General features: G+C 62.1%; 55 protein-coding genes (2 of these 55 running past the window's edge). 31 read left to right on the top strand and 24 right to left on the bottom strand.

The annotated features are described in order from the left end of the window. Positions 1-641, top strand: the 3' portion of a protein-coding gene (locus JIN81_RS09170) for a 3-keto-disaccharide hydrolase (protein ID WP_200278635.1). It extends 7 nt beyond the left edge of the window; the window shows 641 of its 648 coding nt (coding positions 8-648); its start codon lies off the left edge, out of view; the stop codon is at positions 639-641. A gap of 20 nt (positions 642-661) precedes the next feature. On the opposite strand, the gene JIN81_RS09165 is transcribed toward JIN81_RS09170, so the two are convergent. Beyond that, a complete protein-coding gene (locus tag JIN81_RS09165; RefSeq protein WP_200278634.1) occupies positions 662-2,215 on the bottom strand; it encodes a sulfatase family protein in 1,554 nt (517 codons plus the stop codon). A gap of 181 nt (positions 2,216-2,396) precedes the next feature. After that, a complete protein-coding gene (locus JIN81_RS09160; RefSeq protein WP_200278633.1) occupies positions 2,397-3,068 on the bottom strand; it encodes a type II secretion system protein in 672 nt (223 codons plus the stop codon). A 298-nt stretch (positions 3,069-3,366) separates the two neighbouring features. On the opposite strand from JIN81_RS09160, the gene JIN81_RS09155 reads away from it, so the two are divergent. The 5 genes from JIN81_RS09155 to JIN81_RS09135 all read left to right on the top strand — a co-directional run bounded on the left by JIN81_RS09155 (position 3,367) and on the right by JIN81_RS09135 (position 8,111). Next, complete coding sequence (locus JIN81_RS09155; RefSeq protein ID WP_200278632.1) at positions 3,367-4,863, top strand: prenyltransferase/squalene oxidase repeat-containing protein; 1,497 nt, start codon at positions 3,367-3,369, stop codon at positions 4,861-4,863. 142 nt (positions 4,864-5,005) lie between these two features. After that, positions 5,006-5,965 (top strand): transaldolase, encoded by a 960-nt coding sequence (gene tal / locus JIN81_RS09150; RefSeq protein ID WP_200278631.1) that lies wholly within the window; start codon positions 5,006-5,008, stop codon positions 5,963-5,965. 109 nt (positions 5,966-6,074) lie between these two features. Further along, positions 6,075-6,557, top strand: a complete 483-nt coding sequence (locus JIN81_RS09145; RefSeq protein WP_200278630.1) for a hypothetical protein — start codon at positions 6,075-6,077, stop codon at positions 6,555-6,557. Positions 6,558-6,561: 4 nt separating this feature from the next. Next, on the top strand, positions 6,562-7,584 hold the full coding sequence (locus JIN81_RS09140; RefSeq protein ID WP_200278629.1) for a M23 family metallopeptidase: 1,023 nt from the start codon (positions 6,562-6,564) through the stop codon (positions 7,582-7,584). Positions 7,585-7,649: 65 nt separating this feature from the next. After that, positions 7,650-8,111, top strand: coding sequence for a RidA family protein (locus JIN81_RS09135; RefSeq protein WP_200278628.1), 462 nt, complete (start codon positions 7,650-7,652; stop codon positions 8,109-8,111). Here JIN81_RS09135 and hpt read toward each other — a convergent pair whose 3' ends face one another. Next, entirely contained in the window at positions 8,112-8,645 is a 534-nt protein-coding gene (hpt, locus tag JIN81_RS09130) for a hypoxanthine phosphoribosyltransferase (protein ID WP_200278627.1), read from the bottom strand. Continuing rightward, positions 8,646-8,990: a hypothetical protein gene (locus JIN81_RS09125; protein WP_200278626.1), complete on the bottom strand. Its 345-nt coding sequence runs from the start codon at positions 8,988-8,990 to the stop codon at positions 8,646-8,648. It abuts the gene before it with no gap. Positions 8,991-9,151: 161 nt separating this feature from the next. On the opposite strand from JIN81_RS09125, the gene JIN81_RS09120 reads away from it, so the two are divergent. The 4 genes from JIN81_RS09120 to JIN81_RS09105 are packed head-to-tail and all read left to right on the top strand — an operon-like array spanning position 9,152 to position 15,808. After that, entirely contained in the window at positions 9,152-9,784 is a 633-nt protein-coding gene (locus tag JIN81_RS09120) for a TetR/AcrR family transcriptional regulator (RefSeq protein ID WP_200278625.1), read from the top strand. A 36-nt stretch (positions 9,785-9,820) separates the two neighbouring features. Further along, a complete protein-coding gene (locus JIN81_RS09115; RefSeq protein ID WP_200278624.1) occupies positions 9,821-11,044 on the top strand; it encodes an efflux RND transporter periplasmic adaptor subunit in 1,224 nt (407 codons plus the stop codon). Positions 11,045-11,048: 4 nt separating this feature from the next. Beyond that, the gene (locus JIN81_RS09110) at positions 11,049-14,426 is read left to right on the top strand and encodes an efflux RND transporter permease subunit (RefSeq protein ID WP_200278623.1); all 3,378 of its coding nucleotides are present in this window, start codon (positions 11,049-11,051) and stop codon (positions 14,424-14,426) included. 20 nt (positions 14,427-14,446) lie between these two features. Beyond that, positions 14,447-15,808, top strand: a complete 1,362-nt coding sequence (locus JIN81_RS09105; protein WP_200278622.1) for an efflux transporter outer membrane subunit — start codon at positions 14,447-14,449, stop codon at positions 15,806-15,808. A 51-nt stretch (positions 15,809-15,859) separates the two neighbouring features. On the opposite strand, the gene cysK is transcribed toward JIN81_RS09105, so the two are convergent. The 4 genes from cysK to JIN81_RS09085 form a co-directional block, all read right to left on the bottom strand. Next, on the bottom strand, positions 15,860-16,819 hold the full coding sequence (gene cysK / locus JIN81_RS09100; protein ID WP_200278621.1) for a cysteine synthase A: 960 nt from the start codon (positions 16,817-16,819) through the stop codon (positions 15,860-15,862). A gap of 19 nt (positions 16,820-16,838) precedes the next feature. After that, a complete protein-coding gene (locus JIN81_RS09095) occupies positions 16,839-17,558 on the bottom strand; it encodes a phosphoadenylyl-sulfate reductase (RefSeq protein ID WP_200278620.1) in 720 nt (239 codons plus the stop codon). An 8-nt stretch (positions 17,559-17,566) separates the two neighbouring features. Continuing rightward, positions 17,567-19,285, bottom strand: a complete 1,719-nt coding sequence (locus JIN81_RS09090) for an NADPH-dependent assimilatory sulfite reductase hemoprotein subunit (RefSeq protein WP_200278619.1) — start codon at positions 19,283-19,285, stop codon at positions 17,567-17,569. A gap of 91 nt (positions 19,286-19,376) precedes the next feature. Further along, positions 19,377-21,143, bottom strand: coding sequence for a diflavin oxidoreductase (locus JIN81_RS09085; protein WP_200278618.1), 1,767 nt, complete (start codon positions 21,141-21,143; stop codon positions 19,377-19,379). 138 nt (positions 21,144-21,281) lie between these two features. On the opposite strand from JIN81_RS09085, the gene JIN81_RS09080 reads away from it, so the two are divergent. Continuing rightward, positions 21,282-23,264, top strand: a complete 1,983-nt coding sequence (locus JIN81_RS09080; protein WP_200278617.1) for a sialate O-acetylesterase — start codon at positions 21,282-21,284, stop codon at positions 23,262-23,264. Positions 23,265-23,267: 3 nt separating this feature from the next. On the opposite strand, the gene JIN81_RS09075 is transcribed toward JIN81_RS09080, so the two are convergent. From JIN81_RS09075 to JIN81_RS09065, 3 genes are read right to left on the bottom strand one after another with little or no spacing between them, the layout of a single operon-like run. After that, the gene (locus JIN81_RS09075; protein WP_200278616.1) at positions 23,268-23,678 is read right to left on the bottom strand and encodes an OsmC family protein; all 411 of its coding nucleotides are present in this window, start codon (positions 23,676-23,678) and stop codon (positions 23,268-23,270) included. Then, the gene (locus JIN81_RS09070; protein ID WP_200278615.1) at positions 23,665-26,295 is read right to left on the bottom strand and encodes a bifunctional serine/threonine-protein kinase/formylglycine-generating enzyme family protein; all 2,631 of its coding nucleotides are present in this window, start codon (positions 26,293-26,295) and stop codon (positions 23,665-23,667) included. The genes JIN81_RS09075 and JIN81_RS09070 overlap by 14 nt, the downstream gene beginning before the upstream one ends. Beyond that, positions 26,282-26,956, bottom strand: a complete 675-nt coding sequence (locus tag JIN81_RS09065) for a sigma-70 family RNA polymerase sigma factor (protein WP_200278614.1) — start codon at positions 26,954-26,956, stop codon at positions 26,282-26,284. Before JIN81_RS09065 ends, JIN81_RS09070 begins: the two co-directional genes overlap by 14 nt. Positions 26,957-27,137: 181 nt before the next feature. On the opposite strand from JIN81_RS09065, the gene JIN81_RS09060 reads away from it, so the two are divergent. The 7 genes from JIN81_RS09060 to JIN81_RS09030 all read left to right on the top strand — a co-directional run bounded on the left by JIN81_RS09060 (position 27,138) and on the right by JIN81_RS09030 (position 32,565). Continuing rightward, a complete protein-coding gene (locus tag JIN81_RS09060; RefSeq protein WP_200278613.1) occupies positions 27,138-27,704 on the top strand; it encodes a hypothetical protein in 567 nt (188 codons plus the stop codon). Positions 27,705-27,835: 131 nt separating this feature from the next. Beyond that, positions 27,836-28,543 (top strand): hypothetical protein, encoded by a 708-nt coding sequence (locus tag JIN81_RS09055; RefSeq protein ID WP_234044610.1) that lies wholly within the window; start codon positions 27,836-27,838, stop codon positions 28,541-28,543. A 50-nt stretch (positions 28,544-28,593) separates the two neighbouring features. Then, complete coding sequence (locus JIN81_RS09050) at positions 28,594-29,787, top strand: DEAD/DEAH box helicase (RefSeq protein WP_200278611.1); 1,194 nt, start codon at positions 28,594-28,596, stop codon at positions 29,785-29,787. Between the two features lie 87 nt (positions 29,788-29,874). Further along, positions 29,875-30,378 (top strand): crossover junction endodeoxyribonuclease RuvC, encoded by a 504-nt coding sequence (gene ruvC, locus JIN81_RS09045; protein ID WP_200278610.1) that lies wholly within the window; start codon positions 29,875-29,877, stop codon positions 30,376-30,378. Between the two features lie 27 nt (positions 30,379-30,405). After that, entirely contained in the window at positions 30,406-31,023 is a 618-nt protein-coding gene (gene lipB, locus JIN81_RS09040; protein WP_200278609.1) for a lipoyl(octanoyl) transferase LipB, read from the top strand. 83 nt (positions 31,024-31,106) lie between these two features. After that, positions 31,107-31,814: a YebC/PmpR family DNA-binding transcriptional regulator gene (locus JIN81_RS09035; protein WP_200278608.1), complete on the top strand. Its 708-nt coding sequence runs from the start codon at positions 31,107-31,109 to the stop codon at positions 31,812-31,814. A gap of 7 nt (positions 31,815-31,821) precedes the next feature. Continuing rightward, positions 31,822-32,565: a polyamine aminopropyltransferase gene (locus JIN81_RS09030; RefSeq protein ID WP_200278607.1), complete on the top strand. Its 744-nt coding sequence runs from the start codon at positions 31,822-31,824 to the stop codon at positions 32,563-32,565. 51 nt (positions 32,566-32,616) lie between these two features. Here the strand turns inward: JIN81_RS09030 and JIN81_RS09025 are convergent, their stop codons facing one another. Beyond that, a complete protein-coding gene (locus tag JIN81_RS09025; RefSeq protein ID WP_200278606.1) occupies positions 32,617-33,297 on the bottom strand; it encodes a rhomboid family intramembrane serine protease in 681 nt (226 codons plus the stop codon). A 251-nt stretch (positions 33,298-33,548) separates the two neighbouring features. Between JIN81_RS09025 and JIN81_RS09020 the strand changes: the two genes are divergently transcribed. Continuing rightward, the gene (locus tag JIN81_RS09020) at positions 33,549-33,794 is read left to right on the top strand and encodes a hypothetical protein (RefSeq protein WP_200278605.1); all 246 of its coding nucleotides are present in this window, start codon (positions 33,549-33,551) and stop codon (positions 33,792-33,794) included. Positions 33,795-33,918: 124 nt separating this feature from the next. Beyond that, positions 33,919-34,266, top strand: coding sequence for a VOC family protein (locus JIN81_RS09015; protein WP_200278604.1), 348 nt, complete (start codon positions 33,919-33,921; stop codon positions 34,264-34,266). A gap of 1,374 nt (positions 34,267-35,640) precedes the next feature. Here the strand turns inward: JIN81_RS09015 and JIN81_RS09010 are convergent. Continuing rightward, positions 35,641-36,090, bottom strand: coding sequence for a hypothetical protein (locus tag JIN81_RS09010; protein WP_200278603.1), 450 nt, complete (start codon positions 36,088-36,090; stop codon positions 35,641-35,643). A 109-nt stretch (positions 36,091-36,199) separates the two neighbouring features. Here JIN81_RS09010 and JIN81_RS09005 point away from each other — a divergent pair, with 109 nt between their 5' ends. After that, positions 36,200-36,958 carry a VIT1/CCC1 transporter family protein gene (locus JIN81_RS09005; RefSeq protein ID WP_200278602.1) on the top strand — a complete coding sequence of 253 codons (759 nt, stop codon included), beginning with the start codon at positions 36,200-36,202 and terminating at the stop codon, positions 36,956-36,958. A 6-nt stretch (positions 36,959-36,964) separates the two neighbouring features. On the opposite strand, the gene JIN81_RS09000 is transcribed toward JIN81_RS09005, so the two are convergent. Then, entirely contained in the window at positions 36,965-38,041 is a 1,077-nt protein-coding gene (locus JIN81_RS09000) for a peroxiredoxin family protein (protein ID WP_234044609.1), read from the bottom strand. Between the two features lie 91 nt (positions 38,042-38,132). Between JIN81_RS09000 and gatC the strand changes: the two genes are divergently transcribed. The 3 genes from gatC to moeB are packed head-to-tail and all read left to right on the top strand — an operon-like array spanning position 38,133 to position 41,006. Next, positions 38,133-38,426 (top strand): Asp-tRNA(Asn)/Glu-tRNA(Gln) amidotransferase subunit GatC, encoded by a 294-nt coding sequence (gene gatC, locus JIN81_RS08995; RefSeq protein ID WP_200278600.1) that lies wholly within the window; start codon positions 38,133-38,135, stop codon positions 38,424-38,426. Between the two features lie 14 nt (positions 38,427-38,440). Further along, entirely contained in the window at positions 38,441-39,865 is a 1,425-nt protein-coding gene (gatA, locus tag JIN81_RS08990) for an Asp-tRNA(Asn)/Glu-tRNA(Gln) amidotransferase subunit GatA (RefSeq protein ID WP_200278599.1), read from the top strand. Between the two features lie 22 nt (positions 39,866-39,887). Continuing rightward, on the top strand, positions 39,888-41,006 hold the full coding sequence (gene moeB / locus JIN81_RS08985) for a molybdopterin-synthase adenylyltransferase MoeB (RefSeq protein ID WP_200278598.1): 1,119 nt from the start codon (positions 39,888-39,890) through the stop codon (positions 41,004-41,006). 8 nt (positions 41,007-41,014) lie between these two features. Here the strand turns inward: moeB and JIN81_RS19450 are convergent, their stop codons facing one another. From JIN81_RS19450 to JIN81_RS08960, 5 genes are read right to left on the bottom strand one after another with little or no spacing between them, the layout of a single operon-like run. Next, positions 41,015-42,016, bottom strand: coding sequence for a PDZ domain-containing protein (locus tag JIN81_RS19450; RefSeq protein WP_200278597.1), 1,002 nt, complete (start codon positions 42,014-42,016; stop codon positions 41,015-41,017). After that, positions 42,006-42,995 (bottom strand): S1C family serine protease, encoded by a 990-nt coding sequence (locus JIN81_RS08975; protein WP_200278596.1) that lies wholly within the window; start codon positions 42,993-42,995, stop codon positions 42,006-42,008. Before JIN81_RS08975 ends, JIN81_RS19450 begins: the two co-directional genes overlap by 11 nt. Before the next feature lie 27 nt (positions 42,996-43,022). Continuing rightward, positions 43,023-43,631 carry a methyltransferase domain-containing protein gene (locus JIN81_RS08970; RefSeq protein ID WP_234044608.1) on the bottom strand — a complete coding sequence of 203 codons (609 nt, stop codon included), beginning with the start codon at positions 43,629-43,631 and terminating at the stop codon, positions 43,023-43,025. Between the two features lie 39 nt (positions 43,632-43,670). Continuing rightward, entirely contained in the window at positions 43,671-44,552 is an 882-nt protein-coding gene (locus JIN81_RS08965) for a hypothetical protein (RefSeq protein ID WP_200278594.1), read from the bottom strand. Then, positions 44,549-45,196, bottom strand: coding sequence for a TPM domain-containing protein (locus JIN81_RS08960; protein ID WP_200278593.1), 648 nt, complete (start codon positions 45,194-45,196; stop codon positions 44,549-44,551). The genes JIN81_RS08965 and JIN81_RS08960 overlap by 4 nt, the downstream gene beginning before the upstream one ends. Positions 45,197-45,425: 229 nt before the next feature. Here JIN81_RS08960 and rpsP point away from each other — a divergent pair, with 229 nt between their 5' ends. The 5 genes from rpsP (at position 45,426) to JIN81_RS08935 (ending at position 50,756) form a co-directional block, all read left to right on the top strand. After that, the gene (rpsP, locus tag JIN81_RS08955; RefSeq protein ID WP_200278592.1) at positions 45,426-45,683 is read left to right on the top strand and encodes a 30S ribosomal protein S16; all 258 of its coding nucleotides are present in this window, start codon (positions 45,426-45,428) and stop codon (positions 45,681-45,683) included. 190 nt (positions 45,684-45,873) lie between these two features. Then, the gene (prfA, locus tag JIN81_RS08950) at positions 45,874-46,959 is read left to right on the top strand and encodes a peptide chain release factor 1 (protein ID WP_200278591.1); all 1,086 of its coding nucleotides are present in this window, start codon (positions 45,874-45,876) and stop codon (positions 46,957-46,959) included. 100 nt (positions 46,960-47,059) lie between these two features. After that, positions 47,060-49,201 (top strand): AMP-binding protein, encoded by a 2,142-nt coding sequence (locus JIN81_RS08945; RefSeq protein WP_200278590.1) that lies wholly within the window; start codon positions 47,060-47,062, stop codon positions 49,199-49,201. A 113-nt stretch (positions 49,202-49,314) separates the two neighbouring features. Then, entirely contained in the window at positions 49,315-50,496 is a 1,182-nt protein-coding gene (tyrS, locus tag JIN81_RS08940) for a tyrosine--tRNA ligase (protein ID WP_200278589.1), read from the top strand. Positions 50,497-50,516: 20 nt separating this feature from the next. Then, positions 50,517-50,756: a glutaredoxin family protein gene (locus JIN81_RS08935; RefSeq protein WP_200278588.1), complete on the top strand. Its 240-nt coding sequence runs from the start codon at positions 50,517-50,519 to the stop codon at positions 50,754-50,756. On the opposite strand, the gene JIN81_RS08930 is transcribed toward JIN81_RS08935, so the two are convergent. Then, a complete protein-coding gene (locus JIN81_RS08930; RefSeq protein WP_200278587.1) occupies positions 50,749-51,720 on the bottom strand; it encodes a hypothetical protein in 972 nt (323 codons plus the stop codon). The two genes, JIN81_RS08935 and JIN81_RS08930, sit on opposite strands and share 8 nt — an antisense overlap. Before the next feature lie 498 nt (positions 51,721-52,218). On the opposite strand from JIN81_RS08930, the gene JIN81_RS08925 reads away from it, so the two are divergent. Both JIN81_RS08925 and JIN81_RS08920 read left to right on the top strand, forming a co-directional pair. After that, the gene (locus JIN81_RS08925; RefSeq protein WP_200278586.1) at positions 52,219-52,566 is read left to right on the top strand and encodes a hypothetical protein; all 348 of its coding nucleotides are present in this window, start codon (positions 52,219-52,221) and stop codon (positions 52,564-52,566) included. 750 nt (positions 52,567-53,316) lie between these two features. After that, positions 53,317-53,643: a putative signal transducing protein gene (locus JIN81_RS08920; RefSeq protein WP_325100865.1), complete on the top strand. Its 327-nt coding sequence runs from the start codon at positions 53,317-53,319 to the stop codon at positions 53,641-53,643. Between the two features lie 29 nt (positions 53,644-53,672). Here the strand turns inward: JIN81_RS08920 and lipA are convergent, their stop codons facing one another. The 4 genes from lipA to JIN81_RS08900 form a co-directional block, all read right to left on the bottom strand. Continuing rightward, complete coding sequence (lipA, locus tag JIN81_RS08915; protein WP_267907978.1) at positions 53,673-54,662, bottom strand: lipoyl synthase; 990 nt, start codon at positions 54,660-54,662, stop codon at positions 53,673-53,675. 185 nt (positions 54,663-54,847) lie between these two features. After that, on the bottom strand, positions 54,848-55,699 hold the full coding sequence (locus tag JIN81_RS08910) for a class I SAM-dependent methyltransferase (RefSeq protein ID WP_200278583.1): 852 nt from the start codon (positions 55,697-55,699) through the stop codon (positions 54,848-54,850). 51 nt (positions 55,700-55,750) lie between these two features. Beyond that, the gene (gene recR, locus JIN81_RS08905) at positions 55,751-56,350 is read right to left on the bottom strand and encodes a recombination mediator RecR (protein ID WP_200278582.1); all 600 of its coding nucleotides are present in this window, start codon (positions 56,348-56,350) and stop codon (positions 55,751-55,753) included. A gap of 9 nt (positions 56,351-56,359) precedes the next feature. Beyond that, a protein-coding gene (locus JIN81_RS08900; protein ID WP_200278581.1) for a hypothetical protein crosses the window boundary here: on the bottom strand, positions 56,360-56,614 show its 3' portion. The gene runs 171 nt beyond the window's last position; only the last 255 of its 426 coding nucleotides appear in the window; its start codon lies beyond the right edge, outside the window — the gene reads right to left on this strand; its stop codon occupies positions 56,360-56,362.

Genomic DNA, 56,614 nt, shown 5'->3' with positions numbered 1-56,614 from the left:
AACTACCAAAATTCCTTCTCTGCCTCCTACTCCTGAACCCCGCCGCGATGGCCGACGACCAAGAGGAATGGACCTCTCTTTTCGACGGCAAGACCTTCAATGGCTGGACCACAATGAAGGGCAAGCCGGTGACCAATGGCTGGAAGGTCGTCGACGGCGCCATGCACCGCGCCAGCGCCGGCGGAGACATCATCACCGAAGCCAAGTTCAAGGACTTCATCCTCGAGTTCGAATGGAAGATTTCCGAAGGCGGAAACAGTGGCGTGAAATACCGTGTGCAGGGAGCGACGGGCATCGAGTACCAGGTGCTCGACGACCAAAAGCATGCTGACAGCAAGAACCCAACCCACCGGGCAGCCTCATTCTATGACCTTCTGGCCGCCCCCGACTCAAAACCCATCAAGCCGGTCGGCGAATGGAATCAGGCCCGCATCGTCGCGAAAGGACCAAAGCTCGAGCACTGGTTGAATGGCACCCTGGTCGCCGAGCTCGATCAGTCGAGCGACGACTGGAAGACCCGGTTCGAATCCAGCAAATACAAGAAGGTGGAGAATTTCGGCACCCCCGCCTCCCCCATCCTGCTGCAGGACCATCGCGATCCCGTCTGGTTCAGGAACCTGCGCATCAAGGAACTCAAGTAGGCTTCGAATCAGGTTTGCAATCAATGCGCATCATAAGGAGGCGCATCATACCGGGCCCTCAACCGCTCGTATTCGGCCGTCAATGACCGTCTGATCTCCGCATATTCCGGGTGGTCATGGACACTGGTCATTTCCCCGGGATCCTTTTCGAGATCGAACATCTGCCATTCATCGGTCCCGGGCAGATAGAACAACTTGTGAGTCATCGTGCGCACACCGAAGTGCTGCGGCACGTTGTGCTCACCCTTCTCGTAGTAGGCGTAGTACACCGACTCCCGCCACTTCGACGCCCGCCCTTCCAGAACCGGGACGATCGATTCCCCCTGCACCTCGGCGGGCGCCTCGAGGCCAGCCATCTCCATGAAGGTCGGGGCATAGTCGATGTTCTGAATCAACTCCTTCGGACGGGACCCGGGAGCCACCTTTCCGGGCCAGCGGATCAGGAACGGCATTTTGAACGACTCTTCAAACATCCAGCGTTTGTCATACCACCCGTGCTCACCGAGGTAGAACCCCTGGTCGGATGAGTAGATCACGATGGTATTGTCGACGAGGTCGTTCTCCTCCAGATACTCAAGCATCCTCCCCACGCTCTCATCGACCGCCTTCACGGTCGCCAGATAGTTCTTCATGTAGCGCTGATATTTCCAGCGGACCACATCGCGATCACCCATCTTCCCCGCCTTGAACTCCTCGATGAAGGAACGATTGAGCGGCCCGAAGTGCGCATCCCACTCCTTTTTCTGAGCCGGCGTCATCCTGCGGTACTCCGGCGTGCCATAGCGATCCGGCTTCAACTCCACCCCCATCCGCTCGTCACGCCGCACTTTCAGGTCATAGGCCCAGTCCATGTGACGATCGATCTCCATCTGATTCTGCGGCAGCGTCTTACTACGGTTCTCGTAGTCATCGAAAAGTGAATCGGGCTCGGGAATCTTCACCCCGCTGAAGGCATCCAGGTGACGCAAGGCCGGAGCAAAGGTCCGATGCGGCGCCTTGTGCTGGCACATCAGGAAGAACGGCTTGTCCTTGTCCCGCTTGTCCAACCAGGCGATCGCCTTGTCGGTGGTCACATCCGTAGCATAGCCCGGAAAGCGCTTCGTCGTGCCATCCATCTGGATGAAGTCCGGATTGTAATAAGCCCCCTGACCGGGAAGGATTTCCCAGTAGTCGAAGCCGACCGGATCACTCTGGAGATGCCATTTCCCCACCACGGCGGTCGCATACCCCGATTTCTGAAGAGCCTTCGAAATCGTCCACTGACTCGAATCGAAGCCTCCTTTCAGGCCGTTGCGGAGAAACCCGTTCTTGTGGCTGTGCTTGCCCGTCTGGATGCACGCCCGCGATGGACCGCAGATCGAGTTGGCGCAGAACGAGTTCTCGAAAATGGCGCCTTCCTTCGCGAGACGGTCGATGTGGGGGGTGGGAGCAATCTTTGCGAGTGGACCGCCGTACGCGGAGATCGACTTCAACGCGTGGTCATCGGAAAACAGGAACAGGATGTTCGGGCGATCCGCCGACAAATTTCCCGCCAACAACACACACAACCCAGCAACGTGGACCAAAGATCTCATGGGGCTCTGATACATATCCGCCCCAACGTCTACCAGACACGAAATCTTACCTTTCCGCCCGATTGACATCGTACGCATCGATCCCCGTCACGGAAACCGGATGTCCATCGGACAAGTGCCCCTTCGCAGGCGGCGAAAAGCAAACCGACGCCCGCGGCATGCCCACCGGGAGAGCGGCGAATCAGAAATTCGCGGCGTCGTCCGCGCCGGCGTAAGACTCGGATTTCACCCCGTCCTTGCCATAGCTCCAGATCACGTAGGGCTGATGGCGCGGCTTTTTGTCCGACCATTCGGCCAAGCCCCAGGTCATCAGGACCTTGTCGTTCCGGCCGTTGTTGAAGTTGTTCTCGAAGGGTGGCGTATTGATGGCAAACATCAGCTCCCTCCCCCAGCTGTCATACAGCTTGCCGTCATCACGCCCGACACCGCTCCGCTTGTCGTCGGTGATCACCGGGGTGAAATAGTTGTTCTGCCGGGGATTCATGTCCCGACTGTTGAAAACCTCGTCCGTGCTGGTCGGAAAATCGTTGTCCTCGCCGAGAAGCGCCGCCATCAGCGATTCGGTCCCGTAGTTGCCGCCCGGGTCACCGTAGATCGTGTCCCAGCCCGTGACCCGCTTGGACTCGGGGATGGGAGGACGGCGGTAATCCACGATGTAGGCTTCGATCCCCAGTCCGACATCCCGCATCTGCTGAATCACCTGAGCCCGCTCCGCCTTGCCGATCGCCCGGGTGCTGAACATGAAGACAAGAGCCGAAAGCGCGGCGACGATCACAATCACCACCAGCAGTTCAATGAGCGTGAACCCGCTCCGGTCCGATGCGGGCGACTTGCGCGAAAATGTGGGCTTCATGGGTTTGTTATGGGCTTGGGATCTCCTGAACCGGGCCGGTTCAGCATCCGATGGGTGACACCGTAGGGCCTTCCGGGCCCTCCTTCAACGAAACGAGAACCCCAAAGGAACCCGGCGCATCATCCATTAATGTCCACCGCGACCGAAAAGTTTAGCTCAATGAGGCAAAAATTCCTCAAAGATTCCCCCACTCGGTCCGTTTTGAGGTCGTCAAACGCTGGGAAAGATCCGTTTTTTCCGCTGGTCATGCCGCCGCCGGAGCCTAGCTTCTTCCAAAACACCATCGCTCGATCCTCCAATGAGTCTTCACGCACAAATCAGCCCCGAGGCGCAAGCACGTCTGCAAGCTCAGCGCCGCAATTCAACGATTTCGTCAGTCGTCATCTCGCTGCTCGCGATCGTTCTCGTTGGCCTTATCCTTGCCTTCATTTTCCTCGATCCACTGCTCAAGGAAACGCCGGTGATCGTGAGCTATTCGTCCAATGTCGTGGACGATGAGAAGCTCGAGGCGAAAAAGATGACCAACAGTGTGGAGCGCAAGCCCTCGGCCCCCTCCTCATCGATGGCCAAGGTGATTGCCGCCAACACGACTTCTCCAACCGCGGTGCCGGTCCCCGAAGTGGACGTGCCCGAGCCTTCGACCGATTTTGGTGACGGAGACGATTTCGGCGACGGCTGGGGTTCCGGCGGTGACGGTGGTGGCGGTGGTGGCTTCGGCAACATCCCGGCCACCATGCGCAAGCGCTGCTCGCCCGAGGACCGGATGCAACGCCTCCTCGACAGTGGCGGCACCGAGAAGTGCGAGGAGGCCGTGGTGAAGGGCTTGGATTGGCTCCAGAAGACCCAGAACAAAGATGGTTCGTGGGGCAACAGCAACAAGGCAGCCATGACCGGTTTTGCCATCCTCGCCTACCTTGGCCACTGCGAGACTCCGATCTCTGAAAAATACGGCGACACCGTTCTCAAGGGCATGACTTGGTTGGTCGATCTTGGCATGAAGCAGAAGGGCCGCCTCACCACAGGCGCCGAACCCAACCCACAGCCCTACGAGCACGGCATCGCCACCTACGCCCTCGGCGAGTCGACGACCTTCTGCAAGCAACTGGGCATCAACGTCCCCAACCTGGCTGATGTGACCCAAAAAGCGGGCCAATACATCATCGACAACCAGCATAAGTCTGGCGGATGGGACTACGGTTTCAAGGAAGACAGCCCACGTGGCGGTGACCTCTCCGTGACGGCATGGCAGATCCAGGCGCTCAAGGCCTGCAAGCACACCGGCATGGACTTCCGCAACATGACCGCATGCATTCGCAAAGCCCTCGACTACGTGGAGGAGTGTCAGGATTCCGACGGTGGATTCGGCTACACCACGAATACCCACTCCCACAGCCCGAATGGCTACGCCACCCTCACCGGTGCTGGCATGCTCTCCTTCCAAATGTGGGACAAGGGCTCGGTCGGTGCGGTCCGCAAGGGCGCCAAGTACATCGTTAAGAAGTCGAAGTTCGACTACGACACACCGGACGCCGACCTTTACGGTCACTACTACGAAGCTCAGGCCATGATCGCCCGCGGTGGCGCCGAATGGGATCACTACAACGAGATGTTCCGTGACGAGTTGCTCAACAACCAGAACGCGGATGGTTCGTGGAAGAAGCCGGGCAACGGACAAAAGCTCAACGCCGTGGCAGCGCGCTTCGAGACCGACACCCACTACCGGACCTGCCTCGCCATTCTCATGCTGGAAGTTTACTACCGCTTCCTCCCTGCCACCGGAGCGGGCGTGAAGTAATCCAGCCACCCGGATCCTTTTCAGGGCGGGCCTGCATTTTGCAGGTCCGCCCTTTTTTCATGATCCTCATGAGTGATTTGTCAGCCAGAGGACACGATTTCCACTCGCCTCTCCCGCGAAACCAGCATACCCCGACGCCGACATGAGCGCTACGCAACTCGAACAACTCAAGGCTTACACCACGGTAGTCGCCGATACCGGTGACTTCGAATCCATGAAGGCCTACCAGCCTCAGGACGCCACCACCAACCCGTCCCTGATCCTCCAAGCAGCAGGCAAGGACGAATACCGCCCCTTGGTCGAGAAGGCCGTCAGCGAACTCAAGGCTTCCGACCTCAGCGGTGATGCCCTCGTTGAAGCCGTCCTCGATCGCATCCTCATTCTCTTCGGCCTCGAGATCCTCAAGATCGTCCCCGGTCGTGTCTCCACCGAGGTCGACGCCCGTCTCTCTTTCGACACCGATGGCACCACTGCCAAGGCACGCCAGCTGATCGCCGCCTATGAGAAGGAAGGCATCTCTCGCGATCGCATCCTGATCAAGATCGCTTCGACCTGGGAAGGCATCAAGGCTGCCGAAGAACTCGAGAAGGAAGGCATCCACTGCAACCTCACCCTGCTCTTCTCCTTCGCTCAGGCCGTGGCATGCGCCGAAGCAGGGGTGCAGCTCATCTCCCCCTTCGTGGGTCGTATCCTCGACTGGTTCAAGGCCAGCACCGGAGAAGACTACACCGCCGAGACCGACCCGGGCGTGCTCTCAGTGCGTGAGATCTACACCTACTACAAGAAGTTCGGCTACAAGACCGAAGTGATGGGTGCCTCGTTCCGCAATACCGGTGAGATCACCGCCCTCGCAGGCTGCGACCTCCTCACCATCGGCCCCAGCCTCCTCAAGGAGCTCCAGGAGTCGACCGAAGAGGTCCCACGCGTCCTTTCGCCCGAGATCGCCGCTGAGGCAGATCTCGAAAAGGTCAGTTTCGACGAAAAGTCGTTCCGCTTCGCGCTGAATGACGACGCCATGGCGACCGAGAAAACCGCCGAAGGCATCCGCAAGTTCTCGATCGACATCGTGAAGCTTGAGGACCTCGTGAAGTCGATGCTCTGATCGAAACCAGCCTTCGCATCCGGCCCATGGGCCGGAAACATTCCAGCCGGAGCCTCGGGCTCCGGCTTTTTTGTATTCACTTCGCGCGATGGATTGCCAAGCTCCGCCCATGCACTTCGTCCGCCTGCTGACCATCCTTCTGGTCGCTGCCACGGCACTTCCGTCCCTCGCCGGGGGCAAGAAGCAGACCATGGCCGGCTTCGCCTTCCACCTCGAAACCCAACCCGGGGAGAACCCAAAGATGGTGTTCCCCCAGTTCGTGGCCGGGAAAGAACGTGTCTTCCGACGGGTTCCGGAAATTTCCACCAAGGACGTCGAAGCATTCAACCCCTTTCCGTCGCAGGACGGGCAGGGCTTCGGAGTGCTGCTCAAACTCAAGGGCGGCGCAGCCAACCGCTTGTCGGGAGTTACCGCTGCCAACACAGGCAAGTGGATGATCGCCCGGGTCAATGGCAGGATCGTCGATGCCGTCCGGATTGATCAGCAGATCACCGATGGAGAAATGGTGATCTGGAAGGGCCTTTCCCAGGCGGAGATCGCCGGCATGGACAAAAAGCTGCCGCGCATCGGCGAACGCAAACCCCGCGGCTGATTCGATGCTTCGCCCGATTGCTTTCCTCCTTGCCCTCTCCTCGCTGCTGACCGCAGTTGCGGGCACGTTCCAACTGCCGACCGAGAACCGGCACCTCCTGACCGGGGAACCCGAAAAGTTCTACATGTATGTGGACCGGACTTTCGAAGGAGAACGGTCCACACCCTGGCAGGGCGGCGCATGGGGACTCGTCCGAAATCCGATCCGCGTCGACGGCGAGATCCGCTACCTGCGTTTCCACGAGGGGATCGACATCAAACCCATCAAAAGGGACAAGGCGGGAAACCCGCTCGACCTCATCATGAGCATCGCCGACGGCACCGTCGTCCATGTGAGCGACGTGGCAGGCCGCTCGAACTACGGTCGCTACATCGTGGTCGCCCACCCGGTCACCCCTCAAGGCGACCTGGTCCACAGCCTCTACGCCCACCTGGCGACTTCCAGCGTCAAGCGCGGTGACCGCGTCAAGAAAGGCTCGGTACTCGGACAGATGGGATACACGGGCGCCGGGCTCAACCGCACCCGCGCCCACCTCCATCTCGAGATCGGCCTGAAGATGAGCAAGAATTTCGATGGCTGGTTCAAGCGCTATTCGGGAGGCACCAACTATCATGCCAACTACAACGGGATGAACCTGATCGGCATGGATGTCGCCCGCTTCCTCACCGAGCACCACAAGAACCCGTCCCTCAAGATCACGGATTTCGTGCGCCATTCCCCCGCCTATTTCAAGGTGACCGTTCCTCGCACCGGAGCGATGGATTTCGCGCAGCGCCATCCATGGCTGGCCTACGGGGACCTCAACGCACCCAGCCCATCGTGGGAGATTTCATTCACCGCCACCGGGCTTCCAACGGGCATCGCCGTCAGTCAGCGCAAGGTGAGCCAACCCATCGTCTCCGCCGTGCAGAATTCCGGAGTCGCCCATCGCTACCTCACCCGTGGTCTGCTTTCGGGAGAAGGCAGCAACGCGACCCTTTCAACGAACGGCAAGAAGCTGGTCGCCCTGATCACGGGAAGCTTCTAGCCGCACCGCGCGATTCTGGTTTTCTTCCTTGTGGACCCGGGGCTCGAACTCCGACGCTTCCGGCCATGGATCAGACCCTTGCACGCATCGAAGAACTCGGTTTCCAACTCCCGGACGTCCCCGCTCCCGTCGCCGCCTACGTCAACTGCGTCCAAAGCGGCAACCTCCTGTTTCTCTCGGGAGGTCTGCCAATCGATGGAGAGCGTAAGATCATCGGCAAGGTGCCGACCGACGTTTCCGTTGAGGAAGCCAAGGAGGGCGCACGCATCATCATGCTCAACCGGCTTGCCGTCATCCGCGACCACATCGGATCGCTCGACAAGGTGAAGCAGATCGTCGCTCTGAACGGCTTCGTCAATTCCGAGCCCGACTTCTACGACCACCCGGTGGTCGTGAATGGCGCTTCGGAGTTCCTGCTCGAAGTCTTTGGCGAACGGGGTAAACACTCCCGCACCGCCCTCGGAGCAGCCGCCCTGCCACTCAATGTTGCGGTGGAAATCAACCTCACGGTCGAGATCGAATCCTGACTACTGGGCGTCCGGAGAAAGCGTCCCGACGTAGGGCAGGTTCCGGTAGCGGCCCTGGTAATCGAGGCCGTAGCCGATGACGAATTCATCCCCGATGTCGAACCCGACATAATCGGCCTGGACCTCCGCAGCCCGTTTCTTGTCCTTGGCGAGCAACACCCCGGTCTTCACCTCGGTGGCTCCCTCGGCGGTCAGGCGGTCCGCCACCGCGCGCAGGGTGCGACCGGTATCAAGAATATCATCGAGGACGAGAACCTTGCGGCCCTTCACATCGGGCAAGCGACGGTCGAGAAAATCGACCTGGCCGCTGCTCTCCATCCCGCCATGGTAGCTCGCGACGTTGAGGCACTCGATCTCCAGCATCCGCGGAAGCCTTCGAAGCAGGTCGGCGGCAAACACGAATGCCCCCTTCAGCAAGACAATCACGACAATCACCTCCCCGGGAAAGTCCTGCCGGATGTCCAGCGCCATCGCATCCAACCGTCTCTGGATCACCTCTTCGGCAATCAACACCTTGTCGACGTCCTGTTCCATTCAGCGTTCCCGTTCAATCCGGTAAATCGACTCACCCGGACGGTAAACATTCAGCCGGTCGATGGCGTGCAGTTCCAGATACTCGGGATCCGTTCTCAGCGCCTCATAGCTGGCCCGTGAATCTTCCATCCGATCGAGCACCGCCGCCTCAGCTTCAAGAATGCGGGAAAGCTCGATCCGCTTGTCCGCCAATTTGCGCTTCTGCGGTAGGGCTGAAGCCACCGCAAGCGTCCCGACCGACAACGCAAACAGGCACAGCGCGACCGCATTGACCCACCGAATCGCCTTCGTCTGGGCACGCAGACGGGTGATTTTGGATCGGGAGGGAGCGCGTCGCTTCGCCATAAGCGGCACTTCGTTAGCAAATCCGAAGCATCACCGGAATAAAAATGCTCGGTAAAATGAGGTTCTGTCCCCTGCGTCCCGCCTCATCCGCCCCCAACGAAATCCACCCCCGTCTCCCAATTTCCGGTTGACTTGACCAATTGGTCAACTATCCGTCCGCCATGCCACCAACCAGCACCGCCCGGATTCGATTGTTGGAAACGATGATCGATGCGATCTGGGAGCGCAGCTATGGCGGAGTTTCGGTGGACGCGATTTGCGAGAGGGCAGACGTCCGCAAAGGGAGCTTCTACCATTTCTTCAAATCCAAATCCGCGCTGGCCGTCGCAGCACTCGAGCACCTGTGGGACACCCAGAGCCGACCAGCCCTGGACGACATTTTCTCCCCGAGCCGCCCGCCTCTTCGTCGCTTCGAGCTTCTCATGGAAGTCTGGTATCAGAAGAGCATCCAATGCCTTCAGGAAAAGGGTCGGGTACTGGGTTGCCCATATTTCAACATCGGCACGGAAGCCGCCGGGGGCGAACCGGAACTCGCCGCCAAAGTCAGCGAGATCCTCAACCAATACCAAGGCTACCTTGAGGCAGCGCTGCACGAAGCCAAGGCCCGGGGAGAGGTCGACATCGATGACCCGGCGCAGACCGCCGAGTGCCTGTTCTCCATGATTGAGGGCAGTTCGACCCAGGCCCGCATTCACAACGACCCCGAGCGGGTCCGTCATTTCGCCGAGGCATTCAGCCGCATGATCGGCGCCGAGCTCAGCCCCGATCTCAGCCAAGCCGCCGCCAAGTCCTGAATCCTCGTCTTATCCAATCAGTCAAAACCTCCCCATATGAGTCAAACATCCAATCTTCGTCAAAATCTGGCCTGGCTCGGAGTCCTGCTCGTCCTCGGCATCACCGCGTGGTTCGGCTGGAAGGCACTCCGCGATTCCAAGCCAGGAGAAGCGGCTGGTGCCGGCCCCGGCGGGCGCCCACCCAGCACGGTCATCACCCGGCCCGTCGAAAGGCGGGAGGTCGTGGAGCACCTGACGGCCACCGGCACCCTCCGCGCCGTGCGCCGGGCGGAAGTCGCCGCTCGTGAGTCGGCAGCTGTCGATGCCATTCTCGTCGACGAAGGGGATCAGGTGAAGGCCGGCGCCGTTCTGGCCCGCTTGGACAATCGCCGGATCGAAGCCCAGCTCCAGGAAGGTAGGGCATCCCTGACCGCGATCAAAGCTGAGCTTTCCCAACGGGAAGCCGAGCATCAGCGGGCGATTCGCGATGAGGAAATGATGCGTGAGCTCTGGGACGAGAGGGCGGTATCGGAGCGCGAGTTCCTCGACAGTGCCCGGGAGCTCAAGGTCGCCGCCGCAAGATCGGAAGCAGCCAAGGAAGCCATTCTGGCCGCGGAAAAACGGCTCGAACTTCTCGAAGTCCGAAGCGTCGACCTTGCGATCAAGGCCCCCTTCGACGGGCGCGTTGTCGCCCGCCACACCGAACTCGGCGAGTGGGTCAACGAGGGTGACCCGGTCGTTACGCTGCTCTCCACCGGAGAGGTCGAGGCGTGGCTCCAGCTTCCCGAGCGACACGCCTCCGCGCTCAAGGTGACCACCCCGGACGAGGTCGAAATCCGCCTACCCGGCCGATCCGAAGTCGTGAAGGCCGATCGCGTTTCCCTCATCCCCGATGTCGAGGGCCGATCCCGCCTCTTCAGCCTGATCGCCCACATCCCGGATCCCGAGAACCGCTTCACCCCCGGCACCTCGGTTGAGGCCAAGGTTCCCTTGGGAACTCCCGCTCCCCAGCTCGTGGTCCCGTCGGACGCCATCCTCAGCAGCTTTTCCGGCACCTTCCTGTTCGTCCCCGGTGAAGCCGGCCAGGGACCCCCGGTCGCCCGCCGCGTTCCGGTGCAGGTCTTGTTTGAACGACACAGCGAGGCCGTGATCACCAGCGAAGAACTCAAGCCGGGCGACCCAGTCATCGTGGAAGGAAACGAACGACTCTTCCCCGGCACCCCGCTCGACCCCAAGCCGTGGAGCGACACCCGTGGCAACCCGTCGACCGAGACTCCTTGATATCATGAGGCCTGTCATTGAAGGATTGCTGCGTCAACCCATCACCATCGCGGTGGGTACGATGCTCGCCGTATTTGTGGGGATTCTCGCCATCACCCGTGTCCCCGTCCGCATGACGCCCGAGGTTTCATCGGTGGTCATCGCCGTGACGACGAACTGGGAGAATGCCTCATCCGATGAGATCGAATCGGACATCATCGAAGAGCAGGAAAAGGTCCTCGGTGAGACAAAAGGTCTCAAGTCGATGATCAGCACCAGCGCCGCCGGTCAGGGAACCATCCGGCTGGAATTCGAAACCGGAACCGACATCGACTCCGCCCAGGATGAGGTGCTGCAGAAACTCGACGAGGTTCCCGGCTACCCGAACGGAGTGCTCCAGCCGGTCGTGCAGGACATCGACCCGGAGTCCGCGGACTACATCGCATGGATCGGACTATTCTCCACCGATCCCGATTTCAATCCGGGCCTGCTCTACGACTTCATGGATCGAAGCGTGAAGCCACGCTTCGAGCGGATTCCCGGCATCAGTGAGGTGGGTGTCCGCGGAGCCATCGCATCCGAACTCCAGATCATCGTCGACCCCGTGGCCCTCGCCCAAAGGGGCGTCACCTTCTCCCAGTTGCGGGAGGGCATCAGCGCCGCCAACGCCAACTTCTCGGGAGGCAAGATCGAACAGGGAAAACGCGATTTCCGGATTCGTGCGACCGGTCGCTTCGACACCCCGGAGTCGGCCCGCAGCATGATCATCTTCCGCGACGAGGCAGGACCGGTCTACCTCGGCGACGTCGCCGACGTGCGCAATGACTGGAAGGAACCGACATCGTGGGTCCGCTCGCGCGGCCAGCGCGGCGCATTCTTCAACTTCCAGCTGCAGCGTGGCGCCAACCTGCTGGAGACGATGCAGATGCTGCAGGGTGAGGTGGCGAAGCTCAACGAACCCGGCGCCCTGCTTGACGAGAAAGCCAGGCAACTCGGTCTGGATGGCACCCTTGAACTCGTCCAGACCTACGATGCCTCGACCTACGTGCAGGACGCATTCGAGCTCGTCCGCTCCAACCTGATTCTCGGCGGGGTCCTCGCGACCATGACGCTCCTCTTCTTCCTGCGCAGCCTTCGCGCGGTGGGCATCATCGCCATCGCCATCCCGGTTTCCACCATCGCCTCCTTCAGTGTGTTGGTCCTGCTGGGAAGGTCGATCAACATCGTATCGCTCGCCGGCCTCGCCTTCGCCGTCGGCATGGTCGTCGACAACGCCATCGTCGTCATCGAGAACATCTTCCGACATCTCGAGAAGGGAAAGAGCCCGGTCAAAGCCGCCCGCGATGGCACCCTCGAGGTCGGAGGCGCCGTCCTCGCATCCACACTCACCACCGTCGTCGTTTTCGCACCCATCCTGCTGGTGCAGGAGCAAGCCGGGCAGCTGTTCCGCGACATTGCCCTCGCACTGATGGCGGCAGTGACGCTGTCGTTCATCGTCAGCCTCACCGTCATCCCGGTGGCCTCGGGAAAGTGGCTCACACCGCACAAATCGGAAGATGGGCCCTCCCTGTTCGACAAGGTCTTCGGCTCCCGCCTGTTCAAGATTCTCGGCCTGCCGTTCCGGCCGTTCGGCATCCTCTTCGAGAAAATGCCCGACCTTGCCGCCAACGCCGTCGGCTTCCTCACGGCAACCTGGGCGAGGAGACTCACCGTCATCACGAGCTTCGCGCTGATCACCATCATCGGCACCCGCATTCTACTTCCGCCTCTGGACTACCTGCCGAAGGGTAACCGCAACCTCGTGTTTGGCCTGCTGTTCCCGCCGCCTGGCTACAACCTGGAGACGCTCTCTGAGATGGGCGAGCGCATCGAGGAACGGATCAGCCCGCTGTGGGAAGCCACCCCTGACAAGTATGGGATCGAAACCCGCCTCTCCGGCGGACAGGAGATCATCGAGGACAAGCGGCAGCCCGTGCCGCTGAACGACGGCTCGGGCGGCTCGGTCGTCCCGCCGCCTCTGGACAACTACTTCCTCGTCTCCTTCGAAGGCCGGATCTTCCACGGCGGCATCTCCGCCGACAAGGCAAGGGTGGCGGATCTGATCCCGGCATTCGCTGCGGCCACCTCCGGGACCGCAACCCCGGACACCTTCTCGGTGGCCTTCCAGATGCCGCTTTTCCGCGTCGGCGGCTCGACGGGATCCGCCGTCCAGATCGACTTCAAGGGGCGCGACCTCGATGCCGTTTCAGGGGCCGCCGGTGCGGTGATGGGAGCACTCATGGGCATGCCCGGACCCCGCCCGAACATCACCCCCGCTCCACCGAACTTCGCCTTCCCTCTCGATGAAATGAGGATCGTCCCCAACGACGAACGACTGCGCGAACTCGAGATGACCCGTTCGGACCTCGGACTCGCCGTGCAGGCTGGCGGCGACGGCATCGTGCTGTTCCGCGACTACGAGCAGAACGGCGAACTGAAGGACATCAAGATCCTCACCAAGGGCGAACCCGGCCAGACGCCCCTGGACAAGCTCCTCGATCTGCCGGTCGCTTCGCCGACCGGAGCCATCGTCGACCTGCGCTCGATTGCCAGCCTCGAACGCGTGCGTGGCCCGGATCAGATCCGCCACGTCGATCGACAACGCGCCGTCACCCTCGAGCTCACTCCCCCGCCCGGCCAGCCACTTGAAAGCGTGATCGAGAACGTCAATGCCTTGATCGCCGGCATGAAAGCCGAAGGAGCCATCCCACCGGGCGTCGACGTGAGTCTGTCCGGATCCGCCGGCAAGCTCGCCGAGATCAAGGACTCGCTACTCGGTGACGGCACGCTCGCCGGCACCGTCGGAAGCAGCCTGTTCCTTGCCTTCGTCGTCATCTACCTGCTGATGGTCGTCCTCTTCCAAAGCTGGAGCTACCCCCTGGTCATCATGCTCAGTGTGCCGCTCGCCACCTTCGGCGGATTCCTCGGATTGGCGCTGGTCCACCAGTGGAGCACGCTCGACCGCTACATGCCCGTCCAGAACCTCGACATGCTGACCATCCTCGGCTTCGTCATCCTGGCCGGCGTGGTCGTGAACAACGCCATCCTCATCGTTCACCAGGCCCTCAACTTCATGCGGGAGGAGAACATGGCACCCCTCGATGCGATCGTCGAAAGTGTCCGCAGCCGGGTGCGCCCCATCCTGATGTCCACCCTCACCTCGGTGGGTGGCATGATCCCCCTCGTCCTGATGCCCGGCTCCGGCTCGGAACTCTACCGCGGCCTTGGTGCCGTGGTGGTCGGCGGCCTGACTGTCAGTACGATATTCACCGTATTTCTCGTTCCCGCCGTGCTCAGCGCGATCTTCGCCCTGAAGCAACCCGAGCCCGCCGGGCAGACCAACCCGGAACCCGCAATCGCTTGAAACCCTCCAATCCACCCCTCATGCGCGGACTTCTTCTCAGCACCCTCCTGCTCGCCTCCTGCGCGGTCGGCCCGGACTATGAAGTGCCCAGCAAGGAGCTTGAGGCATCCTTCAAGAACGCCGGATTCAAACAGGCACCCCCGGAAGGCTCGTGGTGGGGACTCTACCGCGATCCCCAGCTGAACCGCCTGATCAAGGACGCCGACACCAAGGGCCAGGGAGTGCGCAGTGCCTTGGCACGCTATGACCAATCACGCGCCGTCCTCGGGCTGGCAAAGGCGGACGTCTATCCAGCCGTCACCGGAGACCTCTATGCACGGCGGAGACAGGACAGCTCGAACACCAACTTCTCGGCCGGCAGCTACAATGACTACCGGGCCGCCCTGAACCTGTCGTGGGAGATCGACCTCTGGGGCCGGGTGCGGCGTAACATCGGCGCCAACCGGGCCGAGATGGAGGCCACCGGATACGACTTCCAGGGACTCATCCTCTCGCTGCGGGGAGAAGTCACCCGGGCCTATGTGTCACTGCGCTTCGCCGATGCCGAGATCGACCTCCTCACCCGGACGAAGAAGCTCCGGCGCGAAGCGAAGGACCTGATGGAGAAGCGGTTCCGCATCGGTGCCAGCAGCAAGATCGACTACGAAAGGTCCATTACGGAGCATGAAAGCGTGCAGGCCGAGCTCGCCGAGCTCCAAGCCCAGCGCGGGCGTTTCGAGAATGCGCTCGCCGTCCTCACCGGCCACAGCGCCTCGGGCTTCACCATCGCACCCAATGGGAAGCTACCGACCATTCCCTCCGTTCCATCGTCGGTGCCATCGGAACTGCTCCGACGCCGACCTGATCTGGCCGCCGCCGAGAGAAGACTGGCCGCTGCGAGTGAAACGATCGGCCTGGCCATCGCAAGCTACCTGCCACGACTCACCCTGACCGGGACCGGCGGGGTCCAGTCGCTGAGCAGTTCCGACCTGATCAATCCCGGGTCGAAACTCTGGAGCCTCGGCCCCGAACTGGATCTCCCCTTCTTCCAGGGCGGACGTGCCTTCGCCGACAAGAATCGGGCGGAGGCCGCCTACCGGGAAGCCCTCGGTATCTATCGCGGCAAGCTTCTGGAAGCCATCCGCGAAACCGAGGACTCACTGGGCGACAGCCGACACCTGGCACGAGCCTCCGGGTCCAGGAAGCGCGGTGCAGCCTCCGCCGACACCGCGGCTCGACTGACGCGGAAACGCTACACGTCCGGGGTCACCGACTACTTTGAGGTCGTCGATGCCGAGCGCACCGCCCTGTCCGAAGAGCGGGCCGCGCTCTCCATCGATCTGGCCCGCGCCCTGGCATCCACCCGCCTGATTCAGGCACTCGGTGGCGGATGGCAGCGCTAGTGACCTCACCGCAGGTCCGTCCATCTGGAACGAACCTGCCAGGCACCGATCTCAGACGTCCGAGACAGGCAGGTGGGTCACCTCGTCGCGGACCTTCTCGGCAAGCAGCGTCGAGAGGTAGCGCTCGGTGGACGAGCAGCCGACCGTCACGATCCGCTTGCCCTTGAACTCAGGAAGCCTGGCCACCTGCAAGGCCGCCCAGACATTCGCACCAGTCGAGATACCGGCAGGCAGGCCTTCTTCCTGCGCCAGTGCTTGAGCCGTGGCAAAAGCATCTTCGTTGGTCACCTTGACCACATCATCGATGATGTCGGTGTTCAGGTTCCCCGGGATGAAACCGGCACCGATGCCCTGGATCATGTGAGGTCCCGGGTCGCCACCCGAAATCACCGGGCTGGCCGTAGGCTCCACCGCAAAGGTCTTCATGTCACAGCGCTCCTTGAGCACTTCGGAGACACCCGTGATGGTACCACCCGTTCCGACGCCGGCCACGAAGGCGGCAATCTCGCCATTGGTGTCGGCCCAGATTTCCTCAGCCGTCGTCTCGCGGTGCACCTGCGGGTTGGCCGGGTTGTCGAATTGCCCGGGACCAAAGGATCCCTCGTTCTCCTCCACCAGTTGCTTGGCTTTGGCAATCGCACCGCCCATCCCCTTCGCCCGCGGCGTGAGCACGATCTCAGCACCCAGCAGTCTGAGCAGGACCCGCCGCTCGATTGACATGCTTTCGGGCATGGTCAGGATGCAGCGGTAACCCTTCGCACGTGCCACGAAGGCCAGCGCGATGCCGGTATTCCCCGAGGTCGGTTCGATGATCAGACCACCCGGCTTGAGTGAACCATCCTTCTCCGCCGCTTCGATCATGGCCCGGCCGATCCGGTCCTTGACGCTGAAGAGGGGGTTGAAAAACTCCGCTTTCACGCAGATCTCGGCATCGAGACCCTCGGTGAGCTTGTTGAGACGGATCAGGGGAGTGTTGCCGATGGTGGCAACCATGTTTTCTGCAATGGCCATAATCGTTGAAGGTTGTGGGTTAGATCTGAAAGTCAGTATTGCCGGAGTCAAGGTGGAGACCACACTCGTATTTCTCACCGCCGAACCGGGTGGACTCAGGATCAAGACCATCCGCAGCAGGGCGGGTGCTGTGCCAGTCACCCATCGTCACGTAACCCTGCTCCGCCAGCGGGTGCCGGGGCAAGCCACGATCGTGCATGTAGGCGGAAACCTGGGCATCCGCCCAGTCGAGGATCGGATAGACCTTGAGCGTGCGCTTCTGCTGCTCGGCGATGCGGCGGTCGGCCCGGGTGCTGGATTGGCTGCGGCGGACACCACTCAGCCAGATATCGGCATTCAATTCCTTGAGCGCCCGCGCCATCGGTTCGATCTTCGTGATCACGCCATACCGCTCGGCCGCTTCCTTGTCACCCTCCCAGAGGCGACCATGAAGCGCCTCCATGCGCGCCGAGGTCATCGCGGGCTGGTAAACCCGCAGATCGGTTCCCAAACGCTGCACCAGATCCTCGGCATACTGATAGGTCTCGGGAAAAAGATAACCTGTATCAACGAACACCACCGGAATCTCCGGCGCATGCTCCGCGATCAGGTCCAGCATGACCGCCGACTGGATTCCGAAGCTGGTCGACGCCACCAAACGCCCGGCGAACTCGCGCTGCAGATAGCGCAGTCGTTCACCGGCATTCAACGACGCCAGTTCGTCAGCCACCACGGTGGCATCTTCGGTCGAGAGGGTCATGGCTTGAATCAGTTCGCCAGGGCTTCCGGTTTGATGTTCTCGTGGAAATCCGCGCCTTGCTTGGTCGCCTCGACGTAGCCGGTGCGGATGACGAAATCGCCGAAGCGCTCCCCTTCCTCACGGTCCTTCGCATAGTGCTCGAGGATGGGCCCGAGCGTCGACATGATGTCCGCCGCATCGAGGTCCTGACGATAGAGTTTGTTCAAACGCTGCCCCGCGAATCCTCCACCCAGATACAGGTTGTATCGATTCGGTCCACGTCCCACGAATCCGATTTCAGCGAGGAACGGTCGACCACACCCGTTCGGACAACCCGTCATGCGGATCGTGATGGCATCGTGCCGGAGCCCGAGTTCCTCGAGCTTCTCCTCCAGATCGGTGATCACCGTCGGCAGATAGCGCTCCGCCTCCGCCAGTGCGAGAGCACAGGTCGGAAGGGCCACACAGGCGATGGACGAAAGCCTCATGGCGCTGCGTTCGTGGCTCTTGCTCATACCATACTTCTCGAGCAGAGCCTCGATCCCCGGGCGTTCCTCGTCGGTGATACTGGCGATGATGAGGTTCTGGTTCGCCGTCAGGCGGAAGTCCCCCCCGTGCACCTTGGCAATCTCGCGAAGACCTTCGCGCATCGGGTAGCCTGGTGTATCAACCACGCGCCCACCTTCGACGAACAGGGTGTAGTGGTGGTTGCCACGGTGGTCGGTCACCCAACCGAAACGGTCGCCGTTGTCCTCGAACTCGAAGTCCCGGACCGGTCCGAGGTCATAACCGAGATACTTGTTCAACTCGGCCAGGAACCAATCGGCGCCCCGATCCTCGATCGTGTATTTCAAGCGGGCGTGCTTGCGGTTCGTCCGGTCGCCGAAATCCCGCTGGACGAGCACGACCTTCTCAGCCACGTCCACCGCCTGCTCCGGCGTGCAGAAGCCGATGATGTCCGCCACCCGGGGAAAGGTCTTCTCATCGCCATGAGTGGTGCCCATGCCGCCTCCGACCGCCACGTTGTAGCCGACCAGTTTGCCGTCCTCGACGATCGCGACGAAGGACAGATCGTTGGCGTGGATGTCCACGTCGTTCGATGGCGGAACCGCCACCGTGATCTTGAACTTCCGCGGCAGATAGGTCTTGCCGTAGATCGGTTCCACTTCCTCCTCGGAGGTCTCCACCTTCTCGCCATCGAGCCAGATTTCGTGGTAGGCACCGGTCGCAGGCGTCAGGTGACGGGAAATGTCCTCGGAAAGCTTGAGCACCTCGGCGTGCACCTCCGACAGGTGCGGATTCGGATTGCACATCACGTTCCGGTTCACATCGCCGCATGCCGCGATCGAGTCCATCGCCGCATCGTTGATCTCCTTCACGGTGCGCTTCAGGTTGCTCTTGATGATGCCGTGAAGCTGGAATGCCTGACGCGTCGTCAGCTTGATCGTACCATTGGCAAACTGGTCGGCCATGCGGTCGGTCTCGATCCACTGCTTGGGCGTCGCGACCCCACCCGGCACCCGGATGCGGATCATGAACGAGAATGCCTTCTCGAGCTTGTGCTTGCGGCGACCGGCGCGCAGGTCGCGGTCATCCTGCTGGTAGCTTCCGTGGAATTTCAGCAACTGCTGGTCGTCCTCGGAAAGTGAACCGGTGGACAGGTCGGCCAGACCTTCTGCGATCGTCCCACGCAGGTAGTTGGACCGAATCTTGATGCCTTCGTTGGCGGCGAGTTCCTTGTCACTCATGATAGTCAAAGGGTTGCAACGTCAAAGCCCACAACGTGATGCGGCTTCCGTCGACTGGATGATTGATGGCTTGCTTGTGGTTTGAATGATTTCAGTAAACGTCACGCTGGTAGCGCTTGGCCTTCTTCAGGGCATCCACGTAGCCCTCGGCCTCCTCGCGGGAGTTCCCGCCGCCGGTCACCACGGCTTCGATCAGCGCCTCATGGACATCGGCCGCCATGCGCGAAGCATCGCCGCAGACGTAGAAATGGGCACCCTTCTCGAGCCACGCGAAGATCTCATCCGCATGCTCGCGAATGCGGTCCTGCACATACACCTTCTCGGGTTGGTCTCGTGAAAACGCGACGTCCAACCGGGTCAAAGCACCGCTCTTCAAATGGTCCTGCCATTCGAGCTGATAGAGGAAGTCGTAGGTGAAGTGCTGGTCTCCGAAGATCATCCAGGACTCCCCCTTGGCACCGGTCTCGGCCCGGTGTTCGACGAAGGCACGGAATGGTGCCACCCCCGTCCCGGGACCCACCATGATGATCGGCGTGTCGTCGGAGGCTGGAAGGCGGAAATTCTTGTTCGCGTGGGTGTAAACCTTCACCGCATCGCCGCAATTCACGAGATCAGCGAGATAGGTCGATGCCACTCCCTTCTTCTGACTACCATGACCCTCGTAACGCACCGAAGCGACGGTCAGATGGACCTCGTCAGGATGGGCCAGCGGGCTGGAGGCGATCGAATAGAGACGCGGCGGCAGCTTTCTCAGCGCCCCCACCAACTCGGAAGCTCCGATCCCGTCCGGAGCAAACTCGGCAAGCGCATCGGCGGTCCAGCGACCCCAGAGGTAGTTCCGCAGTTCGTCCTTGGCATCATCCGCCAGCAAGGCAGCCAATTCATCCGATTGGATGACCGCCTGAAGCTTCTTGAGCACGGCCTTGGACAGCACGGTGATCTCAAAATCTTCGCGCAGCGCATCAGCGAGCACCTTCTTGCCCACGCCCTTCACTTCGACTTCCTCGGTCCCGCTCAGCTTGGCCGCCTTCAACAGGCCCTCGATCATGTCGGGAGCATTCACCGGCACCACCGCGAGGGCGTCGCCCGGTTCGTAGGTCAGACCGGATCCTTCCAGCGAGAGCTCATAATGCCAGGTTTCCTTGGCACTGCCTTCACCATTGAGAAGCACCTTCTCCAGCAACTCCGAATCAAAAGGGTTCTTCTTCCCGAAGGCCGTCGCGGCAACCGGGGCAACCGCAGCGGGAACCACCGCCGGCACCGGCGCCGCAACAGGCGCCAGCTTGTCGAGAACCGCATCCATCCAGGCCGCATGCGCCTCATCGTAGTCGACATCACAGTCGACCCGATCCAGCACCCGCGTGGCACCCAGTGCCTCCAGCCTTGTGTCGAAATCCTTGCCCGTCTTGCAGAACTGCTCATACGAGGTGTCCCCCAGCGCACAGACCGAGAAGCGGGTCTTCGAAAGATCGACGGCATCCTTCATGAACGACTCGTGGAACGAAACCGCGGTCTCCGGCGGATCGCCGTCGCCCCACGTGCTGACGATGACCAGCAGGCTCTCGACCTTCGCCAGATCCGCAGGTTCGATCTCCGACATGTTCTTCATCACCGGCTTGAAGCCCCGTTTCTTCGCGGACTTCACGGTCAGCGCGGCGAGCGCTTCCGAATTCCCGGACTCCGTCCCGTAAAGCACGGTCAGAGGCGTCGAAGCACGCGCAGGCGCTGCGACGGGTGCCGCAAGATCGGATGACAAAAATCCGGCCAACCAATGGCGTTGTCCCGGGCTGAATTGACTCAACAACGCCTCGATGGCCGGGCGCTGCTCAGGGGAAAAGGGTGCGTGCTCTGGAAGCATTTCCTTAGTTTTCTACTTAAGTTTGTAATGTTTCGGCGCGAACGTCTTGCGAATCGGCCGCCGGCGCAAGCGAAAATGTCAGATTTCCACGTCTTCACAAGCCCAGCAAGAACCCACCGTCACGAACGTATTGGACCCATGCCCCGGACTTTTCGAACGCTCCTGACGATCGCCCTCTTCGCCGCCACCCCGGCGCTCGCGAAACTCCAGCTTCCCTCGCTATTTACCGACGGAATGGTGCTCCAGAGGGACATGAAAGCCCCGGTTTGGGGACTCGCGGATCCGAATGTTCAGGTCGAGATCCACTTCGCCGGACAGACCCAGTCGACCTCTGCCGATGCCGACGGGCACTGGCGCGTCGACCTCGACCCGCTCACCCTGAACCCAGCCGGACAAGCCATGCAGGTGTCCGCCGGAGCCGAAAAGATCACGATTGCCGATGTCCGCGTCGGCGAAGTCTGGCTCGCCAGCGGTCAGTCAAACATGCAGTGGGCGATCAAGGCCTCCCGCCCGGAGGACCAGCAGCTCGCGGCAAGCGGCCCGATTCCCCAGCTCCGCATCTTCAACGTCCCCCGAAAGCTGTCCGCCACCAACGAATTCGACGTGGAGGCCAAGTGGCAGGATGCCACACCTCAGACGGTCATCGATTTCTCCGCGGTCGCCTACTTCTTCGGCCGCGAACTTGTCGATCACCTCGACGTCCCGATCGGCGTCATCGCCAGCTCGTGGGGAGGATCCCGCATCGAACCCTGGACGCCCGAGGCAGGCTTCGCCGCCGTTCCCGAGCTCTCAGAACTCCACAAAAGCCGCCTGCCCCGGCTTCCCGGCACGCCGGCCTTCAGGGCCGCCAACGAGAAACACCTCGAGGCCACCCGCAAGTGGATGGCGAAAGCCGATGAAGCCCTGAAGCAGGACGTCGCACCTCCCCTGCCACCCGCCGCACCGCCCCGCCTGCGCATCGCCCACAATGGCGAAATGGGCACCTATCAGGCGATGATCCACCCGCTTCAGCCATTCGCCGTCCGTGGTTTCATTTGGTATCAAGGCGAGTCCAACCGAAATGATGGCATGGCCTACCGCTGGAAAATGGAGGCCTTGATCGAGGGATGGCGCCAGTGTTTCGAACGGCCGGACGCCCCTTTCCTCTATGCCCAACTCGCCCCCTTCAGCTACGGACAGGATCCGAAGGACACACTGCCGAAAATCTGGGTCGCTCAAACCAAAGCACTCGAAATTCCGCACACCGGAATGGCGATCATCAACGACATCGGCGACCTGAAGGACATCCACCCGCGCAACAAATCCGAGGTCGGCCGGCGCCTGTCGCTTCTCGCTCGCGCCCACACCTACGGGGAGTCGGAACTCGTTTCCAGCGGCCCTCTCTTCGCAGATTTCAAACGGACTGACTCCACCATCCGGATCCGCTTCCAGCACGTTGGCGATGGCCTCAAGACGCGCGATGACAAGGCACCCGACTGGTTCGAAATCGCCGGCATCGACGGTCAATTCCACGCCGCTGAAGCAAGCCTCGAAGGCAAGGACCTCGTCGCCCTCACCAGCCCGGCCGTCGAACGCCCGACCCAAGCCCGCTTCGCATGGTCCAAGCTGGCTTCCCCAAATCTCGTCAACAGCGCCAACCTGCCGGCCTCCGCCTTCCACACCCACTGGCCGGACGACCCGGACCTCGGCCCGAATGTCGCTGCCGGAAAACCCCACAAGTCCAGTGACCCGAATCGCAGCAACTGGGACAGCGGCCTCACCGATGGCACCTGGGACGGACAAGCCGGCCGCTGCTACGCGACCGGACTCGGCAACTTCCCCAAACACGTGACCGTGGACCTCGGCGAAAGTCACGAGATCAACCGCGTGCGCATCGGAACGCCCGCCTTCGGATCGACCCGAACGGTCAGCATCTCCCTGAGCCGCGACGGCAAGACCTTCACCGAAGTGGGGCGCCACGCCTTCCCCGCGAAAGCCGAATCCCGTGAACTACTGACCTTCGACCCGCAGGCAGCCCGGCACGTCCGGGTCGGCTTCATCGACGCCCATCCGAAGCAGGACCAGTTCGATCCGAAGTTCGGCTTCCTGCGCGAACTCGAAGTCTACGCCAAGCAACCCTGAGCGTCAGCCGGCCCAGGTCCAGTTCATCACCACCTCGATCTCGGGGTGAAGACTGTGATGCACGGGACATCCCTTGGCCGCCGCTTCAAGCATCGGGCGCTCGGGATGATCGGCTGCGACCGGTAGCGTAAGATCCAGCTCCAGCTTCGAAATGCGACGCGGGGTGTCGGCCGACATGTGCTTGCGCACGGTGACCTTGGCTCCCTTCATGTCGATTTCCTTCCGCTCCGCGACGATGCCCATCACGGTCATCATGCAGGCACCAAGGGCCGTTGCCACCAGATCCGTCGGAGAGAATGCCTCCCCGCGACCATTGTTGTCGACCGGAGCGTCGGTGGTCAGGGTCGAACCCGAAGGTCCGTGCTTCGCGGCACAATGCAGGCCGCCTTCGTAGTCGAGATCAATCGTCACCATCAGGGTCACTGTTCAAATCCTCCTCGTCCACGATGTCGAGCCGCTTTTCCGCGAGCACCACCCGGAATCCATAGGTCGGATCCACCGCCGTCGGCGGTTGGGGATTGCGGGCCCCCACATCGAGGTCCGACTCCTGGAATGAAGACCACCCCCCACCCCGCAGCACCCCACTGTCGTCCAGCGGATTGCGGCTATAGTCGTCCTCCACCCACTCCTGCACGTTGCCACACAGGTCGTAGATCCCCAACTCATTGGGCTGGAAGGATCCGACCGGAGCGGTGGTCGGATAACCGTCATGATAATCCTCCAACTGCCGGTTCAGGGAGAAATTGGAACTCAGGTCCGCAAGGTTGCCCACCACCTCCTGAGGTGGCCAGTCCTGCCCCCACATGAACAATCGCGGCCGGTCGAGGGCCAGCTGGTCGCGCTTGGCCGGCGACGCATCCTCCTCTTCGACCAGGCCCGCCAGCGCGCTCCACTCGAGGTCGGTCGGCAAACGATACTCCAGCGACCGCTTGAGCCGATCCTCGCTGATCTCCTTCTCGGTCAGCCATTCACAGAACTGCTCGGCATCCTCCCGCGACACCGAGGTGATCGGATGCCGGTTCCATCGGTCCTCATTGCCATCCACCGACCACTCGGGTGGCGGCGGCATCAGAAGCCCCCGCGCTTCAGCGAACATCGCGTAGTCCGAACGGCGTGTCTCCCAGGCTGAAGCCATCCACTCCTTGCCCGCAGGCACCATCCTCATGCCGAGAGAATTCTCCCACGGACGCCCCAGCACCACGCTCTTGTTTTCCTCGAGCTGGATCTGCAGGAACTGCGTGTCCCGCGGACCCACATCGATCTTCCGGGTCTCCGACTTGTAGCCCTCCAGCGAAGCGGTCACCTCCAGCCGGCCCGGGCGCACCCGGTCGACGAGCAGCGTTCCATCAGCCGACCCCTGGCTGTCGCCATTCACATAAATCTCCGCACCCGGCGGCAGTGTCTCGACCATCAGACGACCGTACGGGATACGTCGTACTTCCACACGGAAGGGTCGCCAACCACCCTTCCTCGCCTGCTCCCTGAGCTTGGGATGCTGGAACTTCTCCTCGAACTTCGGCAGAGCCTCGTGGTCCGCCGTCAGGTATCCCTGATCGATCCCCGTGCTCACCAGCCAGTCGCAGTAGGCCTTCGCGACGCCCGGAGGAACCACGACCACCTCGTTCTTCTCACCCGCCACATCGATCTCCACGACCTGCGATCGCTTCGCCATCTCGGGCGATGCCGCGACAAACGGTTCCCAGGACGTGGCGGTCACGAAGCCGACACTCTCGTGGCCGTTCCCAAGCGGTCGGTATTCCACACCCAGGTGATCCACCCAGGGTTCACTCAGGGCCGGAGGGGAGAAAATCTTCAGCGCCGCGGAAATCACCAGCGGCTCATCGGCAGCCGAGGCCGGCACCAGCATGCGGATCTCATGCGGCCGGTAACCATCCTTCAGGATCCGGAACGAGATGTCCTCACCCACATAGGACTCCAGCACCCGCGTCGGAGTACGTCCGATCAATTCACCCATGCCCGAACTGTCGACCACGTCGATCACGTCCGCCCCATCCGGAGTGCTCGTCACCTTCAGGAAGGCAGGGATCCGTTCGGCAGGCGGCACCACCACCTCCTTCAGACCAAGCGCTTCCGCCCACGGACCACGATGCGCCACCTCCCACGCGCCCCACATCATCGCACTCCCCAGGAAGAGCGCCACGAAGAGCGGGGCCAGAGGCCGGCGCCGACGCCTTCTCTTGCCCGCGCGCAGGTTCGCCAGAGCCGAGGCCAACTCACCCGCCGACTTGATCGTCCTGCGCGACACATGCGGCTCGCACACGTCGCAAATGATCTGATTGAGTGCCAACCACTCCTTCCGCTCCGCCCCCTGCGGCAACTCATCCGGCAGCTCGGGGAAATCGAGGCGATCCTTCCCCGTCGCCATCTCATACAGGACCTTGCCGAGCGAATACACATCCGCTTGGGCAGACCCCGGTCCTTCAGGTGGCACGAACCCCTCCGTGCCCACGAAGGTCCGCTGCCCGCGCGCCGCCACCAGGCCGATGTCCGCCAACTTGGCCCGGCCATTCACGAAAATCACGTTGGCCGGCTTCACATCGCGATGCGCCAGCCCCTGCTCATGGAGGTGCTCGAGCGCTTCAGCCAGCCGCTGCCCGACCTCGATGCAGAACCCCGTGTCGAGCCGCTTGCCCGCCGCACCGGTGATGTCATTGCGAAGCGTCCGCGCTTCGTACTCGATCGGGTTGATGTCGCAGCCGGAGATGATGTCATCCCCGAGCTCCATCACGTAGTAGTAGAACGACTTCTCGTCCGGACTGCGCCCCACGTGCAGCACATTGACCAGCCCCGGGTGATCCCGGGAAATCGGTTCATACTTGAGAATCCCCTCGAACTCCCGCTCGAACGAACGCTCGTCCTCGAAATCCTCGCGCCACAGCAGCTTGACCGCACGCAAGGCACCGGTCACCCCACGCGCCAGCCACACTTCACCATACGCCCCGCCACCGATCCTTCTCAGGACCTCGTGATCCGGGATCGTTGGGTCCGGGCGGGCTCTAGTCGTCGGCATTCTCCTCGAGGCGGGCTAACTCCCGTTTCAATACCGCACCGACCCGATGCTTGGCCAGATAGACTTGGGCCATGCTCACATTCAAGTGCTCCTGAACCCGCTTCGCCTCCCATTGGCGCACCACGTAGTAGTCGAAAATCTGATACTGTTTCGGCGAAACCTGCGCCTTCACCTTTGCCAGCGCGGCATCCGCGACGTTCTTCTTCCACTCCACATCCCACAGACGCGCCAGCAGATCCCCCTTCGGGTCCTCGAAACGGTCAATCACCGCCGTCTTGCGGTCATTCTCCCAATCCCCACCGGCCATCGCCGTGTCCTTCTTGCGCTTGCGGAACTGATCATTGATCCGCCAGCGGGTCATGTTCATCAGCCACGTCTTGAACGACCCCTGATTGGGATCGTAGAGCTTCTTCTTACTCTGCTTGGCAATCGAGAGAATCGTCTCCTGCACACAATCGTGGGCCTCCTCCGGGCGCAGACCCGCCTTGATCCCGACCGCGTAAATCAACCTCCAGTAGGTTTGGTAGAACTCGTCCCAGGTCCGCTGATCCTCCCAGTTGTCGAGACGAGCGATCAGGCTCTTCCGAGTCTTCTCGTAAGCCGCCTTGAGAACCTTGTCCTCCTTCTTCTTCGGGTCTTTTTCCTCTTCCTCGTCGGCCATTGAGCGTCCTTTAACACATCTCGAGGCTGATGTCTTTCACCGACTCACCCCTGAAGTGGTTCAAAAAACTTTTCTTAGGAAATCCTGACCATTCTGCAAAGCGAAGCTCGCATCTTCCGCTTCCACGAACTCACCAATCGGCTTAGTTTTCCACTTCGTTCACCCCCCGTGCGCATCCCCCATGCCACAGACATCACCCACACCCCCCGCGACCCGGCAGGTCGAAAAAATCCGCGAGATCATCGTCGGACGGCAGTTTCACGCCGTGGAACAGCGCCTCACCCGGCTTGAGGAAAACCTGCGCCCCATGCCCGTGACCGGTGCCGACACGGCAAGTCCATCCACCCACGCGCAGCAAGAGCAGGCACTCGAGATCCGCCGCCTTCGCCAGAGCATCGAGGTCGAGAGAAACCGACAGGCCGAGGAAACCAAGCGACTCGCCCAGCAAATCCAACACATCGCCCGCTCCCGACGCGAAGCCGCAGAGGAGACCCAACGGGCAATTCAGGCCCAGCTCGGCCCCTGGTTCCAAGAGTGGCAGGGCCGCCTCCAGCAGCACCTCCAGCAGCGGGAATCGCACCTGATTGCCGAATTCCGGGCAGAGCTCGACCACATGCGCCAGTGGATGCGCGCTGAGCTCAAGCAACACCCGGACGAGAACTCCGAGCAACTGCGCATCGCCCTCGAGCAATTCGCCACAGCCGCCCGGGCCGTCGCCCAGCACCTTCCCACCACCCGCCGGCCATGACCCTCCCCCCCCTCCCAGCCGCCGCGGAGCCCGCCCCGCCGATGCCGCAACGCTCGGCCCTCCCCGTCCCATCTCTCGACGGAAGAGCATCAGCGCCTCCCCACCAGCCATCCACGTCGCCCGCCAGCCCCATGCCGGTGGAAGGCAGGAGATCCCCGGATTCTCCACCGAACCCCCGGCCCCAGACGCCCGAGCTGCCGGTGGACTACACCGACGCTGATCTCGCCGAAGCGCTCGCCCCACTCATCCCCAACGCCACCTCGGCCAACGCCTTTCCCGAGGATTTCGAGGCAGCCCTCCGCTCGGCCATGCGCCGCACGCTCGCGCAACACACCGGCAGCCCTTTTGACCCACCCGACTTCTTCCAGCGCACCGCCTGGCGCTTCGGCGCCCTCCTTTCCAGCCGGACCTACGAAGAAATCGTCGAGCAGAAGACCGGCCGCTTCCGAATCGAGGAACTCTACCTGCTCGAGAGTGACCGGCTCTCCATGATCTCCTTTGCCAGCGTCGACCCCGCACGCCACGTGAACCCGCACAAGGTTCATTCGACCATTGCCCGGATCTCCGACCGCATCCGTAGCGAAGCCGCCCCCACCGAAATGGACTTCGGCAAAGGCCTCAGGGTCATCCTCCGCCAGCTCGACGACCTCATGCTCGCAGCCGTCGTCAGAGGCACGCCCGATCGCCTTGTCGAGTCCGACCTCGACTACGCGCTGCGCCGGATTCAGCAGTACCACGGCAGCGAGATTTCCAGCGGAGCCCCCCTCCTCACGGAGATCCAACCGCTGCTCGAGGAATGCCTGCTCATCCACTCCCCCTTGGCTCCAACTAGCAGATAGGAACAGAGTGCCCTTGACCGGATCGCCAGCCCCGGATAGGCAACGCGGCCATGGGTTTTGATTCTCTCGGTCTTTCCGACGCCGTTCTCCAGTCCGTTCGCGAGTCCGGCTATGATAACCCGACGCCAATTCAGGCTCAGGCCATCCCGCTGATTCTCGAAGGCAAGGACGTCATCGGCGCCTCACAAACCGGCACCGGCAAGACCGCCGCTTTCGCGCTCCCGACCCTCAGCAAGATCCAGCCGCTCGACAAACCCCAGATCCTGGTGCTCGAGCCGACCCGCGAACTGGCTCACCAGGTTGCCGAGCAGTTCGAGAAATACGGCAAGCAAACCGGCTGCAAGGTCGCCCTCCTCTACGGTGGCGTGGGCTACGGCACCCAGTGCGACCAACTCGAAGTCGCCGACATCGTCGTCGCCACCCCGGGACGCCTCGTCGACCACTTCTTCCGTGGCACCATGCGCTTCGGTGAGATCAAGTGCCTCATCCTCGATGAAGTCGACCGCATGCTCGACATGGGCTTCCTCCCCCAGGTCCGCAAGATCGTCAATCTCTGCCCGTGGGAAGGCCGCCAGACGCTCTTCTTCTCGGCGACCATGCCGCCGGCCATCCAGACTTTCGCCACCTGGTGCCTGACCGATCCCGTCAGCGTCGAAATCGCACGCCGTGCCGTGGCCAAGACCGTCAACCACGCCTTCTACCCCGTGTCGATGGACCAGCGCGACGCCCTCATCCTCGCGCTCCTCGACAAGACCGACTACCACTCGGTAATGATCTTCACCCGCACCCGGAAGGAAGCCGACCAGCTCTGCTCGCTCATCCAGGACGAGAGTGAAGGCAAGGCAATCGCCATGCACTCCGACATCTCCCAGTCCGACCGCATGAAGGCACTCGCCGGATTCAAGGAAGGCAAATACAACGTGCTCGTCGCCACCGACGTCGCAGCGCGCGGCATCGACATCTCCGGCGTCTCCCACGTCATCAACTACCGCGTCCCCGAGAACGCCGAAGACTACGTCCACCGCATCGGTCGGACCGGCCGGGCAGAAGCCGAAGGCGACGCCTTCACCATCCTCACCGCCGACGAACTCGAATACGCCAAGTCGGTCGAGGTCTTCATCGAGCAGCCCATTCCCCGCAGGAAGCTTGAAGACTTCAACTACACCTACACCGCCTTGCTGGACGACGACCATAAGCCCGTCCGCAAACCGCGCCGCCCCGCCGGGCGCAAGCGCAGACGCTGACTTTCAATTTCCAATGTCCAAGTCTGAATGCCAAACTCCGCTCCTCGGCCATTTGGCATTGGAACTTGATCATTGAGAATTTGTCGCATGCGCGTCCTCTCCATTGACCCCGCCATCCGCAATACCGGCTACGCCGTGGTGGAGGGTGACCAGAAGACCGCTAGGGTCATCACCTACGAAGTCATCCGCATCCCCGCCAAACTGCCCCAGTCGGCGGCCCTGGCCGCCGTGCGCATGCACCTCGCCAACCTCATCAAGACCCACGAGCCCGACGAAGTCGCCGTGGAAGGCATCATCTACGTGCAGTCGCACAAGACCGCCATCAGCATGGGCGCCGCCCGCGCGGCCGCCCTCATCGCCGCCGCCGATGCCGGGCTCCCCGTCTTCGAATACGCACCCTCCAAGGTCAAACAAGCCGTCGTCGGCAATGGCAAAGCGGACAAGGCCCAGGTCGCCTTCATGATCCGCGCACTACTAGGACTCTCCGAGACCCCTCCTCACGACGCGGCGGACGCCCTCGCCATCGGACTCGCCCACCTCCAGGCCTCCGATCCCCTGCGTTCGAAAGTCCTCGATCGCCGTCAGGTCTGAACTCCCCGCACACCCCGCGTCACGACCATGAAGATCACCACCCTTCCCGAGCCCGTTGACTACGCCGCAGGCCTCGAGCTCCAACAGGAGCATGTCGCCGGCATTCTCAGCGGATCGCACGAAGAAACCATCTACCTGCTCGAGCACCAACCGGTCTACACCATCGGTCGACGCCGCGATCAGTCGTCCCTCCGCGACACCAGCTCACTCCCCGCGCCCGTCCATCAGATCAACCGTGGCGGCGAAGCCACCTACCACGGACCCGGCCAACTCGTTGGCTACCCCATCCTCGACCTGAGGGAGCGGGGAAAGGACCTGCACGAGCACCTGCGCAAACTCGAGGAAGTCCTCATCCTCACCTGCCGGGATTTCGGCATCCCCGCCACCCGACGCGAGGGCCTCACCGGCGTGTGGGTGGAGAATCGCAAGCTCGCCTCCATCGGCGTGGGCGTGAGCAAATGGATCAGCATGCACGGCTTCGCCATCAACATCACCCGCGACTCCCTGCTCCCCTTCTTCGCCATCACCCCCTGCGGCATCGAAGGCGTCGTCATGGGCTGCGTCGAAAACGAGACCGATCACCCCGTCACCGTCTCCACCTTCTCCGACAAACTCCGGCCCCATCTGATCGACCAATTCGGCTGACCCGCCACCCATCCCCGACCCGCATTCCCCTTGCCCTTGCTCGAGGTCCCGCTTGAATACCCCCAACCGAATCCAGACCACCTATGGGAAGAGCCTTTGAATGCCGACGTCGTGCCAAGGAAGCGCGCTGGGACAAGATGTCCCGCGTTTTCCCGAAGCTAGCCAAATCCATCACCCTCGCCGCCAAGAACGGAGGCGGTGACCCGGACATGAATCCGGCCCTCCGCCTGGCCATCTCCAATGCCAAGGCCGAGAACCTTCCGAAGGACAAGATCGATGCCGCCATCAAACGCGCCACGGGTGGCGACGCCGCCGACATCTCGGAAGTCAACTACGAGGGCAAGGGCCCTCACGGCTCCCTCTTCTACATCGAGTGCGCCACCGACAACACCAACCGCTCCGTCTCCAACCTGAAGACCATCTTCAGCAAGAACGGCGGACAACTCGTCCAGAGCGGACAACTCGATTTCATGTTCACCCGCAAGGCCGTCGTTGAATTCGAAGCCGAAGGCGTCGAACTCGAGGAAGTCGAACTCGAACTGATCGACCACGGTCTCGAGGAACTGGAAGTCGAGGATGGACTCGTCCGCGCCATCGGCGACTACGCCGAGTTCGCCAACTTGAGTGGTGGCGTCGAAAAACTCGGCATCACCATCAAGAAGGCCGCCCTCGAGCGCATCCCGACCCAACCCGTCGAAATGAGCGACGAGCAAATGAACGACATCGAGGCACTCCTCGAAAAGATCGAGGAAGACGAAGACGTCCAACTCGTGTTCACCAACCTCGCTTGATCGGGTTTTGAAACGACCCATCTTCGAGGAACTCGATTTCCAAGCGACCCCGCTTGGCGACCTCGTCCTCAGGCGGCGGAGCTTGCCGGATCTCGACGGAATCATCGTCCACGAAATCATCCTCGGAGACGCCTACCTCATGACCAGCCTCTTCACCGAGGTGGAGTCCGCCCTCTCCCGCCTTGGCATCGCCGCCACCGAAGCCGCCTTCCCGGGCGAGAAACTCAATGTCGTCGTCGGCGGTCTCGGTCTTGGATACACCGCGAAGGTCGCCCTCGACCACCCAAGCATCGGATCACTCCGCGTCGTCGACTACCTCGCACCCGTGATCGATTGGCATCGCCGCGGACTCGTCCCCCTCGGACCGGAGCTCAGCGAGGACCCGCGCTGCCGGTTCGTCCATGGTGACTTCTTCAAGCTCGCCGCCGCAGACACCACCAGCTTCGAACCCGAATCCTGCACCGAGCGGCACCACGCCATCCTGCTCGATATCGATCACTCGCCATCGAATCTCCTCCACCAGCGACACGAGGAATTCTACAGCCCCGCCGGCCTCCGCCGCCTCGCGGAAAAGATCCACCCGGGTGGCATCTTCGCCCTCTGGTCGGACGACCCACCCGAGGAAACCTTCATGCAGGCACTCGCCGAGGTGTTCGATACCTGTGAGTCGCACATCGTCTCCTTCGACAACCCTCACCTGGGCGGCAAATCGGAAAGCACGGTCTACGTCGCGCGTCGTAGCAAAGCCTGAGCCAGCGGGAATCGAACTTCACGGGAGGAGCCCGCCCTTCCACTCGACCAGCTACCGACGAGCGTAGCGCATCCCCTTCAGCGGAAGCAGCAAGCCGGTCAGAACCACCCCCATGAGAAAGCCACCGAGGTGAGCCCCATAGGCGGTATTGCCAACCCCCATCCACAACCCCCTCAAGTCCATCGCCACCCCCAGCATGGCGAAGATCGCCAACTGCGAGGGAGCCACCGGCCGCGCCAGCGGCCACGTCTCCGGATCCGGGAGGTGAAACCGCAGGGCCAAACCGAGGTAGGCACCCTCAAGCCCCATCACGCCCCCGGAGGCTCCCAGGCTGGGGATCATCTCATCCGATCTCAGATACGCGTCGCACGCCCCACCTGCCAGCGCCGTGATCAGGAACAGACCGAGCATCATGCGGTTGCCCAGCAACCCGGAGAGAAGCGATCCGAACAACCACAGGTAGATCATGTTGCCTCCCCAGTGGAGAAGATCACCGTGGAAGAAGCCCGCCGTCAGCATCGACGAGAACACCCCCCAGTCAGCCAGCGTCACATCGCCCGACTTCAGATGCTCCCAGGACGCCGCAACCTCCGGTGGAAACATCATGAACGAAGCATACCACGAGGGCCCCAGCATTCGCTGCAGGCCGAGAATCACCAGCATCCCCAACATCAGGGCAAACAGCGGCCAGTGATCCCGCAGAATCGAGCGGAAACCATGATGGGAAAACAAGCGGTGAATCAAAGCAGCGCCACTGCAGCAGGCCGCCCCCACCCGTGACAAGCGCCAAGCCCCCCCACCCCCCACGGATTCCAACAGCCCATCCCCCGCCCTAAACCAGCCCTGCCCTGCCACCCCCCGGTCGGGACACGCCTTCCGGTGAACTCACCCACCTCACTCATTCGCACTCCCCCCATGATGCACTTTCATGAACCCAACCTGCGCCGCACGGGCACTGGCATGGCCACTGCTCCATCATCCGCATGGCCCATCTCCGACAACCTTCCCTGATCGATAGCCTGCTGGAGCGCCTCAGTGAGCGCCAGCTGCTCAAGGCGCTTGAGAGGTTGGAGGAGTCCTCCTCGATCGAGGAAAGGACTCGGGCCAACCAACAACTCAACCGTCTGCTGGAACGCAACCCGCGCGCGCTTCACTCCTACCTCAGTCACAAGCGACTTGAGGCACAGCTCCGACTGCTGGTCCACGATCCCGATTTCCTGGCCTCCTGAGGCCTCCTGCTCCCCCCGAGAAGAATTGGTGGTTGCCAGTCAATCTCCGGGGCGATGACGCTGCTCGCTTCACGTCGTCGTTCCGGGGATTGCAACTTCTCCCTCCGCTCCACAAGGTGGCGGCATGAAGGTTGAGAAACTCAAATACACCGTCTGGGCCGCCGACGCCCAGCGCGCCACCACATTCTACACCACCCTCTTCGGTGCCACGGTCATCAAACAGAACCCGCACATCACCGAACTGACCGTCGCCGGCGGCATCATCTCCATCCATCGCGGCGGCGAAGGGAAACGCACCTGGACCGGCCTGACCTTCCAGGTTGGCGATGTCGTCACCGGAGCCCGCGAAGTCTGCCAGCACGGCGGCCAATGCCCGAAAGAGCCACAGCCCGAAGACGGAGAGCCACCCCATCTGGCCATGTGCATCGACACGGAGGGCAACGAGTTCATGCTCACCCGACAACGGAGCTGACCGGTGCCCGAATTCCCAAAAGTCACCCGCCAACCACCAATCCAACGCGAACTTTTTTTGCCCGTCCTGGGTCGAATTCGCCGCGGCTCGAAAACACCGGTTCGTGAAACCCACTCAACCTCAGTGACCCGTGATCACTATTCACAACTTATTCACATGCTATTCACAACCAACGACTTACACCACTTTTATTTTGACTCTCCCGCGAAAACATGGTTATCTTCAAGTGTTCCTTCGGGAACTTGATCTTTGACAGAAAGGGAGCGTGGAAGGGATTGATTTCGATCACCCCAAGAAGCGTTCTGGGATAAGTCTCGGGCGAGAGCCCGGGAAAATGGTCGGGAGGAACTGACGTTCCCGGCCCCTTGAGCGAATCCGTGTGAAAGCGCGGTGAGCTTGGTGAAAACCAAGCAACAAGTTTGAGGCCAATGTCACCGGCATCCTCAGGTGGGGTCGTTCCCTCCTGCAAAACGAACAAGGATGCCCGGCGGCGAGCGAGGTGCACGAAATCCGGCCGGATGGCAGGCACGCAACCACTCGCGAAGCCGAGTGACGCCCGAATCTCCAGGTGAATCAAGGAGTGGCGAGGCGAACACAGTCGGTCCAAGACCGGACGTTGCTACTGTGAGTCAGTGTGGTGAAGAAAGTCCTGATCGCGAAGAACGAGACAAGCGATGCGATCAGACCCAGCCGGGGTCGCAACCGGAAGGAGAAAAAGGGACTTCATTCATCGCGGAATGAGCCCACTGCGGGGAAGGCACCGAGAAATTGGTGATGACCCTGATTGGTGCGATAAATTCCGAAAGTACGGGAGGCACGGCGCAAGTCGGGTCGTCCGTCTGAGAAAGAAAATGCAATGTGAGGGTTAAGAGACAAGACCCGTGGTCCAAGGCAAACGATCGGATGCGAAAACGCCCGATGCCGACCTTGGATGAAAAGAAGCCGATCAAGTTCTCAGCGAGAGCGGTTTCACAGGTTTGGAAAGTGCGAATCGGCAGATGCGTAACTCCAAGCGAAGACGTCTCACCCAAGAAGTCGATGATGGCAACATCACGGCCGGCTCCGCTGCGGAGTCGAACGGAATCACGACAATCGTTCTTGTCGGTCAACGCAGCGTCGGGGAACTGGCAGCCAATGACACTCGACGGGTGGATTTGGGCGCCAAATGTCAGTCAACCGGGGAAAGAGAATGTGGCGAATTCCCACTCCCCTCCTCTTTTTCTTCGTGGATTCGAAAGGTCTACGAAAAAAGGAATTTGGATTCGTTGGATCCACAAAAAAAGGGCCCGCCGACAGGCAACTGTCGACGGGCCTTTTTGCGTACCCATGTCGCACGCGAAAAGCTCAGTCCATTCCCCACGGGTAATGCTCGCCTCAGCGGCGGGTCGCAGGACGCGGGGCCCTCTGGGGCATGGTCGGGCGCGTCTGGACCGCGGGGCGGGTGCTGGGACGCTGGACCGGCCGGGTGGTCGGTCGCTGCACCGGTTGGGTCGACGGCCGTTCGACCGGTCTTTGGACCGGTTGGCTCGGCTTGGGCTTGACGATCGGATGCTCCGGCTTGGGCGGTTTTTCCGGCTTGGGCGGCTTCTGGTAGGGAGGTCGGTGATATGGGGGACGCACCACCACCCATCCATACCTCGGCCAATGGCGGTAGTAGTGACCACCGGAATACCAGTAAGTGATCCCCCCGACCACCGTCGTGTCGTAACCGACCGGTGCGCTGCTGGCCACGGATCCCTCCGGATACTGGTCATACGGGTTCGCGCAGGAGCTGAGCCCGAGTGAAACACCAGCCGCGAGGAGGATCCATGAGAGCGCCTTCATGCCGAAAACGCTAGAGCACTCGCGGAAGGATTCCAGCCGCAAGATTGGGTGAACTTCTGGCGACCCGCGTGGTTGCCCTGAGCTCAGGATTCGCTAGGCTCCCGGGTGCGTGTCCCACCACCCGAATCATCAAGAAGACCACACCCCGGACGCCATCCGCGAGCGCCTCACCAAGGGTGTGTCACAAGACTTCCTGAAGGACTCCATCTTTGGAGCCATTGATGGAGCTGTCACCACCTTCGCCGTCGTCTCATCGGTCGCAGGGGCCGGACTTCCGGCCGGTCTCGTCATCATCCTCGGCGTGGCCAACCTGATTGCGGACGGATTCTCGATGGCTTCGGGAAATTTCCTCGGCACTCATGCGGAGAACCAGGCCGCCAACCGCACCCGCCGTGAAGAGGAACGGGAGATCGAGATGCACCCGGACGGGGAGCGTGAAGAGATCCGGCAAATCTTCGCGGCCAAAGGATTCAAAGGGGAAACGCTGGAGCAAATCGTCAAGGTCATCACCGCCGACAAGCAACGCTGGGTCGATACGATGCTCCAGGAAGAACACGGCATCCACACCGCTCAGCCGGCCGCTTGGAAAGCCGCCACGGCCACCTTTCTCGCCTTCCTGCTGGTGGGCGCCGTTCCACTGATCGCCTATGTCGTGGATCTTGCCCGCCCGGGGGTGCTCGCGAATCCCTTTGCCGTGGCCTGCGTCCTGACCATGGTGTCCTTCGGCATCGTCGGGGCTCTGAAGGCCCGGGTCGTCGGCCAGAACACCTTCGCAGGCGTCGTCGAAACCATCGCCGTCGGGGCTCTCGCCTCAGGGATGGCCTACGGCATCGGCTACCTGCTTCGCCCGTTCGCGGACTTTGCCTGAAGGGCCTCAGCTCTCGTCGAGAACCGCCGCAGCGGTCAGTTCGGCAAAGGTGCCCGTCGTTCCGATGTAGTGGATCTTGCGGTCGGCACCCAGGACGTAGGTCAGCGGCCATGCTCCCACCCGATACACCTTGCCGAGTTCGTTGTTGGGATCAGAGAAATTCGGCCAGTCGACCTTTCCTTCGGCCTGCAGTTTCCGCAGCACCGGCAAGGGGTCGCTGTTGACCCCCACCACTTCAAATTCCTTCCCGGCGAAGCGCTCGTCGGCACGTAGGGCATTGGCCCAGTTGATCACCGCGTCCGGTCCTTCACCCCCGGAGTTCCAGAACAACAGGATCACCACTTTCCCCTCGAATGACGAAAGGCTCATCGCGCGCCCTCCGGAATCGCGACCACTCAGCTCGGGGGCCGGACGGCCCTTGCTCAGGTTGCGGATGATGTAGAGCTCCTCTTCCGCCAGCTCCGCCACCGTGACCCCCTCGATCTCGACATCCGCCGCGTCGATGATCGCCTTGCGCAGCATGCTCAGCCGCTCGCGCATGATCCTCGGTTCGTCATTGATGTCCTTGGCCATCATGGCCAGACCCAGCGCCGCCACACCCGCCACCTTCTTGTCCGGGTTCTGCGACTCGATCTTGCGCAGCAGATTGAGCGACGTGTTGTCCCCGCAGGCCACCAGCGCCATGCACATCGGCGCGAGTTGACGGCTCTGCAGGTGATACTTTTCCACGGTCTTCTGGACCTGCGCGATCTGCGGGCGCATGGCCGGCGTGCGGAGCCCGTCTTCCCCGACCTCCACCAGTGGGCTGGCAATCCGCAGGAACCACGCCGCCGGTTCGATCGTCCATTCCTCGTTGAGCTGGGGGGAAATCACCGACCACATCCGCTTCGCGGCCACGTCAGGCATCGGCCGGGCCGCCATCACTTCCCGTCGCGCCGCCTCCCCCTTCGCCAGCTGCATCTTGATCGTCCATGCCTCCAACGACTTCTCATACCCTGCTCGCACGGCATTCGCCTGCGACAAGGTCCCCGCCTGAACCGTCGCCAATCCCAGCAACATCATCGAAATCCACAGCATCCGCATGCGCCAACGCTAGCGTCCCGCACGCTTCTGACAAGTACTCCGCCGACTCGCGCTTGCCGAGTGGCACCGGGTTCCCTTTACTCCCGGCCCGATGGCTACTGACCATATCGATGTCCGCTACGTCGCCGGCCTGGCCCGGCTGGAACTCACCGACGAAGAATGCGCCACCTTCCAGCCCCAGCTGGATGCGATTCTGAAGTATGCCGAGACCCTCAGCCAACTGGATGTCGAGGGGATCGAGCCGATGGCCCACCCGGTGCCCGTTTACGACGTGATGCGGGAAGACGTCCCGGGCACCAGCCTGCCCGTCGAGGCCGTGCTGGCCAATGCACCGGAGCAGGCCCAAGGCCAGATCCGGGTTCCCAAAGTCATCGCCGAAGCCTGACCCCTTCCCGACCCATGTCCCTCGCTCAATCTTCTCTGACCGACCTGCGCAAGCAAATCGGTGCCGGCACGCTCCAACCCGTCGACCTCGTCGACGAACTGGCTTCCTCCATCGAGGCCAGGAACTCCGAAGTGGGAGCCTATCTCAGCTACGACATCGACGCCGCCCGCGAAGCCGCCGCCCAGGCCGATACCAGCCTGCCCCTCGGCGGCATTCCCATCGGCATCAAGGACAACATCAACGTCCTCGGCGAAACCTGCACCTGTGGCTCCCGCTATCTCGAAAAGGGATACCGCTCGCCCTACGAAGCGACGGTGATCCAGCGCCTCCGCGCCGCCGGTGCCATTCCCTTCGGCCGCCTCAACCTCGATGAGTTTGCGATGGGGTCAGCCACGGAAAACTCCGCCTTGGGCAAGACGACCAACCCCCACGACCCGTCCCGCATTCCGGGAGGCTCCTCGGGTGGTTCAGCCGCAGCGGTGGCCGCCGACATGGCCTTCGCGACCCTCGGTTCGGACACCGGCGGATCCATCCGCCAGCCGGCCTCCCACTGCGGCGTGGTTGGACTGAAACCTTCCTACGGCCGCGTCTCGCGCTACGGACTGGTCGCCTTCGCCTCATCGCTCGATCAGATCGGTCCCCTCACCCGGACGGTCGACGACGCCGCCCTGATGCTCCAAGCCATCGCCGGTCACGACAAGGCCGACTCCACCTCGCTCGATGCTCCCGTGCCCGACTACTCGGCGGAGATCGATCAAGGCGTCGCCGGAATGAAGTTGGGACTGCCCAAGGAATACTTCGGCGAAGGCATCGACCCCGAAGTCCGCAAGCGCGTCGACGAATCCGTCAAGCGGCTGGAGGAAGCCGGAGCCGATATCGTCGAAATCTCCCTCCCCCACACCGAATACGCCGTGGCGACCTACTACATCATCGCTCCCGCAGAAGCCTCGTCGAACCTCTCCCGCTTCGACGGCATCCGCTACGGACACCGGAACCGCGAAACCGACGACCTGCTCGATCTCTACAAGCTGTCCCGCGAAGAAGGATTCGGCCCCGAAGTGAAGCGCCGGATCCTCCTTGGCACCTACGTCCTCTCGTCCGGCTACTACGATGCCTACTACGGCCGCGCCCAGAAGGTCCGCACGCTGATCCGTCAGGACTTCGAAAAGGCCTTTGAACAAGTCGATGCCATCCTCTCGCCCGTCGCCCCGTCACCCGCACGGAAACTCGGAGAGAACAGCGAAGACCCCCTGCAGGAATACCTCTCCGACATCTACACCATTGCCGCCAACCTCGCGGGAATTTGCGCCATTTCCGTCCCCGCCGGCACCGTGGCGAGCGACACCGGAACCCAGCTTCCGGTAGGACTGCAGGTCCTCGGCCCCCACCTGGGCGAGGCCAGCCTGCTGCGCGTCGCCAAGGCCGCCGAGATTCGCTGAATCCCCCGCCTTTTCCTGGACGATGGAAGACCTGACCCTCTCCGATTCAGAGCGCGCGAGATACGCCCGCCACCTGTCCATCCCCGATGTAGGTGAAGCCGGCCAGCGAAAGCTCAAAGGCTCCTCGGTCCTCCTCATCGGTAGCGGCGGCCTGGGCTCCCCGGCCGCCCTCTATCTCGCTGCCGCCGGGGTCGGACGTCTCGGACTGGTCGATGACGACAAGGTCGACCGCTCGAACCTCCAGCGGCAGATCCTGCATGGCGAGTCATGGGTCGGCAAACCGAAGATCGAAAGCGCCCGAGCCCGTCTCGCCGAAATCAATCCGGAGATCAAGGTCGAGACCCACGCCGTCCGCCTTACCGCGGACAATGCGGAGGAAATCGCTTCGTCCTACGATCTCATCCTCGACGGATCCGACAACTTCCCGACGCGTTTTCTAACCAACGACCTTTGTTTCCGTCAGAAAAAGCCGTGCGTGTTCGGCTCCATCTTCCGCTTCGAAGGACAGGTCACCGTGTTCGCCCCCCACCTCGGAGGCCCCTGCTACCGCTGCATGCTCCCCACCCTTCCACCGCCGGGTGCCGCACCCTCCTGCCAGGAAGCCGGCGTGCTGGGAGTCCTCCCCGGAGTGATCGGCTCCCTCCAGGCCATGGAAGCCATCAAGCTGCTGCTCGGCATCGGCAAGCCACCACTCGGCAACCTCCTTTGCTACGATGCCCTTCGTAGTTCGTTCCGCAACCTGAGGATCGCCGCCGACCCCGACTGCCGCCTGTGCGGATCAAACCCGACGATCCTCGACCTCAACAATCCCGAAACCACCGCCGCCCCTTCGTGCTCCATGAATTTTGACATCCCCACCATCACCGTCGACGAGCTCGCCGAACGCCTTCCCTCCTCGCCGGTCCTGATCGACGTGCGTCAGCCGGAAGAACACGCCGAAGCTTCCATCCCGGGGAGCATCCTCATCCCGCTTGGGGAACTCCCCCAGCGCCTGTCGGAAATCCCGCAGGCCGACGAGGTCCTCGTCCACTGCAAGGCAGGTGGACGGTCGGCCAAGGCCGTCGCCTTCCTGCACGAACAAGGAAGGACCGAAGCGATCAATGTCGCTGGAGGCATGGACGCCTGGCTGCAGCGCGGCTGACACCCGCTTCAGCGGGCCTTCTCGATCATCTCCGAGGCCAGCTTTTCCAAGTCCTTGGCGGGAATGGCATAGGTCTCGCAGCGGCTGAAGCGCGCGATGTTCATGCCCACGCATTCGCCGTCGAGATTGAATACCGGCCCGCCCATGAAGCTGCGGTTGCCCATGATGTCGTGCTGCATCACCCGGGGAAAACCGGTTCTCCGTTCGGAGTAGGCGCCACTCATCGCGTCGTTCCGCGACTTCGTCTCGCCGAAAAGGTCGGTGCGACCGGCCAGCTCGATCTCGAGTTCCATCGCCTCGCCATCCCGCTCGATGCCGACCGGGATCCGGTCCCCGACCTGCTTTTCACCGAGCAGGTCCGCGACCGCCTTGCGGTCTTCCATTTCCACGCCATCCAGGGAAACAATCACATCCCCGGCCTGCAGGCCTCCCTCTTCGGCACCACTTCCCTCGGTGACTTCCTTCACCTTGAGTTGATCCTCATCGTCCTCCAGTGCTACACCGAGCACGGTTCCACCGGTCGCCTTGACCTCGCGCGTCTTCGCAGCCAGCACGCCGATCTGAACCCGCCGGGTGCTCCGCGTGGTGGCACCATTCGCCACCAACCACGTCCCCTGCTCCGGTTCGTCCCCACGCAGATAGCTCACCGGCACGAGGTCCTGGGCGTCGATCTTCACCAGCGCCACATCCCACGCAGGATCCTCGGCGATCAACTTCGGTTGGCTGTAGCGCTCGCGGTCCACTGTGACCGTCACATCATCCAGTGGTCCCAGCTCACTGGCTTTTGTTAGAATGTAGCCGTCGGGTGAAACCACGGTGCCGAAGATGATCTCATCCCGTCCGCGCTTGAACACCGCACTGCTCGTCTGCAGGAACTCCTGCGTATCATCAAAGGCCGCGTGAACCGCAGGACCGGCCGTGCGATACTTGTATTCGAGCGTGACACCCGCTTGTAGTCCGCCACCGGCGAGAGCCAGCGCGAGGGTTGCGATGAGGCATTCAGTCTTCACGATTTCCAAGTTTCAGAGTGAGGGTTTCGGGCTTTCCATCCCGAAGCATTTCAAAAACCACTTCATCTTCCGGAGCTTTCTCCTTCAGCAATTCCTTCAATTGATCGCGCGATTCCAGCTTTTCGCCGTCCATGCTCAAGAGCACATCGCCTTCCTTGATCCCGGCCTTCTCCGCAGGGGACTCTCGTCCGACTTTCCGCACCTCGATGCCCTCGCCGTCATGGGCTTCGGCCAGCAGTCCAAGGAACCCTTTCCCCTTCTCCGGCTTCTTCGCAAATGGCCCCTCGCCGATGAACTCCCCGGCTTCCATCGCATCCCAACTGCGCAGGAATTCCTCCATCGGCACATGCATGTTCTCCGGCAGCTTGTCGCCGACCCGTGAGTGGATCCCGATCAACCGACCCTGCAGGTCAAACAACGGGCCACCCGAATCCCCACCGATCAGATTGCAGTCCGACTGCCAGGTGGATTCATTCACGACCCGGATCAGCCGGCCAAGCCGGACCACACTCCCGCGATCCTTGTCGAAGCCCCCGGAGTGACCCAACGAAAACACCCAGTCACCCAGCCTCGTCTGGTCATCACGATCGACCTCGACGAAGGGATAGGTGCCCTCATCGATGATCTTGGCCATCGCGCTGTCCGTATTCGAGTTCAGCCCCAGCGACACCGCCTTCACCTTCTTCCCATCTTCAAAGACCACCGTGAACTCACGATCCACCCCACCGGAAACGTGCGCCGCCGTCAGGATCAATCCATCCTCACTGATGACCACGCCACTGCCGGATCCCTGATCCAGTTCGATGCACACCGTGGCCGCCCGCGCCTTCGGCAGAGCCGCCTTCAGCAGGGACTGGATCTCATCCAGATCACTTCGACCACTCGGGGCCTTCTTCTCGTTGATCGGAAGCCGCTCGGCCGTGGCGGGCACCGCCAGCGCAAGCATCACAAGAGGAAACAGGATTCGGGAAAATCTCATGAGTGTCGTGGGAATCTAGCCTGTGCCTCAATCGACCGCAACCCTGCGGTCGCCATCACAGCGGACAAAGGTCGCGAGCCATTCACGACCCACCCGGCTGGGAAAGGCACGCGTCGGCACGCTTCCCCTCTCTAGCGTGAACCATGGCTCGAGATGTCTTGCGATTTCCTCCTTTCTCGCCCCGTGCGGAGGCCCTCCATCCGGGTCCTTCGGATCGAGGTAAAACACTCCGATCAAACGCCCGCCCGGACGGATCAAGCCAGCCACCGCCTCCGCATAGTCACCCCGATCGCTCGGGTCGATCGCACAAAAACAAGTGTGCTCCCACACCGCGTCGAAGGGCTCGGATTGCCAGTCAAAGAGATTCGCACACACATACGACTCACCGCCCACGGACTTGATCCCCCGCGCCACCTCGATCGCCTTCGCCGACAAATCCAGCCCCGTGACTTCCGCGCCGACCCGCGCAAGCGCCCTCACATCGTGCCCCGAACCACAGCCCGGCACCAGCACCCGTGCCGACCTCAGGAACGGCCCGTTTTCGGCATCCTCCAGCGCCTCCAGCAGTGGTGGTGCCGCCTCGCCCTTGTCCCACGGAGTTTCCCCGGCGCGCCATCTTCCATCCCAGTCGGTCATGCGGACATCGTCCACCCGACCCGCCTCCTCAGCAAGTGATCAGATGCCTCCCAGGCAATCCACCGTCGGAGACTTCTGCGCCGATGGGGACTGGGTCGTACTGCCGAAGGAAATGACCGCTCCCACGCCCGCCCCATGCGCCCCACCCAGACGCGGATCCATCTCGAACTCCGGAAACCGGTAGCGGCGACGGGAACGAATGATGAATCGAAGCACTGCGAAAGAAATGAAGGACGACAGGGCGACGAGAAAGGGAAGCCCCCCGGCGTCCCACGCCCCGCGGACCGCCTCCTTGATCAATTCCGAGCCACTGGCCTCCTCGATCGGCTCAGGCTCGGCCACCGGGATCGTATCCGCCGGCTCCTCCACCCAACCCAACGAGCGCTCGATCCAATACAGGCGGATTGAGACCTGCAGGCAAAACTCCTTGAACTGATCCAGATCGCCCACCTCTTCCTGCGCCGCGCGCGCAGCCTGACCGATCAGACGTCCCACTTCCACCCGCGGCACTTCCTGCGCCAGGTCACTGCTGAAATGAAGTTCGGCCCGCGCCGGTTCTCCCATCCGGTAGAGCAGCAAGGCCGTCGGTTCACCACTCGATAGCCACGGCTCCAGATGGCGCTCCATGTCCGATGGAAACCGCTGGTCGTGATCGAAAATCATCGCCCTCAGGCGAATCCTCGAATCATCCGCGTGGTAGCGCAGAAACTCTTCCCGGTCCTTGCGCTCACGCGAATTCAGTAGGCCCTGCGGATCGACCAAATCATCCTCGGCAGGTCCGCCAAAGTAATCCGGCCAACAATCCGCCGGAATCGCCACCCCCGGCAGCCCCAATCCCTCTTCCGGCAGCGACGGACCGAATTCCTCGGCCCCCGCCAACGATGCCAGACTCAGGATCGCGGCAACGCAACAGACTCTCACGACTTCGCCCCCTTCCGTTCCTTCGCCTTCGCGCTCTTCCCGCGCAGTGAGCGCACCTTCCTGCGGACCACTGGAGGTGAGATCTTCCGCTCGAAACTCTCCGGATCGCGGCGCGCCTGCCGCGATCGCTTCTCCAGCACCAGGCTCAGTTGCTCGAGCACCCGGACGATGCCTTCCGCAAACCGCCCCTCGACCCAATACGCATGGGCCCGGCTCATGCACAAAAACGTGTCCTCCTCCTTGAGAAAGGCGTCGAGCATGTATCCCCAGCTCATTCCGGCCGCCTTTCCGTCCGGATCAATCGTCAGAAGAATGCCCCGCTCATTCGGCCGACTCACATCGACATCCTCGAATGCCGCCCGATTCAGCAGCCAGAATCCAAACTGCCTCAAGTCGCTGCGCCCTTCCGGCAAACCGGTGTACACCGCGAAGAACAACTGCGGAAAACTCTGCTCGAAACGATCCATCGCCGCCTCAACCCGCTGACGCTCAACACTACGCATCAATCCCGCCACATCCTCCAACCGCCGGATCCGCACATCTTCGCTGCCAAATCGCTCGTCTGCGTCCACCAAGCTGAATCCGCAGTGCGGACAACTTCCCGCACCACGGTGAATGACCTGCACACATCGGGGGCACTTCATCGGCGACCCGCCGAACCTAGTCGGTTGGCCGCTCATTGGTCAAAGCGAAAGATCAAGTAAACTTAACTACTTAGGCTCGAAGCGCCAGCTCCGGCGACACCCCTGCGGACCCCGCCGGCCGCCCCCACCCCAAATTTGCTCAGTTTCTGCTTGGCAAGCACACTCCATCGATGCAAGTTCCGCGCCCGCTCGCACTTCGGCGAGCCTTTCCAAGAACCAAACGCACACCATGGCTGTTGCTCTCCGTCTCAATCGCAAGGGAACCAAAGACCGTCCCTACTACAAGATCGTCGCCGTCGATAGCCGTAAGCGCCGTGATGGCCGCTACATCGAGCAGATCGGCACTTACGATCCGATGAAGGAAGGCGCCAACTACACCATCGATCTCGAAAAGGCCGACAAGTGGGTCGGCGTGGGTGCACAACCTTCCGAGACCGTGGCCAGCATCATCCGCAAGGCCCGCACTGCTGCGAAGGCCGAAGCCTGATCGCTTCCGCATCTTATCCTTTTCCACAGCCGCAGCTCCTCCGGGACTGCGGCTGTTTTGTGTCCACCCTGTCCGATCGGTCGACATCCCGAACGGGCCTTGAACGCTCACAATTCCCACCTTCATTCTTTCCAAGACCCACGGCCCGCGGTTCAGTCCTGCGGGCCCTCTGCCGACCCGCCATTCTTCCATGGATTACGCCACCCTCATCGATCAACGCCGACGCCGCTTCGCAGAAGTATCTGAAGCGATCGAAGACCCCACCCTTTTCAACGACTCGAGGCGGGCCACCGAGGTCATGCGCGAGCACCGTCGGCTCAAGGAAACCCTCGAACTCTGGGATACCCTGGAGTCCACCCGCTCCCAGCTGGCCGACAACGAAGAACTCGCCCAGGGAGACGACCCCGAGCTCGCGGAGATGGCCAACGAGGAAATCCCCGAGCTCCAGAAACAAATCCCCGAGCTCGAGGAGAAACTGCAGTATGCCCTGCTACCCGCCGACCCCGATGAGGATCGCGACGCCCTGGTCGAAATCCGCGCCGGTGCCGGTGGCGATGAAGCCTCGCTTTTCGCCGCCGACCTCCTCCGCATGTTCCAGCGCCACGCCGAGAAGCGAGGCTGGAAAACCGAGCACCTCGGCAGCAGCCCGTCCGACGTCGGAGGGTTCAAGGAAGTCGTCATCCGCGTCACCGGCGACGAAGTATTCCGCTATCTGAAGTACGAAAGCGGCGTCCACCGGGTCCAGCGCGTCCCCAGCACGGAAACCCAGGGCCGCATCCATACCTCCACCGTCACCGTGGCCGTCCTCCCGGAGGCCGAGGAAGTCGACGTCCAGATCAAGCCCGATGACCTGCGCATCGAAGTCTGCCGCGCAGGCGGCGCAGGCGGTCAGCACGTGAACCGCACCGAGTCCGCCGTCCAGGTCTTCCACCTTCCCTCCGGCATCATGATCCGCTGCGAAGACGGACGCTCACAGACCCAGAACAAGGAGCGCGCCCTCCAGATCCTGCGCAGCCGCCTCTACGAGATGAAACAGCGCGAAGTCCAGGACGCCTACTCCGCCACCCGCCGATCGCTGATCGGCTCCGGCGACCGATCGGAAAAAATCCGCACCTACAACTTCCCACAAAGCCGGATCACCGACCACCGCATCGGCCTGACCTCCCACAATCTCGATGGCGTCCTCGAAGGCGCCCTCGACGAACTCACCGAAGCCCTCCAGCGCGCCGAGATCGCCGAGCGCCTTGCCGAGGCCGAAGCCGGGACAAAGCATTGATCCACTTGCCAATCCGAATGGAAGTTCCAACATTGGCGCTCGTATTGCTGGGCAGGCGACAAGCCCAGCCCCACCATCCGCACGACCGAACCGTCAGCCCATGAGCTCAGCCGTCAAATTCCTTCACCAAGACCGCATTCCCAGCACCGGATGCCTCGTCGTCCCCGGTCGCGTCGAGTTCCACGAGCTCCTCCATCTCCAGCAGTTGTTTTCGGACCGCTCGATCACTTGGTTGATCGAAGACAGCGCCCCACTCGACCCCATGGTTCAGGGCTTCCTCGAGCAATCGGAGTCCGGTGCCGCCTTCTCGGATTCGGACAGCGACCCGGCCGCCGCCGGCGAGCAACTCAAGAGCTCCCTCGAAGGCAATGGGGTCATCATCTTCATCCACGGCAAGGCCAACGCCCGCGCAGGCACCCCCTGCCACATCCCGGGAGCCACCATGAAGACCCTCGGCTCCTTCGGATTACCCCTGCTGCCCATCGGCATCGAGTACCCCCGCGAGTCCGCCCTCACCATCGAGCGCACCGCCTCCCTCCCCCGCGCCATCCTCGCCGTCGGCAAACTCATCCCCGCCGAGAAAGCCTCGGCCGCCACCCTTCGCCAGTCCCTGCTGGAGGTCAGCGAAGAAGCCTACGCCTCCCGCCCGCTCTTCAAGGGCTCCCTGGCCACCGCCCTCCTCGAGGGCCTCAAGAAGCACAGCCGCTCGAAGTTATTCGATGGCACCGATGACTCATCGATCGGCTTCGACCGCCTGCTCGCCGCCGCCCTCGTCTTTTCCAAACACATCCGTGAGGAGACCGACAACCCGAGGGTGGGCATCGTACTTCCCCCGGGAAAGGCCGGCATGGTCGCCAACCTTGCCGTCCTCTTCGCCGGCAAGACCCCGGTGAACCTCAACTTCACCGCCAGCCACGAAGCCATCCGCTCGGCCATGCGCCAAGCCGACCTCGACCGTTTCATCACCGCCGACCCCTTTGTGCGGAAAGTTGCTTCCTTCCCGTGGCCGCCCAATCGCGACCTGATCTTCATCGAGCGCGTCCTCCCTTCGCTGAAGAAGAAGATCATCACCTGGGCCATCCTTGGAAAAATCCTCCCCGCCGGGGTCATCAAGAGCCTCTTCGGCATCGGCAAGCGCAAGGGCGACGACGAAGCCGTCCTCCTCTTCACCTCCGGCTCGTCCGGAGAACCCAAGGGCGTCGTGCTCTCCCACCGCAACGTGCTGGGCAACGTCTCCCAATTCTCCGGTCGACTCGATGCCGATTCCGATGCACGGGCCCTTGGCTGCCTGCCCCTCTTCCACTCCTTCGGATCCACCGTCACCCTCTGGTTCCCCGTCATCGAGGGCATCGACCTCGTCACCTACCCGAATCCGCTGGAAACCAAGCGACTGGGCGAACTCATCCAGCAGCATGGCGTCACCTTCCTCCTCGCCACTCCGACCTTCCTGCGCGGCTACATGAAGCGCGTGAAGCCCGAGCAACTCGAGTCCATCGAACTCGTCGTCACCGGAGCCGAAAAACTCCCCGCCAACCTCGCCGAGGCCTTCGAAAAACGCTTCGGACTCTACCCACAGGAAGGCTACGGCCTCACCGAGACCTCCCCCGCCACCAACGTCAACCTGCCCGACCCCGAGCCCACCACCGGCGAAGTACAGATCCCCTCCAGCCGCAAGGGATCCGTCGGCCAACTCCTGCCCGGCATCGCCGTGCGCATGACGAATCCCGCCACCGACGAAGCCTGCCCCATCGACCAGCAGGGCATCATTTGGCTCAAGGGCTCCAACATCTTTCCCGGTTACCTCGACAGCCCGAAGAAGACCGCCGAAGTCCTCACCCCCGATGGCTGGTTCCGCACCGGCGACGTCGGCCGCGTCGACGATGATGGCTTCCTCTACATCGAAGGCCGCATCTCCCGCTTCTCAAAAATCGCCGGCGAGATGGTCCCTCACGAAGTCGTCGAAGCCGCCGTCAACCAGGCCCTCGGACTCGACTCCGAAGCCGAGCGGAAGATCGCCATCGTCGGCATCCCCGATGCCCAGAAGGGCGAGGCCATCATCCTCCTGTCCACCATCGCCGGCCCCGCCCTCGAGCAGGAATGCATCGACCTCCGCTACAAGCTCATGGACGCCGGCGTGCCATCCCTCTGGTGCCCGAAGGCCATCGTCCCCATCGAAGAGATCCCCGTGCTCGCCTCCGGCAAGCTCGACCTCAAGGGCTGCCAGATGCTCGCCGAGCACTGAAAATCCCCCGGACCCGACCACACCGCTGCCTGCCGTGGCCCCACGGACAGGCCCGACACTTCCTCAGCCCCGCTCTTGTCAACCGGGCGGCACTCCCCTAGACCCCTCGCGTCGTGACGCCTGAAGCCCAACTTGAGATCCTCACCGCCGGCACCGCCCAGGTGCTCTCCGAGAAAGAACTGCTGGAACGGCTGCGCCTTGGCCGCCCCCTGCGGGTCAAGCTCGGCCTCGACCCGACTTCTCCCGATATCCACCTCGGTCACACCGTGGCCATGGAGAAGCTCCGCCAGTTCCAGGAACTCGGCCACCAGATCGTCCTCATCATCGGTGACTTCACCGCCACCATCGGTGACCCATCCGGCCGCTCCGCCACACGCCCCCCGCTCACCCGTGAAGAAGTCCTGGCCAATGCCGAGACCTACACCGACCAGGCCTTCAAGATCCTCGACAAGGACAAGACCGAGATCGTCTACAACGGCGACTGGTTCCGCAAGATGACCTTCGAGGACGTCCTCCGATTGAATGCCCGCGTCACGATGCAGCAGATGCTCCAGCGCGAGGACTTCAGGAACCGCATCGACAAGGGCCAGGAAGTCCGCCTGCACGAAATCCAATACCCCATCGTCCAGGGATGGGATTCCGTCGAAGTCCGCGCCGATGTCGAACTCGGCGGCACCGACCAACTCTTCAACCTGCTCGTCGGTCGTGACCTCCAGCGCGAGGAAGGCCAACCCCAGCAGATCGTCATGACCATGCCCCTGCTCGAGGGCCTCGATGGCGTGCGCAAGATGTCCAAGTCCTACGACAATTACGTCGGAGTGAACGACGCACCTCAGGACATGTACGGCAAACTCATGAGCACCTCGGACGAGCTCATGGCCCGCTACTACCAACTCCTGCTCGGAGAGGAACTCGATGCCTCCCTCCACCCGATGGAGGCCAAGAAGTCGCTCGCCGAAAAACTCACCGCACGCTACCACGATGCCGACGCCGCCCGCGCCGCCCGTGCCGACTGGGACACCCGCTTCTCGAAGAAGGACCTGACCTCCGCCGATCTCCCCGAGATTCCGCTATCCTCACTCCCTACGGAGCCCACCGTACTTTCCCTCGCCTCCCATTGCTTCCTCACCGCCTTCGACCTGAAGAAATCGAACGGCGAGCTGAAGAAACAGCTCATCACCGCCGGATCCGTCCAGCTCAATGGTGAGAAACTCACCGACCCGAATGCCGGAGTCGCACCCGCCGCCGGTGACGTACTCAAGCTCTCCAAAAAGCACGCCGTGCGCTTCGCCTGATCCCCCACCATTCCCCCACCATGCCCATCCTCTATCTCAAACCCGGATGCCCGTGGTGCATCGAAGTCGTCGACTTCCTCAAGCGCAAGGGCATCGCCTACGAACCCGTCATCGTCAGCGGCAACCCCGATGGCATGCAGGCGCTGATCGAACTTTCCGGCCAGACCAAGGCCCCGACCATGGATTGGCATGGTGAAGTCCTCGCCGACTTCGGCGTCGAGGAACTCATCCCGTTCCTCGAAGCGCGCAAGGTCATTTGAACGCCCGGCTCTCCATCCACTCATACCACTCGGCCTCGAGCGCCGCCGCATCGGCATAGCCGTAGGTCTCGAGCAGAGATGCCTCATTGACCGTGTCGCCGTCACGAAGCATCGCCACCAGTTTCTGATACTTCGCCTTCGCCGCATCATCGCGGACCAGGAAATAAGTGAGCGCAAAGATGTAGCCCGACTCCTTCGGCGAAAGCGTCAGGATCTGTGCTGTCAGCACATCACCCAGCGAGCAGCGGTTCTCATCCTTGCACATCTTGCGCAGTACCGACGGCCAGTCCTCGTCCGCACCCAGCGTCTCCCCCTTCTTGATCTCCGCCTTCTGCGCCTCGTAGTACGCTTCGAAATCCAGGTAATGCACCCGGCATAGATCGAAGATCATGTGCTCCACGTAGTAGCCGAAGCCCGCCTGCATCCAGAACGGGATCTTCGCAGAGCGCGCACGCCCACGAAGCAGGCTCGACCCCGTCGAGTGGGCCACGATCGCCGAGACATCCCGGTCCCCGCCCGCACTCTGCATCGGGTCCCCCTTGCAATACACCGTGTAGCGCGCATTCGGGTCCACATAGTTGCCGACCTGATGCGTCAGCCGCACCGAGTTCGCATCCCATCCATTGCGCCCGGCATCGATCTTCACCAGTTCGCGGAAATCCGCGCCCGAGTCGACCAGGTAAATGCAGAACCGGAACGGAGCCTCCTTCGCCCCCTTGCTCCCCGACGGCGTCTCGAACTCATTCTTCTCAAAGTCCGGTGTCAGGCCAGGAAGCGCATCCACACAGACCGTCCAGATCTTCTCCGCCAACTTCGATGCCGGATCATGGCTCGTCCCATGGGCCCGGATGAGGAAGTGGTCCGTCTCCTTCTCCCGCCACTTGAATCCATCGAAGTGCGAATCCTGCGCGCCAACCACCGACACGCCTCCAAACAGGCCCACAAGGGCAGCTTTCCAATTCATTCCCTACGCTACCCAGCCCCGAGGACCCCTGACAACGCCATTCGCCCGAAGAGTCTGATCCCCTCACCCAGCCGCATCGTCGAAACCGCCAAATCCAGCCCCCCACCTCTCCTCTTCCCCAAACCACACGAAGCCTCTCTAACTTCCCACTCACCGGACGCAGAGAATGTGGAGCTCTCATTTCGCGCCCCTTGCGCGGTTCACCAACTCTTCAACTCCCACCAATCCATCAGCGCTTGATAGGCAATCGGAGGATGCCGGGGATTCCGGCCAGCAAATCTACCGGGTCGGCAGCTTCCAGTTCGCCAGATCGGTGAAACAAGAGTGCCCTCCCCCCTCGTCCGCCTTGGTGATCTTGCCCCGAAGAGTTCTGGTGGATACCTTTCCGCCAATGACTCCCTCCCGGCGCCATGAGCACCCGTCCGCATCCCTCGAATGTCATTCCAGATGAAGGTCGTTCCCGCTACCCCGGGGAACGTGAGCGGCCCATCGTGCCGGATGTTCTCAATCATTCTCGGAGTCCTCGGGACGTCCCTGCTCGTCCGAGCCCTCATCGAGAGAAATGGCCTGAGCATGGCTGGTGCCCTGATCCTGCTGCTGATCGCCGGGAATCAGTTTCGAACTTACCTGAGATGGGCTCGATCCCGGACCTGCCTGGTGATCGAGGGAGATTCGATCGATCTGCAGATCGACGGCCGGTCGAGGTTTATCGGGACCGTGGATGAGATCCGGTCGATCGCGGAAGACCAGAGAGGCTTCACGCTCGTGTTTCCCCCATCGCATCGGATCAGGGTTCGGCGGGCCGATCTACCCGATTGGTTGAAGGAGCGCCTCGGCTCCACCTGAAGGATGCCTCTTCGTCCCATCGGACGGCCCGGCGTCCAGCTCGCTCCTTATGAATCCCGTCCTGTGGTAAGACCCATCGGACCCGTGACCGGGCGGCATCGGTGTGACACCCGGAAAAGAAAGAAACCAGAGATCGGGACCTACGCAGCTTCCCCCCGGATGGCGTAGTCCCGACTCTGGTTTTCTCGGCCATGAGCTCGAACCACTCGGTCCGAACTCAAGGTGAACACTACGTGGCCGAATTCGTAGAAAGAAAAGGAAGCGGCAACCTGAATGTCCCCCCGAACTTTGCAGGTGCCATTTCCTCCTCGAAACCCAGCTTGATGACAGCGACGGGCATCTTTTCCAACTCCCGAGGCCCCCCGACCTCTAGGAATGTTTCGGAATCGATGCCCCATGCTGGTTCCCCCATCGCACGGGCTTCGTTATGGAAAATTTGAGGGTCCCTTTCGGAACCAGACGCGAACCCACTCCACCCGAACCCATCGGTCAGGCGATGCGTTCCCCCCAGATCGTTCTCGCCCTCTTGTTGGGCTCGGGTTGGAGTGAAGCTCGTCATCAATACCTCCAATCGCGCCCGGACAGGTCGATTTTCAAAGTTTTGTAAATTTTTTCTAAAGTAGACCTTACCAACACCCGGTCTTTACCGATCCAAAGACCTTTCAGGTTTCCTGATATCCGCCGCAACCCTTGATTTACCAAGGATTTTCCGCGTGACCCTGACCCGGCCCGCCCTACCGTTATCCCGCTGTGGAAAAAGTGTATGAAAATCCGGATTTCCCCATGGTGGGCCATTTCCAGTCGATTCTGGAATCGGAAGGCATTCGCACGGAGGTCCGCAACGAAGGAGGATCATCGCTGGCGGGCGAGGTCCCCTTCACCCAGGTTTTCCCGGAATTGTGGGTGATCGAACCCGAGGACACGGAGCGGGCGAAGCAACTCATCGAGACCTACCTGGCCGAAGACTCGCGCTCGTCCGCCACACTCAAGCCGTGGACATGCCCGAACTGCGCGGAGACCGTGACGGCTGAGCTGGCCGAATGCTGGAACTGCGGCACTCCATTCCCAACCCCGTAGCCCGGGCCATCAGCGAAGAGACGGCGGAATCAGGCCACCGTTGCCTTCACGATGTCGCTGGGTGCAGCGGGGATCGGCAGATCCTCAGGCTGAAGATCCAAGCCATGGATGGGCTGAACGCGGTCGGCATCTTCAAGAATGTCCAGCTCAGGACGGAAGTCCGCGGCGTGGTAGGAACTCCGCACCAACGGCCCGCTGGCCACGTGACGGAAACCCTTTTCCTCGGCGATCTGCTTGTATTCGGCGAACCGGTCCGGGTGGAGATACTCCACGACGGGCAGGTGACGCGGCGTCGGACGCAGATACTGACCCAGCGTCAGCACCGTCACGTCGTGATCCAGCAGGTGGTCCATCGACTCGAGGACCTCTTCCTTGCGTTCTCCGAGGCCGAGCATCATGCCGCTCTTGGTCGCCACCTTGCCGTTCACCATGGCTTTCGCCTTCTTCAGCACGGCCAGGCTGCGGGGATACTTTGCCCGCGAGCGGACCAGCGGCGTCAGGCGTTCGACGGTTTCGAGGTTGTGGTTGAAGATATGCGGACGGGCGTCCATCACCATTTGCAGAGCCCAATCACGATCGTTGAAGTCCGGAACCAGCACTTCGATCACGATGCCCGGATTCATCGTCCGCACGGCCTCGATGGTTTTCTGGAAGTGCTCGGCACCTCCATCGCGGAGATCATCCCGCGCCACGGCGGTAATGACGACGTGCTTGAGCTTCATACGCCGTGAAGCCTCGGCCACCCGGATCGGTTCGTCATCCTCGAGCGCGTCCGGTTTGGCGGTCTTCACCGCGCAAAATCCGCAGGCACGGGTGCACTTCTCACCGGCGATCATGAAGGTCGCCGTCCCCTGACCCCAGCATTCCCAACGGTTCGGGCACTGGGCCTCCTCGCACACCGTGACCAGATTCAGGTCGGTGATCAGCGACTTGGTCGACCAGAATACCGGATCATTCGGAAGGCGGACTTTGATCCATGAAGGCTTCTTGTCCTGATGAAGGTCTGCATCCATTTTCATCTTCGGACCGTGGCACTGGCTCATGGCGCGGAACGTAGGGGCCGACCCGCCCGCGGAAAAGTGGAAATTGTCGCTCGTGGTGATGCCCTGTGCGGATTCGGCAACCGCAGCTCGGAAATGATCCTAGTGCCGCCAGCCCAGCAGAAGGCGGACGATACGGGGGCGCGACTTGCCTCCTCGGCGCGCTAGTGCAGTCTCACCACCGCGATGGCGAGGAACATCGGGAACTCCCGCGCCGCACGGTGCTCGCCCTTGCTGCGTGAGCCTCCGGCTTGGGAACGCCGGTGACTGTAAAGCTCCTCGGTGCCGGTGATGGCCAAGCCCGACTCGCCAAAGGCATTGAGGACTTCCGCCAGCGGACGGTGGTAAAAGGCGGTGGTTTCGCCCCCACCCTTTCCCGGATGGGTCTGGATCGGAATCTCGAGATCCACGCCGTAGCGGTCGATCCGGCGATACTGGAGCTTGCGGCCTTCATCCCAGCCCCAGTGGGTCTGCCGTGGAATCCGAAAACAGGGATGCATGAAAATCGCCACAAACCGCCCTCCGGGCTTCAGGGCAGCCGCCACATTGCGACATTTCCCCGGCAGGTCCGGAACGTCGTGCACGGCCATCAAGGAGGCCGCCAAATCAAAACTCCCATCCGCCCAATCGCCGGGCACGCAGGCGTCCGCCACCGTCATCTCGACCCGTGGATCACTCTGGAATCGGGTCTTGGCAGATTCGATCAGGCGGGGGCTGGCATCCACCCCGACGACTGATGCCGCCCCGGAGTCCAGCAGCAGCGGCACCAGCACCCCCTGCCCACAGCACAAGTCCAGCACCCGTTTTCCATGGATGTCCCCGAGCAGCCGCATCGCCGCGGGCAGAACCACGTGCTGATGGTAGTCCGACCCATGCTTGCCGACCAGTTGATCATACCATGCCGCAACCGGATCCCAGCCCTTCCGGGCAGGCTGACGTCCCGGTGCCGGGCGTCCGGCTGGCCTCCGGTAGCCGGTCTTCTTCTGATACGGTCGCTTCTTCCTCCCCTCGGGCATGGCGCGAGCGTCTTGGAATCCCGGGTCCGGCACAAGAGCCGTCTTATCCGGCTACAGACCGCGACGCCCCTCCATCGCCCGTGCCAGAGTCAGAGCATCGGCATGCTCCAGCCCCCCACCTGCCGGCAGGCCCTGCGCCAGGCGCGTGACCTGACAGCGCGAGCGCAGCAGGTCGGCAAGGTAGTTCGACGTGGCCTCGCCCTCGACATCCGCGCCCAGCGCGAGAATGACTTCTTCGATCGACTCCCGCTCGAGACGGGCCATCAGCCCCCCAATGCGGAGGTCGTCCGGGGTGACGTTGTCCAGTGGGGAGAGCCGCCCCCCGAGGCAGTGATACTTTCCCTTGAACACCCCCGATCGCTCCATCGGCAGCACATCCGTCGCCTGCTCGACGACGCACAGCACCGGCTCGCGACCCGGGTGCTCACAGACCACGCAACCGTCATTCGAGGCGAAAAAACCGCATGTCTCGCAAGCCTGCACTTCGGCCTTCGCCTTCAACAGGGCTTCGGACAGTGTGGCGGGTGAGGCCTTCGGATGCTGGAGCAGCCAGATCGCGATTCGTTCCGCGCTGCGCGGTCCCACACCCGGGAGGGCCTTGAGTTCCTGCACCAGTTCGATGACGGCATCCGGGTATTCGATCTTGGGCATACGGAAAATCTAGTCGGGTTCACGATGACGCTCCGCGTAGACGAGCGAACCGACACCCCCCCAAATCAGCGCGATCATAGAACCTGTCAAAGGCGTATGAAAAGCGGCGAGCGCTAGCACGGGGATCCAGGTCAAGGTGAGGACCATCGCACTGACGACAATGATCAGGCGCCGCCACATGCCCCGCACGTGGACCACCGCCTGACAAACCCCCACGGTCATGAGCCCCGCCCACGACCATGGCACCCAGCCATCGAGGACACG

The sequence above is a fragment of the Haloferula rosea genome (assembly GCF_016595525.1).
Taxonomy (GTDB): Bacteria; Verrucomicrobiota; Verrucomicrobiia; order Verrucomicrobiales; family Akkermansiaceae; genus Haloferula; species Haloferula rosea.
This window is presented reverse-complemented; position numbering and strand designations above follow the sequence as displayed.

Excerpts from the sequence above, each read along its gene's own strand:
- JIN81_RS09165 (WP_200278634.1), bottom strand. The coding sequence starts at position 2,215 with ATGAGATCTTTGGTCCACGTTGCTGGGTTGTGTGTGTTGTTGGCGGGA.
- JIN81_RS09160 (WP_200278633.1), bottom strand. The coding sequence starts at position 3,068 with ATGAAGCCCACATTTTCGCGCAAGTCGCCCGCATCGGACCGGAGCGGG.
- JIN81_RS09155 (WP_200278632.1), top strand. The coding sequence starts at position 3,367 with ATGAGTCTTCACGCACAAATCAGCCCCGAGGCGCAAGCACGTCTGCAA.
- tal (WP_200278631.1), top strand. The coding sequence starts at position 5,006 with ATGAGCGCTACGCAACTCGAACAACTCAAGGCTTACACCACGGTAGTC.
- JIN81_RS09145 (WP_200278630.1), top strand. The coding sequence starts at position 6,075 with ATGCACTTCGTCCGCCTGCTGACCATCCTTCTGGTCGCTGCCACGGCA.
- JIN81_RS09140 (WP_200278629.1), top strand. The coding sequence starts at position 6,562 with ATGCTTCGCCCGATTGCTTTCCTCCTTGCCCTCTCCTCGCTGCTGACC.
- JIN81_RS09135 (WP_200278628.1), top strand. The coding sequence starts at position 7,650 with ATGGATCAGACCCTTGCACGCATCGAAGAACTCGGTTTCCAACTCCCG.
- hpt (WP_200278627.1), bottom strand. The coding sequence starts at position 8,645 with ATGGAACAGGACGTCGACAAGGTGTTGATTGCCGAAGAGGTGATCCAG.
- JIN81_RS09125 (WP_200278626.1), bottom strand. The coding sequence starts at position 8,990 with ATGGCGAAGCGACGCGCTCCCTCCCGATCCAAAATCACCCGTCTGCGT.
- JIN81_RS09120 (WP_200278625.1), top strand. The coding sequence starts at position 9,152 with ATGCCACCAACCAGCACCGCCCGGATTCGATTGTTGGAAACGATGATC.
- JIN81_RS09115 (WP_200278624.1), top strand. The coding sequence starts at position 9,821 with ATGAGTCAAACATCCAATCTTCGTCAAAATCTGGCCTGGCTCGGAGTC.
- JIN81_RS09110 (WP_200278623.1), top strand. The coding sequence starts at position 11,049 with ATGAGGCCTGTCATTGAAGGATTGCTGCGTCAACCCATCACCATCGCG.
- JIN81_RS09105 (WP_200278622.1), top strand. The coding sequence starts at position 14,447 with ATGCGCGGACTTCTTCTCAGCACCCTCCTGCTCGCCTCCTGCGCGGTC.
- cysK (WP_200278621.1), bottom strand. The coding sequence starts at position 16,819 with ATGGCCATTGCAGAAAACATGGTTGCCACCATCGGCAACACTCCCCTG.
- JIN81_RS09095 (WP_200278620.1), bottom strand. The coding sequence starts at position 17,558 with ATGACCCTCTCGACCGAAGATGCCACCGTGGTGGCTGACGAACTGGCG.
- JIN81_RS09090 (WP_200278619.1), bottom strand. The coding sequence starts at position 19,285 with ATGAGTGACAAGGAACTCGCCGCCAACGAAGGCATCAAGATTCGGTCC.
- JIN81_RS09085 (WP_200278618.1), bottom strand. The coding sequence starts at position 21,143 with ATGCTTCCAGAGCACGCACCCTTTTCCCCTGAGCAGCGCCCGGCCATC.
- JIN81_RS09080 (WP_200278617.1), top strand. The coding sequence starts at position 21,282 with ATGCCCCGGACTTTTCGAACGCTCCTGACGATCGCCCTCTTCGCCGCC.
- JIN81_RS09075 (WP_200278616.1), bottom strand. The coding sequence starts at position 23,678 with ATGGTGACGATTGATCTCGACTACGAAGGCGGCCTGCATTGTGCCGCG.
- JIN81_RS09070 (WP_200278615.1), bottom strand. The coding sequence starts at position 26,295 with ATGCCGACGACTAGAGCCCGCCCGGACCCAACGATCCCGGATCACGAG.
- JIN81_RS09065 (WP_200278614.1), bottom strand. The coding sequence starts at position 26,956 with ATGGCCGACGAGGAAGAGGAAAAAGACCCGAAGAAGAAGGAGGACAAG.
- JIN81_RS09060 (WP_200278613.1), top strand. The coding sequence starts at position 27,138 with ATGCCACAGACATCACCCACACCCCCCGCGACCCGGCAGGTCGAAAAA.
- JIN81_RS09055 (WP_234044610.1), top strand. The coding sequence starts at position 27,836 with ATGCCGGTGGAAGGCAGGAGATCCCCGGATTCTCCACCGAACCCCCGG.
- JIN81_RS09050 (WP_200278611.1), top strand. The coding sequence starts at position 28,594 with ATGGGTTTTGATTCTCTCGGTCTTTCCGACGCCGTTCTCCAGTCCGTT.
- ruvC (WP_200278610.1), top strand. The coding sequence starts at position 29,875 with ATGCGCGTCCTCTCCATTGACCCCGCCATCCGCAATACCGGCTACGCC.
- lipB (WP_200278609.1), top strand. The coding sequence starts at position 30,406 with ATGAAGATCACCACCCTTCCCGAGCCCGTTGACTACGCCGCAGGCCTC.
- JIN81_RS09035 (WP_200278608.1), top strand. The coding sequence starts at position 31,107 with ATGGGAAGAGCCTTTGAATGCCGACGTCGTGCCAAGGAAGCGCGCTGG.
- JIN81_RS09020 (WP_200278605.1), top strand. The coding sequence starts at position 33,549 with ATGGCCCATCTCCGACAACCTTCCCTGATCGATAGCCTGCTGGAGCGC.
- JIN81_RS09015 (WP_200278604.1), top strand. The coding sequence starts at position 33,919 with ATGAAGGTTGAGAAACTCAAATACACCGTCTGGGCCGCCGACGCCCAG.
- JIN81_RS09010 (WP_200278603.1), bottom strand. The coding sequence starts at position 36,090 with ATGAAGGCGCTCTCATGGATCCTCCTCGCGGCTGGTGTTTCACTCGGG.
- JIN81_RS09000 (WP_234044609.1), bottom strand. The coding sequence starts at position 38,041 with ATGCGGATGCTGTGGATTTCGATGATGTTGCTGGGATTGGCGACGGTT.
- gatC (WP_200278600.1), top strand. The coding sequence starts at position 38,133 with ATGGCTACTGACCATATCGATGTCCGCTACGTCGCCGGCCTGGCCCGG.
- gatA (WP_200278599.1), top strand. The coding sequence starts at position 38,441 with ATGTCCCTCGCTCAATCTTCTCTGACCGACCTGCGCAAGCAAATCGGT.
- moeB (WP_200278598.1), top strand. The coding sequence starts at position 39,888 with ATGGAAGACCTGACCCTCTCCGATTCAGAGCGCGCGAGATACGCCCGC.
- JIN81_RS08975 (WP_200278596.1), bottom strand. The coding sequence starts at position 42,995 with ATGAGATTTTCCCGAATCCTGTTTCCTCTTGTGATGCTTGCGCTGGCG.
- JIN81_RS08970 (WP_234044608.1), bottom strand. The coding sequence starts at position 43,631 with ATGACCGACTGGGATGGAAGATGGCGCGCCGGGGAAACTCCGTGGGAC.
- JIN81_RS08960 (WP_200278593.1), bottom strand. The coding sequence starts at position 45,196 with ATGAAGTGCCCCCGATGTGTGCAGGTCATTCACCGTGGTGCGGGAAGT.
- rpsP (WP_200278592.1), top strand. The coding sequence starts at position 45,426 with ATGGCTGTTGCTCTCCGTCTCAATCGCAAGGGAACCAAAGACCGTCCC.
- prfA (WP_200278591.1), top strand. The coding sequence starts at position 45,874 with ATGGATTACGCCACCCTCATCGATCAACGCCGACGCCGCTTCGCAGAA.
- JIN81_RS08945 (WP_200278590.1), top strand. The coding sequence starts at position 47,060 with ATGAGCTCAGCCGTCAAATTCCTTCACCAAGACCGCATTCCCAGCACC.
- JIN81_RS08935 (WP_200278588.1), top strand. The coding sequence starts at position 50,517 with ATGCCCATCCTCTATCTCAAACCCGGATGCCCGTGGTGCATCGAAGTC.
- JIN81_RS08930 (WP_200278587.1), bottom strand. The coding sequence starts at position 51,720 with ATGAATTGGAAAGCTGCCCTTGTGGGCCTGTTTGGAGGCGTGTCGGTG.
- JIN81_RS08925 (WP_200278586.1), top strand. The coding sequence starts at position 52,219 with ATGTTCTCAATCATTCTCGGAGTCCTCGGGACGTCCCTGCTCGTCCGA.
- lipA (WP_267907978.1), bottom strand. The coding sequence starts at position 54,662 with ATGAAAATGGATGCAGACCTTCATCAGGACAAGAAGCCTTCATGGATC.
- JIN81_RS08910 (WP_200278583.1), bottom strand. The coding sequence starts at position 55,699 with ATGCCCGAGGGGAGGAAGAAGCGACCGTATCAGAAGAAGACCGGCTAC.
- recR (WP_200278582.1), bottom strand. The coding sequence starts at position 56,350 with ATGCCCAAGATCGAATACCCGGATGCCGTCATCGAACTGGTGCAGGAA.